The organism is Microbacterium sp. 70-16 (assembly GCF_001898315.1).
GTDB lineage: Bacteria > Actinomycetota > Actinomycetes > Actinomycetales > Microbacteriaceae > Microbacterium.
In genome coordinates, this window is record NZ_MKTQ01000017.1 from 1 (window position 1) to 55361 (window position 55361).

Sequence of the window (55361 nt, forward strand, 5' to 3'; positions counted from 1 at the left end):
CATCTCCGCGGCTCCGCGCTCGGCTTCCGCAACCTCGCGAACTACACAGCCAGGAGCCTGCTCGAGGCCGGAGGTTTCAGACCCTCGCTACACCCTTGATTCCGAAGAGCCGGTTTTATGCACCTTCCGATCCAAGCGCAAGCGACAACGCTGGAGCCTGAGCAGGCAAAGATCCTCGACGACGAGTTCTTTCTCTCCGACCCGCTCAGTCATTTCTCCGCTCGAATAACGATGCTGCTCGAGGCAAGCCGCTCCGACTACGAAGCATCCCCAGAAAACGAGCCAGAGTTCTTCCGAGCGCTCGGCCTCGAAGGAGCGGACGCCGCTCTCCACTTCGATGGGCAGCATCGCCGCGTCCAAGTGGCAGTCGATGCGCTCTCGCTGCGCCACCAGGCTGCCGAAGCCCTCACAAGGTTCATCTACGCCCGCGTTGCGGCTACCCCGCGCTCTGGAGACGCCGCGTCAACTTGGCTCGCGATCGCTGACAGTCCGACGCCCATGATCAAGGTCATCGAAAGCAATAAGGCGGCCCTCGACGCTGACCAGCACCGCTTTCTCCAGTTGATCCTTCCGCCAGGGACGGTCGTCGAGGGGCCGGTCGTCGGCGCAGCGCAGACCGCGCTGGAGTGGGCGAACCATGCGGTCTGGCTGCTGATGAATGATGAACTCTCGATCAACGCAGCCCACAACAAGCTGAAGCACGGTCTGGCCGCCTCAGCGCGCGGAGATGTCCGCATTGAGTTCATCACGACCCCACCGAACGAGGACGGAACCATCCCCGTGAGCGTATTCGGGGAAGGCAAGTCAATACCGCTCTTCGACCGTCCGATGCTCACCTACCTGAGCCGCCCACCGAGAGAGCTGAGGCAGGGACTGGAGGCGATCTCGCTTCGGGTTGATCTGCCAGTGGTACTCGCCGAGACCTGGATGCTAGCGACGGTCTACGCGGCCATGTTCCACATCGCGGCACGCGAGCACTATGACGAGAGCCTCCCTGAGGGTGTCGCGCCGTATCCCACGCTGGTCGTCGGCCGCCGGCCTGAACACGTCATCGGCAGCCAGCCCCTGGGGTATCGGTCCGCGGTGACACTCCCACCCGACGGAACGACCCTGCCACGCCCGTCAGGCGTCTTCTTCTACAAGAGCTTCTGGCCGATGATGATCGACTTTGAGAGCAAGACCAGCGGGACGGTCGTAGACGGGTAACCCGGCAACTGTCCAAGAGCGGGGATCGGACGGCGCTGCGGCGGTATGCGTTGGCGTCTAGTTCGGGAAGCCGGAGCCCAGGATGATTCGCCAGAGCCGCTTCGCTTCATCGTGATCCCCTCGGGCTTCAGCTTCGTTCGCTTTGCGGGCGCGCTCCGCCGCCGAGCCGAGTCCTTGCATCACTTCCTGTCGGGCAGTCCAGGTGAGATAGCCGCTGAGGATTCCGGACTGACCGCCAGGATCACTGACGTCGAGGTGCGACGGTGCCCACTCGAAGAAGCTGGCGAGCGCGCTCTGCCTGTTGCCGCCGAGTGTCTTGAACGTCCTCGCGGCGATCGTTTCCAAGTGGAAGGAACGGAGCCGCTTCGAGTGCGCGTTGTTCCACTTCTTCAGGAGCCGAACCAGTGTCGCCAGGTTGTACCCGAGTTCGGCGTGCTTCTGGGCGAACCACGCGTTCGCCACGGTGGGGGCCGTGTTGATCCACCCGCCGTCGCCGCCTGGCAACCCGTAGACGTCGTTGCCGTGAGAGAACACGGGCGCCACATCGACGTGGCCGCCGTTGTTGAAGAAGATGCGGACGGCTTGTCCGCGAGCGCCTACCTGCGCCGTCGACAGCCCGTTGTAGGCACGGCGTACGCGGTAGAGGAACGCTTGCGAGTCATAGCGGTAGGTGTTCCATGCGCCGTTCGCGTTGGAGAAGACTGCCAGGACGTCGATGTCGTCAATAGGTCGAACGATTGTGCCCTTCGCGGCCGAGCCCATCAGGATCGCGCGACTGAACGGCAGATCGCTCGTGGCGGGGAAGGCAGCGGTCAGGTTCTCCACGACACGGTCTTTGCGTGCGTTGACTATTGATGTCTTTTGGTAGTCCGTGATCGAGATGTCGGCCACAAACTGTGCCATCGCTTGGCTTGTATAAGTCATTCGCCCTCCGTGCGTGCACGCTTGCTCAGCTGCGCGGCAGCGGACGACATGGCCGCCTCGTTCTTTCCACGCTGAAGCTTATAGATGAAGTCTGGGACGGTCGGGGTGTCGCGCCGCAGCTCGAACAGCGATTCTTGCCAGACGCGGAGGTTCTCCCCGGTGATCGGATCGTCCGTGTTGCCGATTCTGCTTTCGATATCTCGGTAGAGGGCCTCGCGATCCCTGGCTGAGCGAATAATCCCAACGATGTACTCAGTAACGTCGAGGAACGCAGGCAGCAATGGAAGGACAACGCCGAGCAAGAAGGTCACGAGCGTCAGCCCGGTCACGACACAGATCGTGGTGAGCGCCGCCGCCCAGATCACGGCGACAACCGACCAGATAATGCCGGTGAATCGCAGCAGGCGGTAGCTGTATGCGGCGTTCGAGCGTTGCGCGATCGCGACGGCGACCCCGCCGGGATCGTTATCGGCGACGACGTACCATCCGAGCATGTTCTCGCGCGCGGCAACGGCGGCAAGCTCAGAATCGGGCCCTGCAACGAGGGAGATGTCTTCAAGAGACGGGAGCTTTGGGCGCGGAGTCCCGGCCGACATCTCGTAGACATAGAAGTCGAACTGCTCCTGCACCGCGGCAGCCTGTTCGGTGCTCTTCTTCTGGACATACATCAGCAGCGTGCGTCCCAGGAACAACCACGCTCCCGCGATGCTCCCCAGCACCACGGTGCTCTGCGGCCAGATCACCGCAACGATCGGCGCGGCCAACCCGATGACGAGCATCCCGAACCAGCGGATCGAGACCCACCGCTTCGCACGTGAGTAGAGGCGCTTCTGAGCGATCAGCAGGCGCAGCGCGTCAAGTTCAACCTGACGGCGAAGGAGCGTCGCTCCTGTCGCAGGTGGCGTGTAGTCGTTGGAGTCATTCATTGTCGGCACTATCTGTTGAAGAGCAGCTTCAACTGCTCGATCGCTTGGGCATGCATACCGTCCGATTCGAACTCCCTGGCCTTGTTCGCCCGCACGACGGCAAAGCCGAGCTTGGAGAGCACGTCAAGGCGCTTTGCCTCTGATGAGCACGCCCCGAACCGCGAGCCGAGGCCCGTGGGGTCGTTCATCGCTGCCAGGTTCGCGTCGTACATCTTGTCGAGGGCTAGATAGAGATCCCAGAACGGCAGGTATGCCGACTCCCCGTCGAGATGCTTGGCGGCCCGCATCTCCAGGTAGCAAGAAGAGATCGGGACGTTGCGGAGGTACTTCCAGATCTTGAGCTGTCGGGCGAGCGTCTTTGCCGCCCCGTTGTGCTTCGTATTGACGTCGTTGACGTACTTGTTGTGCGACTTCGGATACGACTTCATCCACCCGTCCGCAGGGTCAGCGATCCAGTAGCCACTATCCGAGGGATAGGCGGGAACGACCTCAACGACTCCATCGGAGAAGTAGCAGACGACAGCTGGCCGGCTGACCACGATTGTCGTGCCCGAAAAGCGTGCCTGCAGCGTCTCCTTAACCCGGTTCAGCATCGTCCACGGCGACGATGGGCGCACTCCCTTGAGGGAGACCATGTAGTCCGCGTCGCTGTGCTGCCATACCCCCGTCCCATGGCGCAACGAACCGATCTCGAACATTTCGTACACGCCGACAAACGCATCCAGCCGCGACTCGATCGACGCGCGATGACTCTTTGCCGCATCGAACTGCGTCGAGGTCGGCGTGTAGAGGCTGGTCAAGCTGTTCAGCCACGAGTGGGCAGTCTCAGTCATCCCTGTACCTCCCGTCCGACCCGACCCTTGGACAGAAACTCGTTAGGCGCCACATAATCTAAGAGCCCCCTGAGCCTGGGTGACACGCCTCCGTCGGCTTGTCGGTGTCTCGACGAGGCCGTCGTGCTGCTCTGCGTCTCATGTGTGCTGGCGCTCCTTTGCGCCACGGGCGCGATTAGGTGTAACTCATCTCACCCTCCACGCTACCGGCGACCTCCGACATGGGCCGGTGCCGCGCCGCCAGGACGTTGTGGGCTCGCAGCAGGGAGGTTGGGAGCCTCAACCGCGCTCTGCGCTCTACCCAGCTTGTCTCACGATCAGCACTTTTCGTGAAGTGCAGCTGCCGTCGGCCGTGATCTCATCATCAGCCGTACACATGACTCCGGCCGCGATAGTCACTGCCTGATCGGGCTCGATGTCATTCACTTCTTTACCGCGAGACGAGGTTTCGTCCAACCCCTACGTGTCGGGGTTGGGTGAGGCCAATAGCTCAAAGCAAGACCGCCGTTTGACCTAGGGCGAGAATCAGCTATGCGTTGATCTGAGCTGGAAGCGAAGCTTGACGTTGGCGGTCTAACCGCTGCTCGAAACGTCGTTGCCAGACGAGTAGCGCCACGCTCACAGGGCCGATCACGATGAACTTGAGCGCGTTCCAGATGCAGACAAGGGCAACGACGTAGAACCAGCGGGACGCTCCCCCGTCGATCAGAGCCGTGCAGATGAGTATTCGCTCTTCTGAGGGCCACTGATATTGGGGTTCAGGGCCACCTGGCCGTTGACGCGATTGCGTCGTTGGGTGCCACTGAATATTCGGGTTCGGGGCCACCTTCTTAGGCTCCTTCTGCCGCGTGGCTGATCACGCGGCAGAAGGAGTGATTCGGATGGTACGCAAGATCAAGGCGAAGCTTGTGCTTCGGTTGCGCTCGGAGGGGCTCACGGGTCGGCAGATCGCCGCGCAGGGTATGTCCCGCACCAGCGTGGCGATGGTCATCGACGCCGCCGATCGGGAGGGCATCGGCTGGGACGACGTCGCCGTGCTCGAGGAAGCCGAAGTATATGCGCGGTTGTTCCCGGGGCGGGGTGAGCATGACAGTGTTCACGCGCAGCCGGACTGGGAGAAGGTCCACAAGGAGCTCGCGAAGGTCGGGGTGACGCTCAAGCTGCTGCACGGCGAGTATGTCGACGCCTGCCGGACCAGGGGTGAGACGGCGATGGGCTACGACAGGTTCTGCAAGACCTACCAGCGTCACGTGCTGGTGATCGGGGCGGCGTCGCGGGTCGGTCACAAGGCGGGGCAGACGGTTGAGGTCGACTGGTCGGGGAAGACGATGCAGCTCACCGACCCGGTCACCGGTGTGACGACGAGGGTCTACTTGTTCGTCGCGACGCTGCCGTTCTCCCGCTACTCGTTCGTCGAGCCGACCCTGGACATGAAGCAGGACACCTGGCTGCGCGCGAACGCGGCGATGTTCGACTGGTTCGGGGGCAGCGTTCCTCGGATCGTGCCGGACAACCTGAAGACCGGGGTGCTCAAGCATCCCGCCGAGGGCGAGGTCGTGCTCAATGACGCGTATCGGGAGCTCGCCGCGCACTACTCCGCCGCGGTGCTACCGGGCCGGCCCCGGAAACCGAAAGACAAGGCGAGCGTCGAGGGCACCGTCGGGAATGTTGCCACGGCGGTGATCGCGACGCTTCGTGACCGGGCGTTCGCGAGCCTGCCGGAGTTGCGGGCCGCGGTCTATGAGCGGGTCGCCGCATACAACGCAGCGCCGTTCCAGAAACGCGCCGGCTCCCGCCAGAGCGTGTTCGAGGGTGAGGAGAAGCCACTGCTGCGGCCGCTCCCGCCGGTTCCGTTCGAGATCTCGCAGTGGCTCTACGGCCGGCGGGTTCAACGCAACGGGCATGTGGTGTTCGAGCGGAACTTCTACTCCGCCCCTTACGCCAACATCGGCCGCAGCGTGGACCTGCGGATCACCGACACGACCCTAGAGGTGTTCGCGGGGGATCAGCGGCTCACCAGCCACCTCCTCGCCCCGGCCGGGATGGTCAACGAGTATCGGACGCACGACAGCGACCTGCCCGACGGGCCCCGCTACCGTCAGTGGGACCCTGACCGGGTCCGGGAGTGGGCGGCCAGGGTCGGGGAGAACACGACGGTCGTCGTGAACCGGATCTTCGAGTCCGTGCCCGTCGACGAGCAGGGGCTGGACGCCGCCCTCGCAGTGCTGCGGCTGACTCGCCGCTACTCCGCCGCGAGGGTGGAGACCGCCGCGGGCATCGCCCTGGACTCTCGCGTTCGGTCGCCGCGGTATGCGCACCTGCGACCGATCCTGGAGTCGAACCAGGACCAGACCGGCAGGCGACAGCCGAGGTTCGAACCATCTGCTTGGGAGGAGCCGGCCGGTTACGTCCGCGGCGCCGACTACTACGCAGGAGGCACCCGATGAGCCGGCTCGACGCGGAGACGAAACGGAAGCTGCGGGAAATGGGAGTGACGTCGCTGGTCGACGCGATCGACATCCAAGATGACGCCCTCACGCTCGGGATGGTGTTCGAGGAGCGGATCAAGCTCGCCGTCGACGACGCCCACGCCGCGTTCACCCACTCCAAAGTCGAAGGCCTCATCCGCCGGGCAGGACTCCGCTACCCGAACGCGGACCTGCGTCGGGTCGACCTGCTCGAACAGCGCGGCCTGGATCGCGGGGTGATCGCGCAACTCGCCACCTGCCAGTTCATCAGCAGGCACATGAACGTCGTGTTCCAAGGCTTCACCGGCTCGGGCAAGTCCTACCTCGGGTCGGCGCTGGCGAAGCAAGCGTGTCAGCACCGCTACCGGGCGCACTACATCCGCATGCCCGACCTCGAAGAGACCTGGGCTGCCGCGAAGGACAAGCCCGCCGGTCGGGAGAAGTGGTTGCGGAAGTACTCCACGTTCACGCTCCTGGTGATCGATGAATGGCTACTCGACCCGCCCACCGACGACGTCCGCAGCATGCTGCTCGAGCTCCTCGAACGCCGCTACGACGCGACATCGACAGTGTTCTGCACCCAGTACGCGAAGAAGGACTGGCACCAGCGCCTCGGCTCCGGAGTCCACGCCGACGCGATCATGGACCGCATCGTCCACAACACCATCTGGATCGAGACGGGCGACGTCAACATGCGCGAACAGACCGCCGCGGCCAACTGAGTCGGCGCCGGTGAGCGTCACGCCCGCGGGGTGGCGCTCACCGGCAATACCCCTGGCCCCGAGAGTGAATATTGACCGGCCCTCAACCGCAATAATCAGTGGCCCTCAAGACTCCAAATACTCAGGCAGAGCCGCGCTAGGACGCCACGATTCGCCATTCTGTCCGGGGATCGTCGCTTGCGAACAGGATCTAGGTTCTATGACCTTTCCACTCTTTAGAGACTCCTGGACGACGAGGGCCGGGCTCTTCAGATCCTTAAACGTGCTTGTCTGAGCCAGTTCCGTGATCGTGGCAAGTAGCTCAGATACCTGCGCGTGTCGATGTCCCAAGTCATCGGCACTTCTGCCCGAAGCCCTCAACACTCGTGGCGTCAGCCGATCCCACGGATAGGCAGCTGTCGCGCATCCCATGGGATGCGCGACAGCCATTGCGGCCTATAAACCAAGGTCGGAAGGCTGGACGTTCTCCCGATTCTCGCGATCAAATGCCAGCAATGCTTCTGGCGGTTGGGCGTGAAGAACGAACTGGTGACAGGTGGGGTTTAGGCCGCGAGGGTGAGCGGCTCGGTTAGCTTGGCTTCGAACTCGATGGGCGTCAACCCGCCGAGGGCGTCCTGTGCTCGCTGACGGTGATACTTCCGCTCGATCCAGACGACAATCGCGAGGCGTAGGTCCTGCCGGGTCGCCCATCGCTGCTGATTGAGGACGTTCGTCTGCAACAACGACCAGAACGACTCCATCGCGGCGTTGTCTCCCGCGGCGCCGACGCGGCCCATCGACCCGACCATGTCGTGACGGCGGAGCTCACGGGCCATGGCGCGGCTTCGGAATTGGCTGCCTCTGTCGGCGTGCAGGATGCATCCGGCGACGTCGCCGCGGCGGGTGACGGCGTTGCGGAGCGCGTCAACGGCGAGTTTCGCGGTCATCCGATCGGAGATCGAGTAGCCGACGATCCGGTTGGAGTGGGCGTCCTTGATCGCGCAGCAGTAGAGCTTGCCTTCACTCGTCCAGTGCTCCGTGATATCGGTCAACCAGACCCGGTTCGGGGTGTCGGCACGGAACTGCCGCTGCACGTGATCGTCGAACACGGGCGGGCCGGTCTTCTTGCCCTTCCCGCGCCGGCGGCGTTGCGCGGACGAGAGGATCCCGGCCTGCGAGCACAGTTTCCACGCAGTCCGTCGGCTCATCCGCCACCCGGCCCGGCGCGCTTCGTCGGCCAGGTATCGGTAGCCGAACGTCGGGTCTTCAGCATGAGCGTCGTGCAGAGCATTGATCCGGTGCGCGCGGAGCACGTCGGCGCTGCGGATAGGGTCGTTGCGCCACCGGTAGTAGGGCTGGCGGGCGAGCTTGAGAACCCGGCACGACACCGTCACGGGGATCCCCGAGTCGGCGAGCTCAGCAACGAGCGGGTATGTCATTTTGGGGAGCCACCGAGTTTCAGATTCGCCTGCGACAGATACGCCGCGGCCTTCCGGAGCACCTCGTTCTCCTGCTCGAGGAGACGATTCCGGCGCCTGAGCTCCCGCATCTCGGCAGCCTCATCCGCGGTCTGACCGGGACGCTTGCCTTCCTCAACATCTGCTTGGCGGAGCCAGTTCTGCAGCGTCGCTTCGCTGATACCGAAGTCGACGGCAATCTGCTTGATGGTGACGCCACTCTCGCGGCGTCTTGCGACCGCGACGACGTCTTCGCGGAACTCTTGGGGATATGGACCGGGCATGATGACATCCTTCCCGTCAGCGCCTCCCAGCACTAACGATCAGTTGTCACCGATTCGTTCCTCACGCCCGTTCGCGTCTATCAGAACGGCCCGCGCGACTCGCCGAAAACGATCGTTTTCGGTGCAGCCGAGCTTCGCGGTCTGTATCGGCTGTCAGTAACGTTCGCCGGAATCAGGAATCGGCAGGCGTTTTCGGCTGGGGCGATGAGCGGGCGCGACAGACCCCTTTTCGCGCTCGTCGCGCGCTACGCCTGGTCAGCCGGGCGGAGGAGGATCTCGTTGATGGCGAGGTGTCGGGGGCGTGAGAGCGCGAAGGCGATGACTTCGGCGATGTCGTCCGCGCTGACGGTGGCTTTGGCGTAGAGCTCGTCGATTGAGGTCTTGGTCTGCTCGTGTGTGGTGTGGGTGGGGAGTTCGGTGTCGACGACTCCGGGTTCGATGAGGGTCACGCGGATCTGGGGGAGGAGTTCTTGGCGGAGTGATTCGGACCAGCCGTTGATGCCCCATTTGGTTGCGGCGTAGACGCCGTTTCCTGCGCGGGCGGTGCGTCCGGCGACGGAGGAGATGTTGATGATGTCTCCTGCGTCCGTGGCCCTGAGTTGCGGGAGGAAGACTTCGGTGGTGGTGATCGCGCCCATGAGGTTGACCTCGATCATCTGCCGGTAGTCGTCCCGCTGCTCGGCAGAGAAGGGGCCAAGGAGCATGATGCCGGCGTTGTTGACGAGGATGTCGGCGCCGCCGAGTTCGGCCTGTACCTGTTCTGCGGCGGCGGTGATGGAGTCGCGGTCGGTGACGTCGGCGGGGATCGCGATCGCGCGGTCCCCGAGTTCGGTGGCAACGGCGTTGATGCGGTCTGCGCGGCGGGCGAGGAGTACGACGGTGTGCCCGTCGGCGTGGAGTGCGCGGGCGGTGGCTTCGCCGATGCCCGATGACGCTCCGGTGATGACGGCGACGCGAGGAGTGGCGGCCTTGGTTGTCATAGCTGGGTCTCCTTCTGGGTGACGGGTGCTTCGGCTATCCAGCTGCGGAGCATGTTGAGCGCGTCGGCGGATGGTGAGCCTGGTTCGGTGAGGTAGGTGGTGAGGCGGATATCCGGCGACGAAGGGAGCGTGAGTGATTCGTATCCGAGGGTCATCTCGCCCACGATGGGGTGGTTGATCCGTTTGGAGCCTGTGCTGTGGGTGCGGACGGTGTGGCTGCCCCACCAGGTACGGAATTCGGTGCTGCGCGTGGCGAGTTCGCCGACCAGGCCGGAGAGGGCTCTGTCGGAGGGGTCGTGTCCCGCGCGGAGGCGAAGGGCGGAGACCATTTCCCGCGCGGTCTTCTCCCAGTCGGGGTAGAAGTCTCTGGATCCAGGGTCGAGGAACAGGTACCGGGCGGAGTTCACCGGTGGCTGTCCCTCCGGGAACATGAACGGAAGGAGGGCACGCGCGAGGGTGTTGGCGGCCAGGGGTGTGCCGAGGGTGGAGAGCGCGACGGTTGGCACGTCACTCATGGTGTCGATGAGTTGAACGATCCGGGGAGGAACCGGGGTCTCTCGTCTGGCACGCGGCGCTCTGGTGGGGCCAGTCGCTGCCCGCGCGAGGTCGAAGAGGTGCTGTTGTTCGGCCTCGTTGAGCTGGAACGCGTTGATGAGCGCGTAGAGCACGCTCTCCGAGACGCCACCGAGGTCTCCACGCTCCATTCGCGTGTAGTACGCCGGTGACACTCCGGCGAGCTGCGCGACTTCCTCACGGCGCAGGCCGGGCACACGCCGCTCTCCTCCGAAGAAGGTCAGACCGGCTTGCTCGGGGGTGATGCGGCCGCGGAGTGCGGTGAGGAATTCCTGAACCTCGTGCCTGGTGTCCATACATTCGACGGTAGCCTGCGCTTTCGCGCTGCGGGAGTCCCTGTCATTCACCCCCAGAGCGTGCCAGCAAGCACATTGTGGGGGTGAATGACAGGGACTCTCACCTCGTTGTCGACGGTGCTTAGCGTGGAGGCATGACCACTTCAACGATCACTCTGAACAACGGGGTGGAGATCCCCGCCATCGGCCTCGGTGTCTTCCAGACCCCGCCCGAGGAGACTGTCGCCGCTGTCGCGACAGCGCTCCGCACCGGCTACCGCCACATCGACACCGCTGCCGCCTACGGGAACGAGAAGGAGGTCGGTCAGGGCATCCGCGAATCCGGTGTGCCTCGCGAGGACATCTTCATCGAGTCCAAGGTGTGGATCAGCGACTACGGCTACGACGAAACCCTCCACGCGTTCGAGAAGAGCGCCGCGAAGCTGGGCGTCGAGCAGATCGATCTGTTCATCCTCCACCAGGCGCTGCCGTCCGCGTTCGACAAGACCATCGCCGCATACAAGGCGCTCGAGCAGCTCCTTGCCGACGGGAAGGTCCGCGCGATCGGTGTCAGCAACTTCATGCCCGAGCACCTGACCCCGCTTCTCGAACAGACCGACGTCGTGCCGGCGGTGAACCAGATCGAGCTGCACCCGTACTTCCAGCAGAAGGAACTCGTCGCGCTCCACCGGAAGCACGGCATCACCACTCAGGCGTGGTCGCCCATCGGCGGCATCACGTCCTACCGGGAATCCGCGAAGCGCAGCTTCGACGAGCCCGTCATCCTCACCATCGGTGAGAAGTACGGCAAGTCCGCCGCGCAGGTGATGCTCCGCTGGCACATCCAGAACGGCGTACAGGTCATCCCCAAGTCGACCAAAGCGCACCGCATCGCGGAGAACTTCGACGGCTTCGACTTCGAACTCACCGCCGACGAGGTGGCTGAGATCAACGCCCTCGACACTGGCGTTCGCGGTGGACCCGAGCCCGACGTCATCACCCTCGAGAACTTCGGAAAGCCGATCCCCGAGGCGTGACCCGCTGCGGGCGCGAACGACCCGAACGTTCGCGCCCGCCCCTCCCGCCCCTAGGAGGCACCATGAACCGTCGTGACTTCCTCGCCGCCGGTGCCGTTCTCGGCGGCACAGTGCTTGCGACCGTTCTGGCCGCCTGCACTCCGAACCGGGAGACCACCGTGACCACACCCACCCCGACTCCACAACCGACCGAAGGCGCTTCCTCGCCCGGTTCCGGGGGCCGGGTGCTGCTGGCGTACTTCTCCCGCCCGGGCGAGAACTACTACTACGGCGACCGCATCGACCTCGAGGTAGGAAACACTCAGGTCGTCGCGGAGATGATCGCCACCGCCACCGCCGTCGACGTCTATCGGATCGAAGCCGCGGATCCGTATCCGGACGACTACGAAGAGACCGTGCAACGGAACGTGCGGGAAGAGAACGACGACGCCCGCCCCGCGATCGCGAACCCACTCCCGGACGTCTCCGGCTACGACGTCGTTCTGCTCGGTAGTCCCGTGTGGAATGTGCAGACCCCGATGATCATGCGCACCTTCGTCGAAGGCGTCGACCTCGCCGGGAAAACCATCCACCCGTTCGTCACGTACGCCGTGAGCGGCATGGGACGCGTCGACAGCGACTACGCAGATCTCTGCCCCGATTCCGCGATCGCCGAAGGCCTTGTCGGCGGAGAGAAGTATTCCCGAGAGAACTATTCGCAGCACGTGGGCCATGCCGAGTTAGATGAGTTCGCTCACCAGCTGCTCGATTCGGCCACGGATGTCGTCGCGAATGGGGCGTACGGAGTCGATGCCCTGACCTGCCGGGTCGTCGAGCTCCCAGTCCTCGTAACGCTTGCCGGGGAAGAACGGGCAGGCGTCGCCGCAGCCCATCGTGATGACGACATCCGAGGCCTGCACCGCTTCCGTGGTGAGCACCTTCGGAGCTTCGGCAGTGATGTCGATGCCCAACTCGGCCATCGCGTCGACCGCGACGGGATTGATCTGATCGGCGGGCATGGATCCAGCGGAGCGCACCTCGATGCGGTCGCCGGCGATGTCGCGGAGGAATCCCGCGGCCATCTGGGAGCGGCCGGCGTTGTGGACGCAGACGAACAGGACGGAGGGCTTTGCAGTGGTGTCGGTCATAGTGACTCCAGGTAGTGAGTAGCGGTCAGTTGAGGAGATCGTCGACGAGGGTGCGGACGCGGGCGGTGATGTCGTCGCGGATGGCTTCGACGCCTTCGCGGGAAGCGAGGGCCGGGTCTCCGACGGCCCAGTCGTCGTAGCGGACGCCGGGGATGATCGGGCATACGTCGCCGCAGCCCATCGTGATGACGACGTCGGCGGCCCTGACGGCGTCGTCGGTGAGGGGCTTGGGGAACCGTTCGGCGGCATCGTTGCCTTCGATTTCGGTGAGTAGTGAACGCACGTGCGGGTGGATGACATCGGCGGGGCTGGATCCTGCCGATCGCGCGACGACTCTGCCACCTGCGAGCTGATTGACGAGTGCGGCAGCGAGTTGTGAGCGGCCGGCGTTGGCGACGCAGACGAACAGCACCTGCGGGACGGCCGTGTCGCGGTCGCGGGTGAGATCGCTCAGTCGCTGCCTGGCGAATCGTTCGGTGAGCGGGATCAGGGCCGAGGTCACCCTGGCGGTGCGGGCGAGCGCCGTATAAGACTCGCGGACGACAGTGAGGACGACGGCCTCGTCCACCTCGGGAATCTCGGCGGACAGTTCATCAGCGAGGCGGGTCACACGGGCGTCGAAGTCGGGCCGGAGCGACTCTTCCGATGCACCATCGGAAGCCGGACCGGCGACTGTCGCAGGCGCGAAGGAGTCCAGCAGTGTGGTGACGGCACGGCGGCGGTTCGGGTTGATCTTGTACCAGACCCAGGTGCCGCGACGCTCGGACGTGAGTACATCGACGTCCTTGAGTACCTTCAGATGGTGCGACACGGTCGGCTGTGACACGTCCGCGAGCTCAGCGAGGTCGCAGACGCAGGACTCGCCGCGGGGGTCGGAGGCGATCGCGGACAGCATGCGCAGGCGCAGGGGGTCAGAGAGCGCCTTCAATGTGGCGGCAACGGATGACGCCGCGTCCTGCCCTATCGCGTGCGACGCGACAGGGCTGCAGGTGTCTTCAGCGGTCAAAGTGACATTCATGATGGCGTCCTTACGTCGGTGTATGGCGCGGCTGTGTATGGGTCAGTGTGGAACCAGCGCCTGGCTGCCCAGAGCGACACGTAGACGAGGCCGACGAGAACAGGTACCTCGATGAGAGGGCCGACAACGCCCGCGAGGGCTTGCCCGGACGTTGCGCCGAACGTGCCGATAGCCACGGCGATCGCGAGTTCAAAGTTATTGCCCGCGGCGGTGAACGCCAGAGTTGAGGAGCGTGCGTACCCGAGGCCGAGGGCCTTGCCGGACAACAGACCAACGAACCACATCACGGCGAAGTAGACCAGTAGCGGCAGTGCGATCCTGGCCACGTCGAGCGGGCGGGACGTCACCTGCTCGCCCTGTAGGGCGAACAGCAGCACGATGGTGAACAGCAGCCCGTAGAGGGCCCATGGCCCGATCTTCGGGAGGAACTTCTCCTCGTACCAGTCGCGCCCCTTGCGACGTTCACCGATGAAGCGGGATGCGAATCCGGCGAGCAGCGGGATACCGAGGAAGATGAGCACGTTGAGGGCGATCGCCCCGACGGAGAAGTCGAGTCCTTGTGTGTCCAGGCCCAGCCATCCGGGGAGGACGGTGAGGTAGAACCAGCCGAGCAGCGAGAATGCGACGACCTGGAACACCGAGTTGATGGCGACGAGCACGGCGGCGGCTTCGCGGTCTCCGCAGGCGAGGTCGTTCCAGATGACGACCATCGCGATGCATCGGGCGAGCCCGACGATGATGAGGCCGGTCCGGTACTCCGGGAGGTCGGGCAGGAACATCCAGGCGAGGGCGAACATCAGCGCGGGGCCGATCAGCCAGTTCAGCACGAGCGAGGAGATGAGCAGCTTCTTATCGCCGGTGACCGCCGCGACCTTGTCGTAGCGGACCTTCGCCAGCACTGGGTACATCATCACGAGAAGGCCGAGGGCGATCGGGATCGAGATCCCGGCCACTTCGAGGCTTGCGAGCAGCGGGGATACGCCGGGGACGAAGCGCCCGAGGAGGATGCCGCCGACCATGGCGAGCCCGATCCACAGCGGCAGCCAGCGGTCCAGGGTGGACAGGCGTCGCGTCGTCGACGTCGGTGCGGGAGCGGTTGCAGCACTCATGCGAGCAGCGCCTCCATCTTCTCGGCGATGACAGGCTTCGGGTGCGCACCGATGAGGAAGTCGTTGCGGCGACCGTTCTTATAGAAACCCAGGGTAGGGATCGAGGTGACGCCGGCGGCCACTACCGTCTCCGGGTTCTGGTCGGCATCGAGCTTGACGATCTTGATCCGGCCGTCGTACTCGGCTGCGAGCTGATCCAGCAGAGGTGCGATCTGCTTGCACGGGCCGCACCAGGTGGCCCAGATGTCCACGACGACGGGGAGATCCGCATCGAGGACTTCGGCCTGGAACGTGGAGTCGGTGACAGGTGCGGGGGCAGTCATGCGAACACTTCCTCGGTGTTGAGTTCGAACGTGGTGCTCTCGTCGAGAGCGGACAGGTAGTGCTGGGCGTCCTGCGCGGCGGCGCATCCGGTGCCCGCAGCGGTGATGGCCTGCCGGTAGGTGTGGTCGACGAGGTCTCCGGCCGCGAACACTCCGGGAAGGTTCGTGCGGGTGGAGGGGTGTTCGACGAGCACATATCCGTCGGCATCCGTGTCGATGATCCCGGTCACGAGTTCGGAGCGCGGGTCGTGCCCGATGGCCACGAAGACGCCGGTCGCCGAAAGCTCGCGTTCTGCTCCGGTGACGGTGTCGCGGAGGGCGACAGCGTGCACCTTCTCGGCGCCGATGATCTCGGCGACCTCGCTGTTCCAGGCGACGTCGATCTTCGGGTGGTCGAGTACACGCTGCGCCATGATCTTCGAGGCGCGGAACTCTTCGCGGCGGTGCACGACGGTGACCTTCGAGGCGAAACGCGTCAGGAACAGTGCTTCCTCCATCGCGGAGTCGCCTCCGCCGACGACGACGATCTCCTGCTCACGGAAGAAGAATCCATCACACGTCGCACACCACGACAGCCCGTGGCCGGTCAGTCGGTCCTCTTCGGGTAGTCCGAGCTTGCGATAGGCGGACCCCATGGTGAGGATGACGGCGCGGGCGTGGATCGTCTCGCCGGCGCCGGTCTCGATGATCTTGATCGGGCCGTCGAGGTCGACACGGATGGCGTCGTCGAGGAGGATGCGTGCGCCGAAGCGCTCGGCCTGCGCGCGCATCGACTCCATCAGCTCGGGGCCCTGCACACCGTCGACGAACCCGGGGAAGTTCTCCACCTCAGTCGTCGTCATCAGAGCGCCACCCGCAGTCACGGAACCCGCGAGCACGACCGGCTCAAGTCCCGCACGAGCGGCATAGACCGCAGCGGTGTACCCGGCAGGCCCGGAACCGATGATGACCAGCTCAACCTCTTGAATCGACATGCGTCTATATTGACATTCATCGATACCGGATGCAACCATGCGAGGGAAGAGTTCACCTGCGCGTCACCCGACGAGCGGATCATTGCCGGTGCAGCGACCGTGCTGGAGCCTAGAAAGCAGAATCACGATGACCCAGCCCAAGACCGTCTTGTTCATATGCAAGCACAACGCGGGGCGTTCGCAGTTGGGCGCCCATCTGCTCACGCATGTTGGCACCGAGCAGCTGGTGGCGACGAGCGCGGGTATCAGCCCGGCAGAAGCGATCAACCCGGTGATTGCTGAGTCGCTGCAGGAACTCGGGATCGACACGAGCGCCGCACGTCCGCGTGCAGTCACGGTCGAGGATCTCGCATCCGCCGATGTGGTGGTGTTGATGAAGCCGGGTCTCCCGCTCCCCGGTCCTGTTAGTGGAGAACTGGTCGAATGGTCCTTCCCCGACCCGTCGAACTGGGAAGCCGAAGGCGTGCGGGAACTGCGTGACGCTGTCGCTGAGAAGGTCCGCGGACTCGCTGCCCGACTGGTCGACTGATGTCGCGAAAGGGTGAGATCTCGATCTGAGGCCTCACCCTTTCCGCGCGTGTGGTTAGCCGACCGGGACGGGACGCAACCCGATCTGCACCACAGCCGGAGCCGGGGCGGCGCAGCAGCTTCCCGCGTTGTCGTCGCAGTCGCCCGAACCGCCACATACGCCGGTATCCGGCAGGACGAGTTCGTTGCGTGCGGCGGCCTCGTGGTCTCCGGCGAGGTGCGCAGTGACGCTGCGCACCTGCTCGTATCCCGTCAGTGCGAGGAACGTCGGTGCACGCCCGTAAGACTTCACCCCAACGATAAAGAACCTGTGTTCGGGCTGCGCGAGCTCTCTGACACCTGTTGCCGATACGTTCACACATTGCTGTCGCCCAAATATCGGGTGCCATGCACAGGCCGAGCGGATCGTGATTGGAGAGGCATCTCGCGGGGCTATGTCGCGGGTAGCGCACCCGTTGCGAGTAGTGCGGCCAGCACGATGCCGAGTGCCATGCGGTACCAGATGAACAGGGTGATCGGATGGCGTGCGACGAAGCGGAGGAGCCACGCGATGGAGGCGTATGCGACGACGAAGCTCACTGCGGTCGCGATGAGCGTCGGCCCCCAGCCGACCGTGGCTGAGATCGCTGGGGCTTCGCTGATCCCTTCGTATGTGCCAGCGGCGATGAGCGCTGGTATCGCGAGGAAGAACGAGAGTCGGGCCGCCGCGGTCCTGTCGAGGCCGCGGAACAGCCCGGCACTGATCGTCGCGCCGGAACGTGAGACACCGGGGATGAGTGCGACGCATTGCACGAGCCCGATGGTCAGTGCGTCGGTGAGTGTCAGGTCACGTTCGGGTCGATTCTGGCGTCCGAATCGTTCAGCGAGGGCCATCACGAGGCTCCATCCGATGAGTCCGATCACGACGATCCAGAGGTTGCGGAGGGGCCCGGCGATGATGTCCTTGGCGAGGAATCCGATGATGCCGATGGGGAGCGACCCGGCGATCACGTACCAGGCGAAGCGGTAGTCCGGGTTCGCGCGAGCGGTGCGGTGGAAGAGTCCTCGCGTCCATGCCGTCCACAGGCGACTGATGTCGCCGCGGAAGTAGACGATGACCGCGATGATTGCCCCGAATTGGATGATCGCGGTGAACGCGGTGACTCCCGCATCGTCGACGGGCAACCCGAGCAGTTTCTCGGCGATGGTGAGATGTCCCGTGCTCGAAACGGGGAGGAACTCGGTGATCCCCTCAATGATGCCAAGCAGGATCGCGTGTAGCAGGTTCACCGGGTCAGGCTCCCGTGGGCGGTGTTCTGGATGCGGACGATCGGTCTCGCAGCGCCCCGGCCAGGAAGACGACCAGGGCGGCACCTTGGGCGGCGATCGTGAACGTGATCAACGCTGGAATTGAGACGTCGTAGAGTCCCCCGGCGATCATTCCTCCGATGGCTGTGCAGACGCCTACAACCACGGCGAACATCCCGTAGGCGGTGCCGCGGCGTGCGGCGGGTACGAGGTCGGCGACGGTCGCCCTGAGGGTTGATTCCTGCACACCGAGTGCGGCGCCCCACAGCAGTGACCCGATCACGACAGGAACGACGGATTCGGTGAATGCAAACACCGGGATCAGTGCGGCGATCGGTGGGAGCGCGAGCAGCACGCGCGGTCCGAAACGGTCGTAGAGCAGGCCTGTTCCGGCCGCGGCGAGAGCGTCGATGCCCATCACAGCGGCGTAGAGCACCGGGATCATGGGCGCAGGAAGGATGTGCTGATCAACCATGTGGAACGAGAGCACGCCGAACGTGGCGAAGCCGAGCATCGTGGTTCCGCAGAATGCGGCGTATCGCCAGAACACCAGAGGAAGCTTCCCGCGGGGTTCGGGCACGGCTGTGGCTGTCGTTCGGGGCTCGTATGCTTCCGGGTCAGGAGCACGCGACCTCAGCCACAGCACGAGCCCCAGTGCGATGAGTCCAGGAATGGCGAGCACGGCAAGGGAGGGGCCGTAGTCGTCACCGGTGATCAGGAGCATTCCGGCGACGACCAATGGCCCGATGATGGCGCCGACTTGATCGAGGGCCTCCTGGATAGCGAAGCCTCGTCCTCGTCCGATGCCCGATGTCGCGAACGACAAGATCGCGTCCTTCGCGGGAGACCGGACCGCTTTACCGACACGCTCTGCGATCACCAGCCCCGATGCCACCCACAGCACCCCGGCGTATCCGAGAAGGGGCACCGCGAGGACGGTGATCGCGTATCCGGCGATGGCCCAGGACCAGAACCGGCGAGAGCGGTCAGCCAGCGGGCCAGACACCAGCCGGAGAAGCAACGCTGCCGCTTCTCCAACGCCGGTGACGATCCCGACAACGACGGCACTCGCACCGAGCGTCGCGAGGACGGGGCCGGTGACGGACCGGGCGCCCTCGTAGACGAAGTCCCCGAAGAGGCTGACGACTCCGAAACCGAGGACGAACCGCCATGCGGAGAGTCGGGGCGCCGAGTTCGCTGCGGTCATGGATTGATCCTGTTCGAGTCGTCTGAGCTGAGAGCGAGCGGGAACGACCATCCGGCGAACCAGGCGACCGCTTCGACCCAGGACGCATCGGCATCCGGGGTGCTGGGGGTGCCGTTTTGCGTCATCGAATCCACCAGGAGGCGCAGCCGACGATCGAGGCCGGCAAGGTACGTGCCGGTATCGGCGGCGGAAGCCGCATCGATGCTGGCTTCGAGGAGATGCGTCCTGCAGAGGCGACCCGTTGACGTACCGGCGCAGGTGGGGCATGTGACGAGTTCCCACACGGGCTTGGTCTCCGCGAGCCAGCGCCGTGTGTAGATCATCCGGTTGGCTTCTGCGGCCAGGGCGGTGGAATCGAAGCCGGCGTACCCGACGGGCTCCGCTCCTCCGCCGAGTTGCTGGCAGACGTAGCATCCGCCCTCCCGGCGCAGCACTCGTGTGGAAGTGTGGTGTCGGCCGGCAAGGGCGCCGGCCATCTGAGAGAGAAGAGCGTCGTGCAGCACCCCGACGTCGAACGGTTGGTGGCCGTGGCGGGCGCCAGCGCCGGCCTCCCAGAGCTCGATCTCGACAACGGCGTGCCCCCAGGCGTGCCGCGGGCACAAACCCCAGTACTCACGCAGTCGGGAGCGGATGCCGGGCTCCATGATGTCACCGTGCAGGAACGCCCACAGCGCCCCGATCTCGTCGACGGTCAAGCCGTCGGCATCCAGGATGATCTCGCGGTTCGTCATGGGGCGGTGTTGTCGACGGAGAGGATCGCCCAACCCTCACGGGTGTGTGCGATCTCGGCCCAGGAGCCGGTCTCCACATCCGGGGCGAGGTCCGGGTGGATGCGTGCGAGGATCGGCCGGATCACGGCGTCGTGTGTGACCACGGCGATTGGCCGGTCGCTGCTGCGGATGAGCGCGTCGAGAGCCTCCATTGCCCGGGCCAGCACCGTTGCCGAGCTCTCGACTCCCGGGGCCGCGTCGACGCTGCCCCACTGGGCGATTACGTCAGCCTTCGCGTGTCCGGTCCACGGGCCATAGTCGCGGTCGTTGAACGCGGCATCGATGTCGTGACTCACACCGCTGCTGTCCGCGATGATCTCTGCCGTGCGCACCGCACGTTGGAGCGGACTGGAGACAACCGCGAGGAGGCCGACCGGCTGCAGTGCCAGGGCTGTCGCGTGCGCTTGCGCGATGCCGGTCTCGTCGAGCTCGGGGTCTGCGAGCCCCCGCAGTCGCCCTTCCGCGTTGAAGGCGGTGCGGCCGTGGCGCACCAGGAGGATGCGCCGAGAGGTGTCAGGCATGGATGACTCCGATCAGTGGTGCGGCCGTGTCATGGCTTCGTACGTTGATCACGGCAGACTCCCGATCCACAACCCGAGTCCGGCGACGGCAGTCGCCGCCACGAGCACGCCGAGACCGTTGAGCCCGCCGATGACCCATTTGCGCTCCTGGAGGAGGCGGATGGTCTCAAAACTTGCGGTGGAGAAGGTCGTATATCCGCCGAGGAACCCGGCCCCCACAATCAGGTGGACAGTTTCGGGGAGGAGCTGGCTTGTGGTGAATCCGGTGATCAGGCCAAGCAGAAACGACCCGGTCAGGTTGAGGGCGATCGTCCCCCAGGGCATCGTGGCGCGGGTTCGGGAGCGGATGATGCCATCCAAGAACAGACGAGACGCAGACCCGAGCCCTCCGGCGACGGCGATGCCGACAAACAGCAGCGGAGTCATGATGTCGCCTCCGCGTGTGGTCGGTGAGTGAGGGTCGCGACAAGAATGCCCGCCCAGGTGGCGATGCCACCGAGGATGACCGTGCCGACGCTGTACCCGATCCCGGTGCCGACCGCACCGGCGCTGAAAAGGGATGCCGTGTCGGTGGCGAGGGCGCTGTAGGTGGTGAAACCGCCCATGAACCCTGTGCCCAGCAGAAGTCGGAGTGTGCGGCGGCGGCCGTGGTCGGGGCCGCGGCGCACGAGCGCGTCGAGGAGGAAGCCGAGAAGGAACGCACCCGCCAGGTTGATCGCGAAGATCACCCAGGGGAAACCGCCGACCACCGGAACGGCGAGGGTCAGGCCTTCACGCGCGGCGACACCGACGGTCCCGCCCACGAACACGAAAGCAAGGGAGGAGACGCGCAGGTGTACCGGGCGGGGTTCACCTGTCGGTGATTCATCAACGTCGACATCCGGGTCCATCGGAAGCCGGTCAGTGTTCGGGCTGGTGTCTGTCATGCGAGTCCGTAGGGAAGGTCGGGGTGGTCGGTTTCGATCTCGGTGAGACGGTTGTACTTCGCGACGCGTTCCCCGCGGGCAGGGGCACCGGATTTGATCTGTCCGACACCGCTGCCGACGACGAGGTCGGCGATGAACGTATCGGCCGTCTCACCGGAGCGATGCGAGACCATGCACACCATTCCCGCATCACGTGCGGTGCGGATGGCGTCGAAGGTCTGGGAGACGGTGCCGATCTGGTTGGGTTTGATCAGCACAGCGTTGGAGTATCCGTGCTCGGCACCATCACGGATGCGGGCGGGGTCGGTGACGTAGAGGTCATCACCGACCAACTGCACCCGCCCGTCCGCGGCCGTCGCCATGGCCGTCCACCCGTCCAGATCGTCTTCGGCGAAACCGTCTTCCAGGCTGCGGATCGGGTAGCTGCCGATCAGATCGAGGTAGTAATCCACTAGCTGATCCCTGCCGAATTCGAGCCCGTTCACCCGGTAGCGGCCATCGCCGAGATAGAAGCTGTTCGCGGCAGGATCAAGAGCGATCGCCACCTGGTCGACCCGTGGGGTGTATCCGGCCGTGGTGATCGCGTCGACGAGGAGATCCAGCGCCATCCGGGGGTCTTCGATCTGTGGGGCGAAACCGCCTTCATCGCCGAGCCCCGCACTGCCGAACCGTTCCCGGATCAGACCAGCAAGGGCATGGTAGATCTCCGCACCGGTCTGTACCGCATGTTCCTCGGTGGCGGCGCCGACCGGGGCGATCATGAACTCCTGGAAATCCAGGGCGTTCGCGGCATGCACACCACCATTGAGGACGTTGAAATGCGGGACCGGCAACCGCTGGGCAGAATTCGTCTGCTCCGCGATCCATTGGTGCAGCTGGGCGCCTGCCGTGTGCGCGAACGCCCGCGCGGCGACAATGGAGACCGCGACAACCGCGTTCGCCCCCAACCGCGCATAGCTTCCCGTACCGTCCAGGCCCGCGAGGGCACTGTCAATGTCCACGAGACGATCCCAGCTGCGGCCCGTGATCAGGTCGGCGATCTCCCCGTCGACGGCAGCTACTGCACCGTGTACGCCACGACCGTCGTAGGCGCGGCCGTGATCGCGCCGTTCGACCGCCTCATGCTCGCCGGTGGACGCGCCTGCGGGTGCGGCAGCGATCATCCGGGTGCCGTCCTCGAGCATGGCACGCACCTCCACGGTCGGGTAGCCGCGGGAGTCGAGGATGGACCGTCCCGTGAGCTGTGCGAATTGGACGGGAACGCGTGCGGTGGTGTCAGACATGTCAGGTTCCTCCCTGTCGGGCAATGGTGGCTGCCGCGACGGTCGCCGCAGCCGGATCAAGATAGACGCCACCACGCAGCAGCGGGCGGCCATCGTCTCCCATCCGGTACACCAGCGGGTGCCCGGTCGGGATATTGAGGTCTTCGACTTCTTCCGCGTCGAGGTGGTCCACGATCGTGCACAACGCCCGCAGAGAGTTGCCATGCGCGACCACCATCACATCAGTCCCGCCCGTCAATGCTGGTTCGATGCGTTCGCGCCATACGTTCCCGACACGGGCGATGACCGCCGCCAGAGACTCTGTCCGCCCCAACCACCCCGGAACATCACCGAGCGCGACGAACTGGGCCTGCGACATCGGCGGCGGTGCGGTGTGGACGGAGCGCCGCCAGGCGAGGAACTGCTCCTCACCATATTCGGCGAGCACATCCACCTTGCTCTGCCCCGTGAGGGCGCCGTAGTTGCGTTCCGCGAGCCGCCAATCGACTTCCACATACTCCGGCCCACCGTGAAGCACGACCCGCATGATCTCAACCGTCTCGGCTGCCCGGCGCAGGGGGGAACAGAACCAGACCGGCGGGTGCAGATCCGCGTCCTCCAGGAGCGTCGCGGCCGATCGCGCCTCCTCCCCGCCGAGGAGAGTCAGGGGTACGTCAAGCAGGCCGGTGAACAGCCCGGTCGCGTTCGCCTGACTTTCTCCATGCCTGACCAGGATTAACGTGCCCGACATGTTCAGTCCTCGTCCTGCCAGGGAAGATCACCCTCGGCGCCCACCGGGTTGAGGGGAACGACAACGATGGGGCGGTGTTGGCGGTGTGCGAGCTGGACGGCGACGGAACCATTGAAGAACTCGTGCAGAGACCCGCGGATCCCCGGGTCTCTGGTGCCGACGACGATCATCGCCGCATCGACCTCCTCTGCAAGACCGGCCAACTCTTGGGCGGGTCCGCCCGCCAATGCCCGCACCGACCATCGGACCGGATGGTGGTCAAGAACCTCGGCGATGGTGCGGTGAAGGTCCGGGTCGAACTCTTCAACGACATCGTCGGCAAGGTCGGAGTCGATCGGCATCGCAAGAACTCGCCCGTCCGGTTCCCGCACGACGGTGTAGCGCGAGGCGTCGACGCTGACGCAGACCAGATCGGCATCGAAGCGTTCCGCGAACACGGCTGCCGTGGCAACGACCGCCGCGGGCTGGCCGGGGATGACGCCGACGATGATGGATGTGCTGTTGTGCTCCATGATGGTGCTCCTTCTCAGCGTGGACCGATACCGGTGATCAGCAGCGCAACCGTGAACGCGCCCGTGCCAACCAGAACACAGGCGACGATGTGCGCACCGGCCCATTTCCATGGCGCCGGGATCGTCAGATCGCGTGCGGCGATGTAGGCGTGCACGCCAGCGATCACGGAATACGTGGTCAACGCGGCGCCGAAAGGTGGGCCGATCAGGTTCACGTCCGCTGACGTGGCGAACAGGACCCCGAGGATCGCAGCGAACACACCGATGATGAGTAGCTCACTGACCCACAGTCGTGCCCGACGCGGGTCGGGGCCGGCCCAGAGATGCACCAGCTCGCGCAGCACCGCACCGAGGATGAGACCGGCCAGTTGGAACCCGGCAGCAACCAGGAGCGGGCCCGGATCCGTGACCGCGGTGAGTAAATGCACGGGTCTCCTACCTTTGGGGCGCGTTCGCGCCATACAGGTAGGGACTGTTGTCGGAAATCCGAAGTTGGTTACGGCGAGCCCCACCGCCGTGACGCCGAAGCATCCCACCGATCATCTCACACCTACCCCTGCGCCCAGAAGCAGCAGTTTTGGGCGGGATTCGTGCGGCGAACGCCAAGGCCTATGAGGAACAGGGCAGCCCAGCGAGGCGGAGAACAGCGCGCAAGCCGGCGGGTGTTCCTGGCCAGTGTCGTTCGATGGCGGCACTGCCGGCACGACGAGTCGCGAAGCGCAAGGCGATCGCGACGACGAGGGCGTCGTCGGCGTAGCCGAGGACCGGGATGAAGTCCGGGATGAGGTCGATCGGAGACAGTAAGTACACCAAAAGGACGCCGAGCCCCCCCGCACCCCCACCGACACCGTCCTGTCGCTGGCGAGGCGTTTCAGCAACCGGACCACGTCGGGCGCGAGGCGCAGCAGATCCCGGAATAAGGCGCGCCCGGGATGTTTTCTCTGCTCCACCCACAGCACGAACACGAGCACCAGCCAGAGCGCGACGACGCCGAGCAGGACGCTGAGAAGGATTTCCCACCACGCGGACATGACTATGCCACCCCTGGCCGAACGATCCAGATCATTTTTCGGACGACGTCGGCACCCGTGTCAAGGCACGCCTGGTCGCTACCTTGCATCAGGAACCTGTTCTGGGCTGTCGGCCGCTGCGGCCGGTGGGGTGTCCGCAGACGGGGTTGCTCCCCGCATGACGTCATAGACCAACTCGGCATACCCCTCGAGGACCGCCTCGCAGCCGTCCAATCGTTGTTCGGCGGCGTGAGCCTCGGGCAGCCGCAGGACGTCGCGTTTCATGAGATCCCGATACCAGCGGCGCAGACGATCCAGGCTCTGTTCTTCCTCTTCGAGTTCCCCGAAGGTGAACTTGGCCTTCGCGATCTCCTTCGCGATCTCCTTCTCGAACTTCCCGCAGTCGGCCTCGAACTCGACCCACTCATCGAGTCGGGCAGCACGGAAAGCATCCTCGATCATCGCGCCCGATGCGTCGTCACGAGGCGAGGCGTCGATCACAGCGAGCATGCCACCACCCTTCCGGCACAGCTCGGCTGCACGATCCAGCGCCGGTTGAAATGCGGGTCCGGCCGGCATTGCCCATGTTCCCGCCGACACGGGGACTGCCCCCGCTTTCCGCAATTCTCGCCACACCGCGACACGGTGACGCGACGGCTCCGTCGGCAGTTGGACCATCAAAAGAACCCATCGCGTATCGTTCATCACGCGCGCAAATGTAGCACGCGTTACATTGCTAGGTCGAGATGCCGAGGCCATTCCCCAGACGCGGCAGAATGCGCAGCCGTTGTCATCAACGCCGGGGATCGAGGCGACTACTCAATATCGGCGTACTGGGTTCCGAAGGTCTGGTCGTATAGGTCCAGGCCGAAACTGGTCGGAAGGGGCTCCCCAGGCTCGAGTCGGAAGCTCCGCTTGCCGTTCTCCGCGCGTGGCGCCCGCAGGAATACGGCGTCAAGGTCCGGATCGTCCTGCATGGCGCGGGCGAAGTCATATAGGTGCGTGACGCTGCGCACCTGCACCCCGGAGTCGACGAGTGCGCGCGTCACCTCCAACAGGATCTGGGACCCCTCGGCCTCGTTCGTGGAGGCGAACGACTCATTGCACAGCAGCAGATCCCCGGGGCGGATGAGGGCGATGAGCTGTTGCATGCGCTCCAACTCCTCATCGAGCTTCCCGTGCACGAGCTCGGTGTCCTCTTCCCGCGCCCAATGTGTGAACAGCCTTCGGACGGGTCGTGCGTCGAATCGGTCCGCAGGTACGGGTAGGCCCGCTTGCATCATCAGCTGCGCAGTGCCCAGCGCGCGCAGCAGCGTCGACTTCCCGCCCTGGTTCGCGCCGGTGATCACCAGAAGCCCGCGCTGTCCCAAGTGCACGTCGTTGACGACCGGGATGCTCCTGGTGCGCCACGCCAAACATGGGTCGTAGACGCCGTCGGCAGTCGCCGTGTCGGAGGTGAGCGGGTCCGGTGTGCACAGTGGCGCACCGATCTGCCCCAGTGCGGTGACAAGGTTGCCCACCGCCAAATAGAACCCGACCTCGTTGCGCAGACTCGTGAAGAACGCCTGGACATGCTCGGCCGCTTGTGAGGCCGCGTTGGCGACCTCGTTCACGCTGCGATCTTCCAACTCCGACAGGGCGTTCGCACCCGCCTCGTCCCGATCCGGAAGCGTGAAGGAGAACAGTGGCTTCTTCAACGGGGTCCGGTCGAACCACCGCCGGTTCTCGCGCTTCGCCCGCCGCAAGATCTGCCCGGCCACCTGCCCGCCAGGCCCGATTCCCGCACTCATCAGCATCCCGTCGGGAAAAGCCAACTCATGCAGGGTGCGACGCAGCTCGATCATGTAGTCGTCGTCGAGTTCGCGGGCGATGGTGTCAGACAGGCCTCGGAATGCCGGCGACGCGAAAGAGTCATTGAGCACGCTGCGGAACGCACGCAGCCGATCCAGCTGCCCGGCCAGTTCCGTGAGCAACCTCACCCCATATGACAGCTCCATCCCCGGGTGGTTATGCAACGGCAGCCCGAAGATCCCCCGCCGCAGCTCCAACGCGTCGACAGCAATCTGGTACAACTGCTGGGCGTGTCCCGGGTTGCGCAGGCAGTCCTCCAGCGCCTGCTGCCGGTACAGGATGGTCTCCGGATCCTCCACCGGCGCCAGGATCGCAGCCCGTGCGACCGAGCGTAGGAAACCGTCGCCTGCTGCCATCGCATCCCACAGATAGTCCAGTTGCAGATCCTGGACGATGTCGTCCGCGAACTCCGGTTCGTCCCAGCGGGGGTCGAAATCGTGGTCCGCGCTCATCAGATGCACCTTCATCCGCGCACCTCCCGGGCAGCAGGCAGCGCGACGGCAGACGCAGTCTCAAGCCGGGTGAGGATCTGTTCGGACGTGAGCTCGTGTTTCGCCGCCAACGCACGCGCATAGGCAAGACCATCAGCAACACGTCGTTCCACCCGGAAGGTCCGCACCGCCGGGTCGCTCGGATCGACGGTGCTGACCATGCTCACCGTCTTCTCGTTCAACCGGGACAGCTCATCAATGAACGTCACACACACCGCCACTGCGTCCAGCTCACTGATCCGCTCCAACACATCCCTCGTCAAGATGCGGGCATCCTGCAGCGCCGTCGACGCGAACGCCTCATTGATCACAATGACCGTCCGTGCAGTGGCCTCCGCGAACACCTCATGCAGCCTTGCGATCTCCGCCCCCAGACGCCCCTCGAGCGTGTCCAGCTGCTCTTCACGTTCGAACACCGTCAACACCTGGTCGCACAAGAACACCTGCGCCTGCGCACCCGGGACCGGACACCCGAGCGCCGCGAGAAAATGCACCTGCCCGAACACCCGTGCCATCGTCGTCTTCCCGCCCTGATTCGGACCCGAGATGACCACAATCCGCTCGGTCCCGGTCAACGTGAGATCGTTCGTCACCACCACCGGATGCTGCTCCTTCACGAGCCTCGGCGCCAACACCAGATCCCACGCTTCGGTCACCGTGAATTCTTTACTCTCCTCGGACACGATCGGATAGCAGACCGACAACCCGGCCTGCCGCATCGGAATTAGGTGATCCAAATACGCGAGATAAAACCGGACTTCGTCGACGAAACGCATCAGCGTCTGATCGTGATATCCCCGAGTGTTCCCCGCGAAGCGCATCAGTCGAGCAAACGGCCCGGGATGCACCTGCGCGCCCCGCTCCAAAATCCACCCCTGCACATGATCCAGTCCCGGCTCACGGAACGTGGACCGATGATCAGTGACCTCGCCCTGCCGGAACCGTTCGAACACATGAGTGACAACCGCACCCAGATCCGCCTCACCATCAGTCTGCGCAACAGTGACCTTCGCCCCGCGGATCAACGCGTTGTACCGCAACTGGGCGAACTCGTCCTCGATCGCAAGAGCCTCCTTCTCCAAGCCCCCGAACAGCGGCGACGCACGATACTCACCCACATGACGAACGAGCCGTTCCCACCCCTGGGAAACAACTCCTGACGCAGGCAGCGCCTTCGCCAGACCCTCCGCGAAGGCCTCCACCGCACCGATGTACCCGACGACGGCTCGCAGATGCCACAGCTCTGGCTCGAACCGGGAATGCGCCTTCGCGGACGCCTCATCACGCCGCATACAGGTCTGCGCCTCCTCGAGGAAGACCTCGACGACCTGACGCACCCGAGCATCTTCCAACCCGCGGAACACCGCCTGCCGATACTCCACATCCGCCGCGGACTTCAACAGCACGCCGAACGCTGACACAGCACGCGGCGCATCATCGCCCAGCCGTGCGAAGACCTGATCCAACGCGAGATCATGCAACGTCCCATCAGATTGCTGCACCCCGCCGCCATCCCCACGCGACAAGATGCTCTCGAACCCCGCAACAGTTTCAGCGCGCACCTGTGACTCCCTTGCATCACAGGTGCTATCAGCCAATAGGCGGTTCGAGCATCATGCTCCGGCGAGCCCCATCACCGTCACACAACACTCCCACCTCACGTCACCGCCGACAAGGGGACATCGACATCCTCACCCAGATCTCCGCCCTCACCAGCGCCCTACAAAGCGTCGCTGTCGGACTCCTCGAAGACCACCTCCGGCACTGCGTCACCGACGCCGTACGAAACGACGGAGACATCGAAGGCAAGATCCGCGAAGCATCACAAGCCATCGCGCGACTCGTGCGTTGACGCCCCCTCCAGTGGGCTGTTGCCCATCGCTACCTCAACCGCTGGGCTGCGCGCCCCCGCCAGATTGATCACCACCGTGGCGAGTTTCAGCTCCGTAGCTCTGGATAGTTCGACCAGGTGCCGCCGGTATTCCTCTTGCGTCGGTCGGCCGTGTGGCCGCCGATGCCGATGACGTCAGCGATGACGGCGGAGGGCATTCGCATCGACAGGAGGTTCATCCGGGTCTCACGCGACACCCGTGAGCGGATCCCAAGCTCAGCGAGGCGAAGCCGGATGTAGGCAGCCGTCATGTGCGTGCCCGGAGATAACCCCTCGAACAGCCAGCCTGATGTCCCTGCGGCATACCCTCTTCGGGGTTCCGCCGAGAGTTGCCGACGAACGAGATCGCCGACCCTGTCATCGAGCACGACGGGAGTGACACCGAACTGAACGGTCACCTGTTCTGGTGTGACGTTGATCTGATCGCGCGTCAGGCTGACGGCGCGACCGAGTAATTGGGCGTAGAGGAGCACGAACAGCCCGGCGACGCGCACTTCCAGCTCTACGCTCTCGTCCGCGAGGAGAAGATCAGTGGCGCGCCACAGTTCCTCTTCGGTCATCGTCGACATCGTGTTTCGCGCAGCACGGTCATGAGTGGCCAGGTCGCCAGCGAGCCGGGATTTCGTCGCCCACCGGACGAAGTGATCCACCGGTTCCCGGGTCTTGATGCGGGCGGTGTAATGGTCAAGTGTGCGCTGGTCGAGGTCTCCGAGGAGCGTGCCTCTGGCATCTATCCAGGCCAAGAACCGCACGACAGCGGCGAGATGGCCGCGCTGGCCGATGAAGGCCTCCATGGATAGATCTCGTTCGCGATCTCGGTAGCGTCGATGCAGTTTGGGCAGGATGTCCCACCGGTAGAAGCGACGGAGCTTGTTCCCAGACGTGGGCTCGAGGGTGCCCGCCAACGCGGCGACGTGCAATGTGAGTTCGTGCTGCAGCACGTGAATCTGCGGGAGCACGCCGGCTTCGATGAGCAGTCGTCGGAAGTAGCGAGTCGCAGCCCCCTGGGTTAGTAGATCAAGAGCCGAGTGGTCAACATCGAGTGCGCCGGTAGCCATGCCCTTCAGCGTCGATGCGACGTGTGGACGGCGCAGCCAGCTGACCACCGAGCGGGGGTCCATCGGAGCATCCGCGAGGTGCGCACGAAGTCGAGTCAACTCCACAGATGCCGACTCATCGGCACCGATGAGGTCATCGATCCGCACCTGCAAGCGGCACCGTCCGCAGTGGGTCCCGGTCAGGAACTCCTCGCTGCCGCACGTGCGGCACGCGAACCTCGGCGGGTGGCCGGCGCAGGTCGCGCACGTGATCGCACCCTCCTCGGCGATGAAGGCGAGCACCCGGACGTTCCCGCACAGCGGGCATTCGGCAGGGTTTCGTCGGAGGTCGCTGTAACAGACGTTGCAGATCCTCCCGCCGAGCAGAGAGTACAGTCCCGCGGCTGAGCGCCCGCAACGGTCGCAGGTCCGTGTGGTTGCTGCTGCTGTCATCGATCGGGATCGACAGGACGATGAAGCCGTGCCCGCACAGGTCGCAGATCCCCAATCGCGGAGTCACGCCCGCGTGCAGTACCAGTCCTTCTCGCCACCGCCGATTGCGCCGTCACCGTGATCAGATCGTTCGGCTGGCATCCAAAGATGCGGCACAGCGCCGCCAGCACTTCGACATTCAACCTCTCCGGAGTGCGGGTGACCAGCCGATACACCTGCTCGCGGGACAGATCGACACCCTGTTCACGCAAAGGCGTGAGCAGCTCGGTCGTCTGGAACATCCCAACTTCCGCCATCACGGCGCGCAGGTGCCAGTCGATGTGCCCCTTGGACTCAGTTGTCATTGCGGTTCTTCGTGTTCCTCTTCAGTGCGTCAGCGAGCACTCGGTTCTTGTAATCGTCGCCGACGGATGTGTAGATCGCGGTGGTCGAGGCGAATGCGTGCCCCACCTGGTCCTGAACGAACTTCTCGCTGTAGCCCCACTCAATGAGGTTCGTCACGTACGTGTGCCGCAGCGAATGCAGAGTCAACTCCTCCGGAAGCCCAACCTCGTCGCGCAGCTCGGCGAATCGATCGTTCAGATAGCGAGGGCTGACCCTCGTCCGGCGCTCCGTCGGCCAGAGGATACCCGTCTCCCAATCGCCAGTCATTCGGGGCCACCCCTGGTCCACCCAATGAGTGAGGCCGTCAACAATCCAGTCAAACTCGGGAACTGTCAGGACGGTACGTCGCTTGGGCCCGGTACCTCGCGTGCCTTTCCCGTGCCGGACGTATACAGCGCCGAAACTGCCGAACTGCGTAGCTACCGGGTTCGATCGCAGGTCAGCGATGTCGAGTCCGACGCACTCTGAGCGCCGAAGCCCAAAGGCATAGATGGTCTTGAACATCTGGGCATTTCGGAGCGCAGCAAGTGCCCCTTTCCTCTTGGTGTGAACGATGGTCTCGACCCGAGCGTCTGCAGCGTCGAAGAATTGTTCCAGCTCGTCGAATGTGAGAGCGCGCCGCCCCGGCGATCCTTCGTACTCCAGCAGGTGGGTGATTGTGTTCCAGTCGTGGCAGATCTGCTGCGGCGCAGACCCAAAACGGGTCAGGCATTCCGTCTGCCAGCCATACCGCTGGTCGGTGAGGAACTCGCAGAAGAGACGGACATCCGTCTGATAGCCCCGAAGAGTCGACCTCGATAACAGCTTCGCTCCAGACCGCCCACGGGTTGAGTAGTCCTCGAGGTCCTGAGGCTGCCACTGCCATGGGTATGTCGCGCAGTACTCGGTGAAGTGTTCGATGAACCGGCGGCGTCGATCGATGGTTCGCGCCAACAACCCACGACTCGCCTGCTGATCCGACCATCCATCCAGCATCGACTCAAAGACGTACTTCGCCTCATCGAGCGCGACAACGTTTCCCGTCAACCGCAGCGAAGACCGACCAACATCATTTGGACCAGAGCTCACTCCTCCATGTTGCAGCAGATGCATCATTGTTGCAACTATCCGACTCGACCAGGCGCTGTCGGGATGCGCTTGACGCCCTTCCGCGAGAGCCCCAAGCCGGTCGCGGGCGCAGGGAGCCAGCCTCTCGCCTTGATGACGCCAGAAAGGCGAGCTCATCGAGGTCCACCGGGCCTCTGAGGCTCACCGAACAAGAAATCTCAGGGCCGCAACCTCTGTTCAGAAATACCCGATCAATGCGGAAATTGGTGAACAAGGATGCATCTGATGCCGATACTTCTCGCTTCGCCGTGCAAGGCGAGACAGCCGCACAAGCCCAACCCGACGTCCAAGCCTGGCTTCGACGCATCGGACTCTGAACAACCCACCGGAGAGAACCACCATGACCGACCACGCCCTCACCGTCCTCATCGTCGGAGCAACAGGAAGCATCGGGCAGCACGTCGTCGAACAAGCCGTCGAGGCCGGACATCACACCCGAGCGCTCGTCCGCAACAACAGCAAGGCCCGCGGGATCGCTTCCGGAGCCGAGACAGTCATCGGTGACCTCACGGACGCCAGCACGCTTGCAGAGGCCGTTGACGGTATCGACGCCGTTGTCTTCACACACGGCAGTAGCAACGAGCCGGAGGCCGTCAACTACGGGGCTGTGCGCAATGTGCTTCGCGCTCTGAATGGCCGACCCGTCCGGATCGCGCTGATGACAACGATCGGAGTCACCGCACACTACGAGACATCCGAATGGAAGCGACGCGGCGAACGCCTCGTGCGCGCCAGCGGCAACACGTACACGATCGTTCGCCCCGGCTGGTTCGACTACAACGCACCCGATCAGCTGAAAATCACCATGCGTCAGGGCGACACCCACCTCACCGGCACCCCCGCAGACGGCGTGATCGCCCGCAGGCAGATCGCCCGCGTACTGCTCGACAGCCTCACCAACCCTCAGGCCGACCGCCGAACCCTGGAACTGGTCGCCGAACGCGGCCCCGAACAGGCCGACCTCGGACCGGTATTCGGCGCCCTGGAACCCGACGCAACCGGGTCCCTCGACGGCGCCAAGGACACCGACAACCTGCCGGCGTCCGAAGAACCCCAGCGCGTCGTCGACGACCTCAACACCGTCCGCGGCGACGCCTGATCACCGATTGAAGAGGAGATGCACATGAACACCCGCACTCTCGGCCGCAACGGCTTGGAAGTATCGGCCATCGGCTTCGGATGCATGGGCCTCAGCCACGGCTATGGCCACAACCTCGACGATGCGCACGGCATCGACGTGATCCGGCGCGCTGTCGACCTCGGAGTGACCTTCTTCGACACCGTCCAGGTCTACGGCCCTTTCACCAACGAAGAACTCGTCGGCAAAGCACTCGCCCCCGTCCGGGCCGATGTCGTGATCGCCACCAAGTTCGGCTTCGACTTCGACGGAACCAGCGAAACCGGGCTCAACAGCACCCCGGACTACATGCGGCAGACCGTGGATGCATCGCTCCAGCGTCTCGGCGTCGAGAAGATCGACCTGCTGTACCAGCACCGTGTCGATCCGGCCGTGCCGATCGAAGACGTCGCCGGGACAGTGAAAGAGCTGATCGACGTCGGCAAAGTCGCACACTTCGGATTGTCCGAAGCCGGTGCCGACACGATCCGCCGCGCCCACGCCGTCCAGCCCGTCACGGCTCTGCAGAGCGAGTACTCACTGTGGTGGAGGGAACCCGAAGACGTGATCCTCCCCACCCTGCTCGAACTCGGCATCGGACTGGTCCCCTTCAGCCCCCTGGGCAAAGGTCTCCTCACCGGCACCCTCGACAACTCGACATCGTTCGGTGAGGGTGATGTCCGCGCCAGTCTGCCGCGTTACAGCGCCGAAGGCCGCGACGCGGGCCAACAGCTCGTCGACCTGCTCGCCGAGATTGCAACGCGAAAGAACGCGACATCTGCCCAGATCGCCCTCGCGTGGCTCCTCGCACAGAACACCTCGATCGTGCCGATCCCCGGCACGACAAAGGTTCACCGCCTGGAGGAGAACGTCGGCGCATCCTCCGTCGCCCTCAACGATGACGAACTCGCGCAGCTGACGACCGCGTCGAGCCTCGTTGACACCTCGCTCGCGCGGTACCCCGAGAGCATGCAGAAGTGGATCGATCGCTGAGATGTTATAGGCCTGCCGATAACGATCGTTTTTGACGGGCTTCCGCGCCCAGAGCAAGGCGCATGGGGTGTGGAGTTGACCAGTGAGTGGCGGGTGTTTGTGATCGTTCTGTGTCGTTAGTTGCCGATGACGAGGATGCTTGCGGCGGCTTCTATGACGTCGTCTGTGATTGTTTCGAGGTCGTTGATTTTGAGGACGCGGTTGATCTGTGGGAAGAGGCGTTCCAGCAGCCGGAAGTTGCCCCGGGTGATGCGTTCGATCGCTGCGATGGCTTGAGCGTCGGTGAAGTCGTCTGGGTCAAGGTTTCGGCCGAGGTGTTTCCAGTGTCTTTGGAGGACGAAGAGTAGTTCGTCGCGTCCGAGAGCTCGGTAGTGGTGGGAGAATGACTCGCCCCGGCGTGTCTGGAGAGTGTTTTGCTGGTGTCAGCCGGCTTGTTCGACCGGTTCGTTGCGAGCGTAGTCGAGTTGTTCGACCTCGAGGGGCGTGAGGTCGTCGATGGAGCCGTGGGTGCGTTCGGTGTTGAACCACAGCACCCAGGAGGCAGTGGCGGCCTCGACTTGGTCGACGTCGCGCCAGGGCCCTTCGTGGTGGATCAGCTCGGACTTGTACAGGCCGATCTGCGACTCCGCGAGGGAGTTGTCGTACGCGTCGCCGACGGACCCGACGGACGGGTCGATGCCTTCGTCGATGAGCCGGTCGGTGAACGCGATCGACGTGTAGACGCTGCCCGCATCCGTGTGGTGCGTCAGTCCGGTGAACGCGGTGACGCCTTCACGTCGGCGCGCCCATAGCGCCATGTCGAGACAGTCCAGCACCAGCGGCGTCGTCATGCTCGTCGCGGCCCGCCATCCCAGGATGCGTCGGGAGTGCGCGTCGAACACGAACGCGACGTACACCCATCCGGACCACGTCCACACGTACGTGAAGTCCGCGACCCACAGCTGGTTCGTGCGCAGCCGTGCGAAGTGGCGGTCAACGAGGTCGGCAGGTCTGGTCTGCCTCGGCTCCGTATCGACCGGACGCTTGCGTCTGCCGCGAACCACGCCAGCGATCCCCAACTCCCGCATGAGACGTTCGACCGTGCAGCGGGCGATGTCGTGCCCGTTGCGGCGCAACCGAAGCCACAGCTTGCGCGCGCCGAGGACCTTGCGTTGCTCCTGCCACGTGGCCAGGATGATCGGCTTCCACCGCTCATCCGACACCGCCCGAGGCGACTGGCCGCGCCCTCTGGCGTCGTAGTACGTCGATGGGGCGATCTTCACGCCATGCTGGGTCAGCACCGTGCAGATCGACTCGACACCCCATCGCAGCCCGCCGTCGGCGCGCTCCCTGTGCTCGTCGATGAAGACGACTATCTCTTGTGTGGCCGGTCGAGTTCGGCGATGCTCCTATGTCAAGCCGCGGTGGCGAGAATGCTCTTCAGAGTCGTGTTCAGGGTGATCCGAGTGCGGTGGTCGCTCGTGGCTCGGGCTGCTTCGTCCTGACGGAGAGCGGTGAACACGCGGTCCGAGATCCGGCGCCGCAGCAGTCGGAGGGCCTCGACTCGAGTCTTGCCGGCACCGACCTGCTTCGCGAAGTAGACAGCACCCTCGCCACCGAGGCGTTGCTGGGTCACCGCAGCCATATGGAGGGACGTGTTGATGCGTCGATTGCCGCCGCGCGAGAGCCGCACCTTCACGTTGTTGCCCGACCAGACCGGGATGGGCGCCGTGCCGTTGAACCGCGCGAACGCGTCCCTGCTCCTGAAACGGCTGACGCCGGCGGTCTCGCCGACGATCGCAGCTGCCCCAAGTACGCCCATGCCTGGGACGGCGAGGAGTGTCGGGTACTCGGCTCTCACGATTGCGGTGAGCTGTCGTTCAATAGCCGCGATCCGCTGGGTGAGAGTGATGATGTCGGCGAGCAGGTCGCGAGCGATCTCGGCGACCGCACCGTCGATTCCGGCGATCGCGTCGGTGATCTGGTCGAAGACGGTCGCCCGTCGAATTCCTCGTGATGGGACCTCGAGGTCTGGCACGAGTTCGTGCAGGAACCAGCGCAGTTTTGCCTGCAATCCGGTGCGATGCTCGACGAGTCTCTTGCGGTGATCGGAGAAGAGCTTCAGGTCGCGATCCGGTCCGGCGAGGTGAGCGGTCGGGAGATTGTCTTCGCGCAACGCGACGCGCGCGACGGCCTCCGCGTCGATCGGATCGGACTTTCCTGGTTCTCGGGATGACCTCCGCATACCGGCCATCAACCGGGTATGCACCCGCAGCACCTGATGGCCGGCGAGCAACAGGCTCGCCTCCAGAGCGCGGGTGAGGTGACGGCAGTCCTCGACCGCGACCTTCACCATGCCGAACTCGTCGAGCCACTCGAGGATTCGGATGTGACCCGCCTTCCGAGCAGGGACCGTAAGCGCGGCGATTCGCTTGCCGACCTCGTCGATCGCGACGAGCGTGTAACTGTCCTTGTGAGCGTCGATACCAACCGTGATCATGCCGACTCCTTTGTCGTTCCACCAATGACGACCCGACGCTCGGCGGCCGATGGGCACGCCTCAATCGAGCACGACGGCAGTCGCGCAGGCTCCCTATCAGGCCACATCGGTCACCGAGCGTCGGCGTCGACGGGGCGGCACATCGCGGAATAGCCACCATCCAAGATGGAGCAGCGAAGAAAAGAGCCAACCCCGCCGACCGCTCTATCGTGACATTGACGCGAAGAAAGCTGATGCTGCCTTCAAGATCTCGTTCGCACGACGAAGCTCGGCGTTCTCACGCTTGAGGCGCTTGATCTCCACCGCTGCGTCGGTCGTGACGCCAGGCCGGTCGCCGGCATCGACTTGCTGGCGGCGAATCCAGGTGCGGATCGTCTCGGGCGATCCCACACCGAGCATCTGCGCCACCGCGCTCATCGCCTGATACTCGCTCGGATAGTCGGATCGCACCTCGGCGACCATACGGACAGCGCGCTCACGAAGCTCGCGCGGGTACTTACTGGGACGTCCCATGAGACAGATCCTTCCAAGGAATCCTGTCTCCGGACACGCCGGGGCGAGTCAATGGTCGCGCGTCGATGGATGAATCCATGGTCACGGGCGAATCCCGTACGGTCACTCGCGGCACGGGCGACACGGTCACGGCGGGCACTGTCGCCACCGATTCCGGGTTGCGTGTCGAGATCACCGCGACCGGTGACGACACCACCCTCGCGGGCATTCAGCGGCTGGTGACCGAAGCGCAGAGCTCGTCCTCTCGCGCCCAGCGTCTCGCCGACACCGCCGCGGGGTGGCTGTTCTGGTTCGCGCTGGGATCTGCGGCCATCACCGCGATCGTGTGGATATTGGTGGGCTTCCCGGATGCCGCGGTCATCCGCACGATCACCGTCTTGGTGATTGCCTGCCCCCACGCGCTCGGTCTTGCCATCCCTCTGGTCGTGTCGATCGCGACCGAGCGCGCCGCGCGCGGCGGGGTGCTCGTCAAGGACCGTCTGGCGTTGGAGAGCATGCGCACCGTTGACACGGTGCTGTTCGACAAGACCGGGACCCTCACGAAGGGCGAGCCCCGCGTCTCCGAAGTGTCAGTCACCGACGGTCGTGACGCAGACCAGGTGCTCGCCCTCGCTGCCGCCGCCGAGGTAGACAGTGAGCACCCTCTGGCGAAGGCCATTGTCCGTGCCGCTGCCGACAAGAAGCTCACGGTGCCCGGAAGCCGTGACTTCACCTCGTCTCCCGCCGTTGGCGTCACCGCAACCGTGGACGGCACCACCGTCCGGGTGGGTGGACCGCACCTCCTCACCGAAGAGAACGCAGATGAGCTTCCCGTCGTAGACCAGTGGCGTGCCGATGGCGCGATCATCCTCCATGTCGTTCAGGATGGGGACGTCATCGGTGCGCTGAAGCTCGCCGACGAGGTGCGTTCGGAGTCGCGCGAAGCGGTCGACGCGCTGCACGTCTTGGGCGTGCAGGTGGTCATGATCACCGGAGACGCCGAGGCCGTCGCACATGCCGTCGCGCAGGATCTCGGCATCGACCGGGTCTTCGCCGGCGTGCGCCCCGAAGACAAGGCCGCGAAGGTCCAAGAGCTGCAGAAAGAGGGCCGGAAGGTCGCGATGGTCGGCGACGGCGTCAATGACGCCCCCGCCCTCGCGCAGGCCGACGTCGGGCTCGCCATCGGAGCGGGCACGGATGTGGCGATCGCCTCGGCTGGGGTCATCCTCGCCAGCGACGACCCCCGCTCTGTGCTCTCCGTGATCGAGCTGTCCCGTGCGGCGTATCGGAAGATGAAGCAGAACCTCTGGTGGGCCGCGGCCTACAACCTCATCTCCGTCCCCCTCGCCGCCGGCGTCCTCGCACCCATCGGGTTCATCCTGCCGATGTCGGTCGGCGCGATCCTAATGTCGCTGTCCACGATCGTCGTCGCCCTCAACGCCCAGCTGCTGCGACGCCTCGACCTCAGGCCGGAGACCACGACCCGGACCATCCTCGACCGATGACCATGACGAACCCGGAGGACGTGATGGCCGACGCCATTGAACCCGCAACGGCCTGCGACCACGGTGAAAACGGCTACAGCAGCGACAACGTCCGCTACCTCGCCCCCCTTATTCGTGAGGTCCTCCCTGACCTCTTCGCAAGACCCTAACAACTCGCATTCTGTTCGCCAACCGGTGAGGACTGGCGTGAGGACTACTTCATCTCGCCGTTCTGATCGGCGTGCTCTTCCGCACGGAGTCTCTCACGATCGTCCTTTAGACCATCGCGCACACCCTTGCGGACGGCACCGTAGACGGCGTAAGCCAACACCCCAATGGTGACGGCGGTCAGGGCGAGCAATGACAAGGGGTCCATAGGCTCTCCTCCAAATTTCGGTTCACTGTACGCCGTCGGCCGTCGCGGGCTGAGGCTCGTAGTCATGTCGTTCGGCCTCGTGGGCGGGCGTCACCAGAAGGCCGAAATGAACGCACAAGAGGCTGCAACTGTTGAGAGACAGAGGCGTTTGGTCGCGCCGCATCCGATACCCCGCCCGGACGGGTGACGGTCCGTCTGTATGCGGACGGATCTCGGGCATTCTCTTCGATGGAGGTCCCTGTCGAGCAGGCCAACGCCGATGATCAGATCAGCCCATATTCGATCCAAGGAGGCAGCTACTCATCCGCCGCCCCGCCGCGACGAATGCAGAGCACCACCATGCTGCGGACATCGCACCCATCGGCACGTCGCGGTCGGAGACGGCTCGTGGACGAAGCAGCTGACATCTGCTCGCCGATCGTCTCTCATCCTGGTCTCATGATCGGGGTTCTAACGTCACTGTCATGAGAGATTCAGCGATCGTCCTGACGCGGCTCAGCCGCAGGTTCGGGGCCACACCCGCGGTCACCGATGTGAGTGTCGAGATCCCGGCGGGCGAGATCTTCGGCCTGCTCGGCCACAACGGGGCGGGCAAGACGACGACGGTCAACATGCTGACCACCCTGCTTCCGCCGACGTCGGGAGACGCGGTGGTCGGAGGGAAGAGCATCATCGCGGATGCTGCGGCGGTGCGCAGTCTGATCGGCTATCTGCCGGAGAACGTGCAGTTCTACGACAATCTGACGCTGGTGGAGAATCTGCAGTTCTTCGGTCGACTGTCGGGGTTGCGCCGCCCGGATGCACGGATCGCGGATGTTCTGCGGTTCCTGGACTTCACGGGGCACGACAGCCAACGGCTGGGCACGTTCAGCAAGGGTATGCGTCAGCGGGTAGGGATCGCACAGGCGATCCTGCACGCCCCGGCCGTTCTCTTTCTGGACGAGCCGACGTCTGGCCTGGACCCGGAGGGCGTCCGAACCCTGCGCGAGACGATCGTGCGACTGAACAAGGAACTCGGGCTGACAGTGTTCATGAACACGCATCTGCTCTCAGAGGTCACCCGCACGTGCACCAGCATCGGCATCCTCAATCAAGGACGCCTGGTGCACCATGACACGGTCGCGAGCACTCTGGCGGCGTATCCCGAAGAGCAGTCGTTGGAGGAGATCTTCTTCCAGCTGGAGCGGGCCGGGACACCGTGAATGGCTTCTGGACGAGCGCCCGGCATGAGGTGCTCAGCATCACCCGCGCACGCATCGCACTATTGCTACTGATGGTGTTCGTCGGCATGGTGTCCGTGTCTGCGATTATCGGATGGATCACCACGCGTACCGTCACCTCCGTGTATGAGGGCATCCTCGCGGCGGGTCTGACCGCCGCGCCCAACCCGTTCACTGACGTGGCCCCGCTGTACTACGCACGTAACTCGGCGATCTACGTTGTCTTGATCGGGTGCCTCATGGCGATCGTCCTCGGCGCGCAGGCCACGCTCCGCGACCGCAAGCAGGGCACCTCCATCCTGGTGCTCACCCGCCCTCTCGCCATCCAGGCGCGTCTGCTCGGGCAGCTGGCCGGGATCGGGCTGGTCCTTGCCACGGTGTCACTGGTGAGCACCCTGATCAGCTGGGTCTCGATCGCGATCATCACCGGAACCCCCCTCGGCGGGGACCTCACCGCCCGGCTGGTGGGCTTCGCGGGCACGTCGTGGTTGCTGCTGATGGTCTTCGCGATCATCGGGATGATCTCCGGCCTGTTCGCCCGCCGCGAGAGCACCGCCTTCCTTGTGCCGTTCGTGGTGTGGAGCGGAATCACATTCGTGCTGCCCCAGTTGGGCTCCGCCGCCCGGCCTGTGGCACTGCTGAACCCCGTGCCGGCTGTTCCCGTCGCGGGGGACTCGTTCTCGGTCCTGTCCGCGTTGACCGGCCCGCTCGCGATCACTGAACAGTTCAAGACGACCGCGAGCGTGCTGCTCCAGAACGACCTGGTGGTCGGCAGCGCCGGGGCCGGTGTCCTCGTCCTGGCGATATTCCTGCTCGCGGGCCTGATCGCGATCACCGTGATCCCTCGACGAAAGATCCGGAGTGCCCTTCATGACTGACATCGCCACGGTGGCCCGCAAAGAGATCCTGGAACTGCGCCGCGACCGCCTTTTCCTCATCCTGATCGGCTTCCTCGCCGTCGTCACCGTGATCTCGGTCGCGGTGGGCGCCGCCGACTTCCGGGCGCAGCTGGACGCCTACACCCTGTACGTCGCAGACGTCACTGCCAGCGGCTCCGGTGTGACGCCCGCCGCCCCGCAGCTGTTCCCCCTGCAACTACTGCGAGGTGGGATGGAGTACCTCGAGATCCTCGGGGCGCTGTTCGCGATCGTGTTGGGTTACGCCACCATTGCGAAAGAGAAGCATCGCGGGACGTTGCCGCTGCTGCTCAGCCGCCCCGTGCAGCGCTTCGCGCTGGCCGGCGGCAAGATCGCAGCCCTTGCGACGATATGGGGACTGGTCGTGCTGGGCCTGGCGATCGTCTCCGCCATCGCGGTCACCACCATCGGCGGGGGAACCCTGACCGGAACCGACCTGGCCCGGCTCGCAGTCAGTTGCGGCTTCGCCTGGTTGTACCTGGTGTTCTGGTCGGCCATCGCGATCGCTGTCACTGTGCTCACTAGGCAGCTCAGCGCCGGACTGATCATCAGCCTGCTGGTCTGGCTGACCTTCGTGCTGCTCATACCCCAGATCGGCGACACGATGGACCCGGACAATCAGGTCCCGGGCGGGCTGTTCGCCGCGTTGCAGATTCAGAAACCGGATGAGCTGGCCGTGCTCGCCCAGTTCGCACGCTTCGACAGCATCCGCAACGGACTGGAAGTGTCCTCGGTTACCAAGCACTTCGAACGGATCGCGTTCGCGTTTCTGGGGATCAAGGGCCAGTACAACCAACAACCACTGCCCGTGGTGTGGATGGCGATGCTGCCCTACATCCTCACGCTCACCGCCGCGACCGTCGCCTCCATCACTATCGCCAGCGCCGTCACCACCCGGCGCGCTCTGCAAAGGAAACAATCATGAACACCAAAAACCTGATCCCTTTCGTCGCCGCAATGGTCCTGACCGCCGGCGTCCTCACCGGCTGCCAAGCTGCCACCGGCACCGCCCTGGCGACCCCCGGTGCCTCTGCCAGCGCGACACCGGGCTCCAACTCCGTGCTGCCGGTCGCGTCCAACCCGATCAGCAACACCAGCACGGCACCAGGTCTGAGTATCGCCTCGGCGGCCGTGGAGGACCTCGTCGACCCGGCCACCGGGAAGGCGATGGATGACCGGCTGCAGATCACGTTGACCAACAGCACCAGCACACCCTTGACCAACGTCGAGATCTACTATCAGATGACCGATGTCACCACCCAACAGTCTGAGGGGTACTACATGGCACTTGATGACGTGACAATTCCTGCCCAGGACGAGACGACCGTGTACTTCGACAACGGCACCGAGCCCGGGCACTTCCCCGAGAACACCTTCAGCCTGTACCGCACGTCCACCAACCAGGTCGATTTCGTCATCCAGGCCAGCGCCGACGGCGTTCAGGTCGCTACCGCGAACGCATCGAAAGGGGCCGGTACCGGTGAACAGCCCGACTGACCGACGCCCCGGCCTGCGGCAGGCGGGTGCCCGGTGAGGATTCTCGTCGTCGAGGATGACGTCGCGCTCGGCGACGTCATCCGCCGCGCCCTCGCTGAGACCGGGTATGCCGTCACCATCGCCGGAACCGCTCCGGGCGGGATCGAAGCATTCGAGATCGACACGTACGACCTGGTCGTCCTGGATCTGATGCTCCCCGGACTGCCGGACGGCGGCATGGGCGTCTGTCGGCGCATCCGCGAGATCAACCACGACACGCCGGTGCTGATGCTGACCGCGCTGGACTCGATGCGCTCCAAGGTCGCGGGGCTGGACGCGGGCGCCGATGATTACATCGTCAAACCGTTCCACCTGGTCGAGTTGTTGGCCCGTACCCGGGCGCTGCTGCGCCGCGCGCCGCGCGCACAGCCGCCGGTGCTCACCGCCCAGGGCGTCACCCTGATTCCCTCCACACAGACGGCGATCCGCGATGGGCGTACCATCGACCTCACCCCCAAGGAGTATGCGGTCCTGGAGTACCTGATGCGCAACGCAGGTACGATCATCAGTTCCACCGAACTGATCGACCATGCCTGGGACAGCAACTACGAGGGGTTCAGCAACGTCGTGCAAACGTACATCCGCTACCTTCGCCAAAAGCTGTCCACGCCCGGTGAATCCGACATCATCCAGACTCGCCGGGGCGCCGGTTATCTGATCGCGGCAGACGAATGATCTTCCGCCGTGCGACGATCCGCCTCACCGTCGCGTACACGGTCATCCAGCTGGCGATCTTCGCGATCTTCGCGATCGGCGTGTACACGTTCGTCACCGGAACGTTCGATTTCGACGCCGCCGAGAGCGATGGCGAAGGCGCAGTTAATGCCGCGGAGCAAGGATTCGCGTTGCTGCGCACTGCGCTGATCGTGTTCTATGCCTGCCTCCTCGTCGTCATCCCGCTGTTCAGCTGGCTGATGGCACGTTCGGCGCTGAAACCGATCCGGGTCAGCTTCGAACGACAACAGCAGTTCGTCGATGGTGCTTCCCACGAGATGCGCACCCCGCTCAGCGTCATCCAGGGGGAACTCGAACTGGCTCTGAGTCGCTCCCGTTCACCCGCCGAGTATCAGGAAGCGATCACTGTCGCACTTACGGCCACGGGTGGGCTCATCCGGCTTACCGAGGACCTGCTGAAACTGTCCCGCACGAGCAAGGCGGAACTCTCCGACAGCTTCACCCTGATCGATCTGAATGAGATCCTTCCGGAGCTGGTCGTCGCTGCTGCGGGCCGCCGCGACGATGTTCACATCGCCGTCGACACTGGGCCCCCGCTACCGGTGCGTGGATCAGCCGAACTCCTCTCGCGCGCGATCGGGAACGTCCTCGACAACGCAGTGAAGTTCAGCGGCCCGGGCGGCGCTGTCACCCTCAGTACCACCCGCGGCGACGGGGGTGCAGCCGTGATCCGGATTGACGACGACGGTATCGGAATGACTCCCGCAGAACTCGTCCATGCTTTCGACCGGTTCTGGCGTGCCGAAACATCACGAACCACCCCGGGGCACGGATTGGGGTTGGCGTTGACAAAGCAGATCATGCAGGCCCATGACGGCTCCATCGCTCTCGAATCCTGGCCCGGGCGCGGGAGCACGGTCACCTTCAAAATACCGACCGCCACGCGCTGACCGCGAACGGATGGTCCACCGACAGAGCCAACGGGCGACGGTCCGGAGGCAATTCTGGCGCTCTCACGTTCATCTCATCGCCTTCTTCTTAGCCTGTATTCACAGTCGAGAACTCACTCGATCTTCAACGAAAGGCAGTCCGCAACCGCCACTGCGGCGGTGAACGACACCGCGAAGGAGAACAGCATGAAGACAACAGCCAAGCGGGCGATCGCCACCGGCGCACTCGTCACCGCACTCGCCCTGGGCGGCACCGGAGTGGCCGTCGCCACTACCGGCGCGGCAAGCGCCCCGGCAAATACCACCAACAGCGAGCAGGACCCCGGCTACGTCGGAACCATCCCCGCTCCAAACGACGGCACAGCCGACACCGAGGAAGCCGACGGCGCCAAGGGCGCCGAAGGCGCAGAAGCTGCGGAAGGGACGGAAGGCGCAGAAGGGGCGGATGACTCCGCTGCCGAAGCTGCACAGTCGACCGCCCTGGAAAGCCTCGCGAAAGTCACGCCAGAGGAGGCCACTGCGGTCGCACTGAAGGCGGTCTCCGGGACGGCCGCCGCCGCACAGCTCGAGAACGAGAACGGGTTCGTCGTCTACGGCATCGAGGTCACCACCGCCGACGGCACCGTCATCGATGTCAAGATCGATGCCGGCGACGGAACAGTTCTCGCACAAGACACCGCAGACTCGGAGACCTCGGACTGATTGCGTCGCCTGCGACCGTGAGGGTCTGCGCCCGGCATTTGCGCCGGCGCAGACCCTCGAGTCGTTGACGCCGCCCGGCTGCATCTGGTCTGCGATCGCGCGGCACCTCCGTGAAGTCGTCATGTGATGGAGCGGCAGGACAGTGTTGCCAGAGAGCCGCCGTACCCGGTATACGATTGCCGATCCGGGAAGGTTGTCGGCCGGAGGTCGGAGGTTGGTCTGCGGGAGCCTCGCCGCAGGCTCTTGGCCGATCGTGAGAACGTATCACAGGATTAAGGCCCTTATCGATTGGAGCCCGGCATGATTCGAGCCGAAAAGCCTGATCACGGAGATCCCGGTGAGATCGCACACGATAGCCGGATCTCTCCACGGCGGAGTAACTCAGTGTGGCGTCGCCTCGCCCATGGTGTGCGCACGGTCAGCGAACGACTCGGACCGAACGGTGCATTGATCCTAATCCTGGCGTTTGGGCTGATTCTCGTTCTCGTGCTTAGCGTCGCTGCCGCCCAGGTGTACGACAACATCACCGACGCAGATGGGGTAGCCGGTCTCGACCGCCCCCTGCTCGACTTCGTTCTTTCCCTCCGATCGCCATTTCTCGACGTGATCCTCACCGGATACACCCATATCGCCGGTCCCGTTGGCATGCCCATCATCGCCATCGCTGCGATGGCGATTCTCTCGATCCATCGCCGATCCTGGACGCCAGTGATCCTGATCGTCGCCAGCGGCGGCGGGTCGCTCCTCATGACGGTCGTAGGAAAACAACTGTTCGGACGCGACCGGCCTCCTCTCGCCGATGCGGTGCCCCCGTATGAACACTCGGCATCCTTCCCGAGCGGGCACACATTGAACGCGGTGACAGTCATAGGGGTGATCGCCTACCTGCTCATCCTGCGTCAGACGACCTTCCGGGCCAAGACCGTCACGATCGCCACCGCCGCACTCTTCGCCTTCACCACAGGCATCGATCGGATCTACCTCGGACACCACTGGGCAACCGACGTCCTCGGTGCCTGGATGCTCGGCGCTGCCTGACTCGCTCTGGTCATCACCGCACACCAGCTCTACCTCACCGCTCGCGTCCTGCACGAGCAACAAGATCCCGACGGGTCTCGTCCAAGCCCCTCCCTGGTTCCAGGCGCGCATCGGACGCAGCGGAGAAGGTGACGCCGACGGCACGATCGAAAAAACCACTGAGGACATCGCCCGCCTCATCGGCTCCAAACGGTCTCACATGCGATCTCGAGGCTCGTTCATCGTCTTCACGGACAGGATTCTCCACGTGCAACCGCTCGCGTTGCCTGGCGATAAGGCCACAGCCGGTTGAGGGACTCAGCTGACTACGGACCCTCGCGAAGGCCGAGGATCTTCAGCGCGGCTGCGCCGGTGTCTTCAGGTAGTCGAATGTGCCCGGTGCATTCTGTGTGTCGCTCAGGCGATAGATCACGCCCTCGTGATCGATAACGGGCTTGGGCATGCCGTCCGGCTGAAACGGGCACAGAACGGGCTGCCCCGCATCGGTGGGTGTCGGTCCATCGTGCAATACCGCAACGTACGTCTTGATGGTCATCCTTCGACGGTACCCCGTCGATCCAACGAAGATGTTATTATCTACGCATGAATGCAGATAGTAAGGTTTGTGGTCGGATGCCCGAGAGCGACTTCGTCGAGCTGGCGGTTGAGATCTTCGGGATGCTTGCCGATGCGACGCGCGTGCGGTTGATTCTGGCGTTGCGTGAGGCCGGGGAGCTGTCCGTGAACGACCTGGCGGAGATGGTGGATAAGGCCCCGCCGTCGGTGTCGCAGCATCTTGCCAAGCTCCGGCTGGCGCGTATCGTCTCGACCCGGCAGGACGGGACCCGGGTGTTTTACCGGCTGGAGAATGAGCACGCGTCGCAGCTGGTCCGAGATGCGATCTTCCAGGCCGAGCACTCCCTGGGCGGCACCCCCCGCCACCACCACCCGGAGGCGGCCACGGTAGAAACCGCCTCCGCAGAACCGCGCCTTCAGAGCGCGGACGTATGAGCATCCTCACCGAACCGGGGCTGCGCCCTGGGGGCCGGGCACTGCCGAAGCCACCATCGATCTTCGTCACCGGGGCACGTTTGCCCGAGGTGCGGTGGGCGGCTCTTGCTCTGTTGCTGTTTCTGGTCGCGTGGCCGCTGCAGGTGGCCGGTGCCCCGGAGCCGGTGTGGTGGACGCTGTATCTTGTCGGGTACGTTGCGGGCGGGTGGGAGCCGGCCTGGGCGGGTCTGACGGCGCTTCGGAACAAGGTTCTCGACGTGGATCTGTTGATGATCGTCGCCGCGATCGCCGCCGCCGCGATCGGACAGGTGTTCGATGGCGCGCTTCTGATCGTCATCTTCGCCACCAGCGGCGCCCTTGAAGCTCTCGTCACTCAGCGCACCGCGGACTCCGTGAGCAGCCTCTTGACGCTCGCACCAGAACACGCCACACGCCTCACCCGCCGCCGGGACCGTGAGGACCTGGCGGAGGTTCCGACATCCGCTCTGGAGGTCGGGGATCTGATCCTGGTGCGCCCCGGTGAGCGCATCGGCGCGGACGGGATCGTGGTCGACGGGGTCAGCGAAGTCGACCAGGCAGCGATGACCGGGGAGTCGATGCCGGTCCGACGCGGCGAAGGGCAGGACGTGCTCTCCGGAACCGTGAACGGCACCGGCGCTCTCACCGTCCGGGTCACCCGCCCCGCCAGCGAGTCCGTCATCGCCCGGGTGGTGACGATGGTGTCCGAGGCCTCGGAGACGAAGTCCCAACGGCAGATGTTCATCGAGAAGGTCGAGCAACGATATTCCCTCGGTGTGGTCGCGGCGACCCTGCTGGTGTTCTTCGTCCCGTTGATGTTCGGTACCGACTTCCGGGAGGCGCTGCTGCGCGCGATCACCTTCATGATCGTGGCATCTCCGTGTGCGGTGGTCCTCTCCACCATGCCGCCGTTGCTCGCGTCGATCGCGAACGCGGGACGGCACGGGGTGCTGGTCAAATCCGCGACCGTGATGGAACGCCTCGGCCGGACCTCGCTGGTCGCGTTCGATAAGACCGGAACGCTCACCCACGGCGCCCCCGTAGTGAGAGACGTCACCGCACGGCCCGGGCACACCCGCCAGTCGGTGCTGGCGTGGGCGGCCGCTGTAGAGCAGCACAGCGAGCACCCGATCGGGCGGGCCATCGTCCGCGCCGTCCCGGAGGGCACCACCCCTGCTACGAACTTTCGGGCGATCCCCGGCCACGGGGTCGAAGGGGTCGTCGACGGGCGCCTGGTCCGCGTCGTGCAGACGGTTGACGGATCGGGCACGGTCGGCACGATCGTGGACGTCCTGGTCGATAATGAACCTGTCGGAACGCTCACCCTCGATGACGCACTCCGCCCGGACGCAGCCTCCTCGGTCGCACGAACCGAAGCCCTCACCGCATCGCCGGTGCACCTGCTCACCGGGGACAACGACCGCACCGCCACAGACATCGCCGCACGCACCGGGATTCGTGTCGTCCACGCCCGGCTGCTCCCCGCTGACAAGGCTGACGCGGTGAAACGACTCGAGGATGACGGCGCCACCGTGATGGTCGTCGGCGACGGGGTCAACGACGCCCCCGCTCTGGCTGCGGCCAGTATCGGCGTCGCGATGGGTCGGCACGGCTCCGACCTGGCCCTGGATACTGCAGATGCGGTGATCATCCGCGACGAGCTGTCGGCGGTGCCGGCGGTGATCAACCTGTCTCGCAAAGCGCACCGGTATGTGGTGGCGAACCTGATCATCGCCGCGACCTTCATCACCGTGCTGGTGACATGGGACCTGATCGCCACATTACCGTTGCCGCTCGCGGTGGCCGGACACGAAGGATCTACCGTCATCGTCGCCCTCAATGGGCTGCGACTGCTACGTAAGAGCGCCTGGACATGAGAACCACTTGCCGCCCAGCCCTGTCTATCGGAGGCCGATCATGACACCCAAACGTCCCGCCGCGGCCGCGTCCGCGTTGGATTCCGAGAACGCGCTGGTCATCGTCTGTCGCGGCGGTGACTGTGGGAGCCGGCGAAAGCACCCCGCCGTCGATCATGCCGCGCAGCTCACGACCATCCGTACCCGCGTCGGCGGCGCGGCCGAGGTGTTGGTCAGCAAGTGTCTCGACGCGTGCGAGCACTCCAACGTCATCGTCGTCGTCCCAGGACAGGAAGATCGCACCCGGGGAGCCGAGCCGGTCTGGCTGGGCGAGGTCAATGACCCCGACGTCACCGCCGATCTGATCGACTGGGTCACCTCTCCCACACCTTGGTCAGTGCAGCCGCCCACGCTCGTCGACATCCACACCTTCACCCCCACCCGCCGCAGCCGCCACGAACTGGAAGATCCGGACACGGTGCCCGCAGCGCGCCCTACCCGTCGCGGCCGGAAGAGATAGGCCCGACAACTGGTCGTGACCCCGATCTTTCAAGGACGTCCGGTGAGGGGAGCGCAAAGGCGGGGTGCGTCGTGGTCCCATGGTGAGCGCTATTCAGTGGGGCATGCACGCTCCGCTGATTCCTCGAACACCGGCACGGGTCGGGTCTGTGCTTGCTCAGCTGTTGCCGCGACGCCATTGCGTTCGATGTCTTGGATGAGCCAGTCCATCTCGAGAATCTCGCGGCGTTGCGCTTCGCTGATCTCGACAGCGAGCTCGCAGACGCGGACGTCCTGGATTTGAGCGCGTTCGGCCCGGGTGATCGCCATGGAGTGGTGGGGAATCATGGCGCGCATGAAGGCCGTGTCGTCAACAGTGATCTGACTGCGGTCGAGGACGACGCCGCCTCCGACCAGCAGCACGCCCGCGGTGATGATGGCGATGTTGGCTTTGGTGTTCTTGTACATGCTCAGCATCCAGCCGAGCATGATGAGCACCATCGTGCCACCCATGGTGAGCGTCATGAACACCCGGCTTTCACTGAAACGGACGTGAGCCCATTCCCAGGAGCCAACGAACATCACCCAGTACATCACCACCATCGCGGTGAGTATCATCGCCGCGAATCGGATGTACATGTTCATCTGCTTGCGGGGCTTGTGCTGTCCCTGATCGGTGCCGGTTTTCTTGTCTGTCGGCATGAAGGTCGGCCCTCCTTTTCGTTTCGGTGTTTCGGCCGGGGCCGGAGGTGTCGAACCGTGGTCAGAGGGCTTGGAGCAGTTCGGTGCACGCTCGCTCGCAGCGTCGGCACGCTTCGGCACAGATGCGGCAGTGCTCGTGCATGTCTTCGTGTAGCTCGCATTCGCTGGCGCAGCTGGCGCATGCAGTGCGGCAGGCCTCGAGCGTTGCTCGGGTGAGGTTGGCGTCGTAGCCGGTATGGCGGGACAGTATGCGTGCTGTTGCATCGCACAGGTCGGCGCAGTCGAGGTTCGTGCGGATGCATTTGATGAGATCCGCGACCATGTCTTCGCTGAGGCAGGCGTCGGCGCATGCGGTGCAGGCCTGTGCGCACTCCACACACGCGTCAATGCAGGTGGAGAGCGCTTCTTGGTCGATACCGCCGAGATCCTTTGGATACGTTCGCAGCATTTCTGCGGTGGTGGACATGGCTGTTTCCTTCCGTCGTTGATCGTTCGACGATTACTACGGTTCGCGCGCCTCAGCGCGACTGCAAGGGGGTTGTATGCCGTATCCCCGTGGGGTAGCCGACCAATGCTGGCAGCGACGCCGACCTCCGCTGGCGCTACTCGCGCGTTTTGGCGATCGCGAGGAGCGCGGCAAGCCCGTCGGGTGTTCCTGGCCAGTTTCGCTCAAGGGCGTCCATGCCGGCGTGTGTGATGGCGAAGCGCAACCCGATCGCGACGAGGATCGCGTCGTCGAGGTATCCGAGTACCGGGATGAAGTCGGGGACCAGGTCGATCGGTAACAGCAGATAGACGAGAAGGCCACCCAGCCACCACCGGGTAGGGCGCGGCACACCCTTGTCGAAGGCCAGACGTTTGATGAGCCGGACGGCGTCGGGGCCAGACGGGCCATTTCCCGCCAATCGATGGAGCGGTCAGCTCGCCGGTAGTGAACAAGCAGCGCAACAATCAACGCACCCCACAAAAGCGCGATACCACCGAGGACACTGAGAAGAATCTGCAACCAGAACGGCATGCGTGCGGACCTCAGCTCACCGGGGATCGCCCGCGACCCGGGACTCCCGGATCGGACACCCCTCCGCGAGGCGACACCGCACCCGTGCCATCCGTGTGTTCGTGCGACTGCTCGCGTGCGTGATCGTCGCCGCTGGAGTCCTCCCCGGCGGCGGAATCAGCAGGAGGGGGAGTCCTCCCGGGGCGGTAGGGCGAGAGTTCCGGATCGGAGTGGCGGATGCTCTGGATGACGAGCAGGCCGATGCCGACGAGGACGACGGCGAAGGATGCCCAGATGTTGGCGGGGATGCCGAGGGGCGCATCACTGGTGGGATCGATGCGGATCGCTTCCAGCCCGCTGCGACCGAGGCCGTACCAGACCAGGTAGAGCGCGAGGCTGCGCCCCCAGCCCCGAACGAAACGCCGCTCCAGCGCAACGATGAGGGCCGCACCGAGCAGGTTCCAGATCAGCTCGTACAAGAACAGTGGATGAAACAGGGTGCCCGCCGGTGCACCGTCGGGGAACATCGGTGCAGTCGGCAGGATCTCCAATCCCCAGGGCAGCGTGGTGGGGAGGCCGAAAAGTTCCTGGTTGAAATAGTTCCCGAGCCGGCCGATGGCCTGCGCAACGAGCAGAGCGGGAGCCAGCGCGTCAGCGAAGACCCAGAACCGGAGCCCGGCGCGACGGCACCCGATATAGACGCCGAGCGCACCGCCGAGAAGGGCCCCGTAGATCGCGTTGCCGCCGTCCCAGATCGCGAACACGTTCCACAGGTTCGCGTCGGGATAGAAATAGTCCGTGACATGGGTGAACACGTGATAGAAACGCGCGACGACGATCCCCAGCGGTACCGCCCACAACGCGACGTCGATGACGGTCCACGCGGCAACTCCGCGTGCGCGAAGCCGGCGGTCGGTGATCAGCACCGCGGTGATGATCCCGGCGATGATGCACAGCGCATAGACATGCACGGTGAGCGGGCCGATCTGGAAGCTCGCCCACGAGGGATCCGGGCTCGGGATACTTAGCGGTGCGACGATCACGGTGCCTCCTCCAACTCGACTTCGACTAGGAACCTTACGCAACGGCGTGCCCATGGCAACCGACTGGGTGACCCGGCATCGCTCCACCGCAATAGAGAACGGGGACATCCGAACCAAGACCTATCTTAGTATGTAAGCATGCATGCAGATACTAATATAGATCGGTTGCAGTCGGATGGCCCGTTCGTTGAGGTGGCGGTGGAGGTGTTCCGGTTGCTCGCAGATGCGACACGGATTCGCATCGTCCTCGCCCTCCAAGAGGGGGAACTGTCGGTGAGCGCTCTCGCCGAGCTCGTGGACCGCAGCCCTGCGGCCGTGTCGCAGCATCTCGCGAAGTTGCGGTGGGGGAAGATCGTGCGGGTTCGCCAGGACGGCAACCGGATGTTCTACCGGCTCACGGACGAGCACGCGCAGCGCCTGGTCACCGAAGCGATTCTGCAAGCGGAACATGCTGTCGAAGACACCCCTCGGCACCACTCATGATCCAGGTTCTTCGCAACCGGACGTACCGGTCGCTGTTTTCCGCGCAGGTGATCGCACTGGTCGGCACGGGGCTGCTCACCGTCGCACTTGGTTTGCTGGCGTTCGATCTGGCCGGCGCGGCAGCGGGATCGGTGTTGGGGACCGCGTTGACGATCAAGATGGTCGCGTACGTGGGCGTCGCACCGCTGATCGGCGCGGTCGTGGACCGGCTCCCGAAGAAGGCCGTCCTCGTCAGTGCCGACGCGATCCGGCTGTTGATCGCAGCGATGCTGCCGTTCGTGACAGAGACATGGCAGATCTATGTGCTGGTGTTCGTGCTGCAGTCCGCATCCGCGACATTCACGCCCGCGTTTCAGTCGCTGATCCCTTCAGTGCTCCCCGAACCACGCGACTACACTCGAGCGCTGGCCCTCTCCCGCCTCGCGTACGACCTCGAAGCATTGCTGAGCCCTCTCCTCGCCGCGGTCCTCTTGACCGTGATCAGCTACAACAACCTGTTCCTGGGCACTGCCGTCGGCTTCGCCGCATCAGCCGCGCTAGTAGTGACGACCAGACTCCCGGCGCTGTCACACGATCAGCCGGCATCCTCGTTCTGGCAGCGCCTATCGACCGGGATGCGGGTATTCGCCCGCTCGCCCAGCCTGCGGTTTCTGATGCTCACCAACATCGTCGTCGCGGCCGGCACCGCGCTCGTTCTGGTGAACTCCGTCGTCTACGCCAAGGGCGTGTTCGGTTTCGACGACGCAGCCCTCGCCGTCGCCCTCGGCGCTTACGGCGTCGGCTCACTGGTAGTGGCGTTGAACATACCCTGGGTCGTCGAGCGGATCGGAGTGACCCGCACCATGCTTACCGGCACGGCCGTGGTGGCAAGCGGGCTTGTTGCGGCGATCGGTGTCACGATCATCGCCGTCGACACAGGTACCGGGTGGTGGGCACTGCTGATCGTCTGGCTGATACTCGGCGCCGGAACCTCACTGATCAACACGCCCTCCTCAAGGCTGCTCGCGGAAGCCTCCACGCCAACGAACCGGAACCTCGTCTACACCGCCCAATTCGCGCTATCCCACGCCTGCTTCCTCATCACCTACCCGCTCGCCGGATGGCTGGGCGCCACAAGCCTTCCCGCCGCCGCCGAAGCCCTTGCGGGCGTCGGCGTCCTCGGCACAATCGCTGCGCTCCTCCTCCACCGCCGCCAAACCCCGCCCGCAGACATCGATCACCTCACGACAACGACCTGAAGAACCCACGAAACGCGCGATGGCCGCGGTGGCTTCCACTGAGATCTACCGCCGGCTTCCTCTCCGCCAAGGACGTAGGGCATCTACTGCGCAGCAGTCAAGGCGGTCATAGAAGAGTCGGCTGCCGACGGAATTGGCTAGAGAACCCGCCACATCGCTGGTGGGACGATCAGCGGGCGGCATATTCAGTGGTTGCGGACATGCACCAGAGACCGCGATTCGACCCAGATCGTGTACCCGCAAGCGCGGCGAGGGGTCACATACAGGAGCGTTTGGCGGTGCGTCAGCCGTGGCCGATGTTGAGCGCGGCGAGTTGGTCGGAGGTGCCGCGCGCGATTAGGCGCAATTCCTCATCGCTTTCCTCGGTGCTCCAATCCACGAACGCGCAGCAGCGCCGTTCGACCGCGACGAGGTCTCGCAGGCGCAAGATTGAGTCCTCGACTTTCGCGTAGTGAACGGTGAGTTGTGTGTCGGTGCGTTCGGAGGACTGCGCGTAGTCGGCGTCGAAGGCCTGCCACTTCTCAACCTGCGCCTTGGCCTCGGCGATGGTGGGCAGAGTGCACGCGATCGGAGCTTCGTTGAAGGGGCCGTTGTGTGTCATCGAACCGTCGCCTCTACCTCTTCGTTGTCGAGGTCCTCGAGGACTTCGAACGGGGACTCCACATCGCCGCGCCACGCCTCGATGCCTTCACGGATTGCGAGTACCGCCACGACGAGGGCGGCAACGGAGTCGGCCCACCACCAACCGAACAGGCTGTTGAGGGCGAGGCCGATGAAGACTGCCCCTGAGAGGTAGACGCAGAGGATGAGCTGCCTAGCGTCAGCCATGACGCTCTTGGAATCCAGCTCTCGACCGGTGCGCACCTCGAACCAGGCAAGCAGCGGCATGATGACCAGGCTGAGTGCCGTGATCCCGAGCCCGAATGGGCTGTGCGCGGGCCCCTCCACCCGAATAAGGCTCAGGACAGCATCGATTGAGACGTAGGCGGCGAGGGCGAAGAAAGCGAGGCCGATCACCCGCACCGTAACTTTCTCCCAGCGCTCCGGATCTTTCCGCGTGAACTGCCATGCGATCGCGGCCGCAGACAGCACTTCCACGATGGAATCAAGGCCAAACCCGATCAGGGCCGCGGAGGATGCGACAGTACCTGCCCACACCGCCACGATGGCTTCGATCACGTTGTACGTGATCGTAAACCCCACGATGAAACGGACGCGACGGTGCAGCCTAGAGCGACGTTCAGCGGTCAGGGATGTGCTCATGCGTTCACTGCCGTTCCGCAGCATCCAGGGACGCTGCACGATTCATCGACGCACGGGGCGTTCTCGTCAACAGATAGCGTCACATCCACGA

57 protein-coding genes, 9 pseudogenes and 1 riboswitch (1 of these 67 running past the window's edge) are annotated in these 55361 nt (G+C 64.6%); of the genes and pseudogenes, 24 read left to right on the forward strand and 42 right to left on the reverse strand.

What is annotated here, in order from left to right; translation table 11 throughout:
• The first annotated feature begins 117 nt into the window (after positions 1-117).
• Positions 118-1206, forward strand: coding sequence for a hypothetical protein (locus tag BGO46_RS08550; protein WP_292679342.1), 1089 nt, complete (start codon positions 118-120; stop codon positions 1204-1206).
• Positions 1207-1263: 57 nt separating this feature from the next.
• Here the strand turns inward: BGO46_RS08550 and BGO46_RS08555 are convergent, their stop codons facing one another.
• Genes BGO46_RS08555 through BGO46_RS08565 form a run of 3 tightly spaced genes read right to left on the reverse strand, consistent with a single transcriptional unit; the run spans position 1264 to position 3889 of the window.
• The gene (locus BGO46_RS08555; RefSeq protein WP_292679345.1) at positions 1264-2109 is read right to left on the reverse strand and encodes a hypothetical protein; all 846 of its coding nucleotides are present in this window, start codon (positions 2107-2109) and stop codon (positions 1264-1266) included.
• 17 nt (positions 2110-2126) lie between these two features.
• Complete coding sequence (locus BGO46_RS08560) at positions 2127-3056, reverse strand: S-4TM family putative pore-forming effector (RefSeq protein WP_292679347.1); 930 nt, start codon at positions 3054-3056, stop codon at positions 2127-2129.
• Positions 3057-3064: 8 nt separating this feature from the next.
• Positions 3065-3889: a hypothetical protein gene (locus BGO46_RS08565; protein WP_292679350.1), complete on the reverse strand. Its 825-nt coding sequence runs from the start codon at positions 3887-3889 to the stop codon at positions 3065-3067.
• An 881-nt stretch (positions 3890-4770) separates the two neighbouring features.
• Between BGO46_RS08565 and istA the strand changes: the two genes are divergently transcribed.
• Positions 4771-6336: an IS21 family transposase gene (gene istA, locus BGO46_RS08570; protein ID WP_299985857.1), complete on the forward strand. Its 1566-nt coding sequence runs from the start codon at positions 4771-4773 to the stop codon at positions 6334-6336.
• Positions 6333-7079, forward strand: coding sequence for an ATP-binding protein (locus BGO46_RS08575; protein WP_242088979.1), 747 nt, complete (start codon positions 6333-6335; stop codon positions 7077-7079). Before istA ends, BGO46_RS08575 begins: the two co-directional genes overlap by 4 nt.
• Before the next feature lie 542 nt (positions 7080-7621).
• On the opposite strand, the pseudogene BGO46_RS08580 reads toward BGO46_RS08575, so the two are convergent.
• The 3 genes and pseudogenes from BGO46_RS08580 to BGO46_RS08590 form a co-directional block, all read right to left on the reverse strand.
• Positions 7622-8799, reverse strand: a pseudogene (locus tag BGO46_RS08580) (IS3 family transposase).
• Between the two features lie 245 nt (positions 8800-9044).
• Positions 9045-9779 (reverse strand): SDR family oxidoreductase, encoded by a 735-nt coding sequence (locus BGO46_RS08585; RefSeq protein ID WP_292679354.1) that lies wholly within the window; start codon positions 9777-9779, stop codon positions 9045-9047.
• Positions 9776-10648: a helix-turn-helix transcriptional regulator gene (locus BGO46_RS08590; RefSeq protein WP_292679356.1), complete on the reverse strand. Its 873-nt coding sequence runs from the start codon at positions 10646-10648 to the stop codon at positions 9776-9778. Before BGO46_RS08590 ends, BGO46_RS08585 begins: the two co-directional genes overlap by 4 nt.
• 134 nt (positions 10649-10782) lie before the next feature.
• Here BGO46_RS08590 and BGO46_RS08595 point away from each other — a divergent pair, with 134 nt between their 5' ends.
• Positions 10783-11664 (forward strand): aldo/keto reductase, encoded by an 882-nt coding sequence (locus tag BGO46_RS08595; protein ID WP_292679359.1) that lies wholly within the window; start codon positions 10783-10785, stop codon positions 11662-11664.
• Between the two features lie 62 nt (positions 11665-11726).
• A pseudogene (locus BGO46_RS08600) lies at positions 11727-12314 on the forward strand (flavodoxin); the annotation flags it as partial.
• Between the two features lie 69 nt (positions 12315-12383).
• Here the strand turns inward: BGO46_RS08600 and BGO46_RS08605 are convergent.
• The 5 genes from BGO46_RS08605 to trxB are packed head-to-tail and all read right to left on the reverse strand — an operon-like array spanning position 12384 to position 16215.
• Entirely contained in the window at positions 12384-12791 is a 408-nt protein-coding gene (locus BGO46_RS08605) for an arsenate reductase ArsC (protein WP_292897891.1), read from the reverse strand.
• A 25-nt stretch (positions 12792-12816) separates the two neighbouring features.
• Positions 12817-13809 (reverse strand): metalloregulator ArsR/SmtB family transcription factor, encoded by a 993-nt coding sequence (locus tag BGO46_RS08610; protein ID WP_292897840.1) that lies wholly within the window; start codon positions 13807-13809, stop codon positions 12817-12819.
• Positions 13806-14918, reverse strand: a complete 1113-nt coding sequence (gene arsB / locus BGO46_RS08615; RefSeq protein WP_292897841.1) for an ACR3 family arsenite efflux transporter — start codon at positions 14916-14918, stop codon at positions 13806-13808. Before arsB ends, BGO46_RS08610 begins: the two co-directional genes overlap by 4 nt.
• Positions 14915-15241 carry a thioredoxin gene (gene trxA, locus BGO46_RS08620; RefSeq protein WP_292897843.1) on the reverse strand — a complete coding sequence of 109 codons (327 nt, stop codon included), beginning with the start codon at positions 15239-15241 and terminating at the stop codon, positions 14915-14917. The genes arsB and trxA overlap by 4 nt, the downstream gene beginning before the upstream one ends.
• Positions 15238-16215: a thioredoxin-disulfide reductase gene (gene trxB / locus BGO46_RS08625; RefSeq protein ID WP_292897845.1), complete on the reverse strand. Its 978-nt coding sequence runs from the start codon at positions 16213-16215 to the stop codon at positions 15238-15240. Before trxB ends, trxA begins: the two co-directional genes overlap by 4 nt.
• 127 nt (positions 16216-16342) lie before the next feature.
• On the opposite strand from trxB, the gene BGO46_RS08630 reads away from it, so the two are divergent.
• Positions 16343-16744 (forward strand): low molecular weight phosphatase family protein, encoded by a 402-nt coding sequence (locus tag BGO46_RS08630; protein WP_292897847.1) that lies wholly within the window; start codon positions 16343-16345, stop codon positions 16742-16744.
• Positions 16745-16798: 54 nt separating this feature from the next.
• Here BGO46_RS08630 and BGO46_RS08635 read toward each other — a convergent pair.
• From BGO46_RS08635 to BGO46_RS08705, 15 genes and pseudogenes are all read right to left on the reverse strand, one after another.
• Positions 16799-17104: pseudogene (locus BGO46_RS08635) on the reverse strand (flavoprotein); the annotation flags it as partial.
• A gap of 71 nt (positions 17105-17175) precedes the next feature.
• The gene (locus tag BGO46_RS08640) at positions 17176-18012 is read right to left on the reverse strand and encodes an undecaprenyl-diphosphate phosphatase (protein ID WP_292897849.1); all 837 of its coding nucleotides are present in this window, start codon (positions 18010-18012) and stop codon (positions 17176-17178) included.
• A 4-nt stretch (positions 18013-18016) separates the two neighbouring features.
• A complete protein-coding gene (locus BGO46_RS08645) occupies positions 18017-19237 on the reverse strand; it encodes an MFS transporter (RefSeq protein WP_292897851.1) in 1221 nt (406 codons plus the stop codon).
• A complete protein-coding gene (locus tag BGO46_RS08650) occupies positions 19234-19968 on the reverse strand; it encodes a hypothetical protein (protein ID WP_292897853.1) in 735 nt (244 codons plus the stop codon). The genes BGO46_RS08645 and BGO46_RS08650 overlap by 4 nt, the downstream gene beginning before the upstream one ends.
• The gene (locus tag BGO46_RS08655; RefSeq protein WP_292897854.1) at positions 19965-20528 is read right to left on the reverse strand and encodes a histidine phosphatase family protein; all 564 of its coding nucleotides are present in this window, start codon (positions 20526-20528) and stop codon (positions 19965-19967) included. The genes BGO46_RS08650 and BGO46_RS08655 overlap by 4 nt, the downstream gene beginning before the upstream one ends.
• Positions 20529-20576: 48 nt before the next feature.
• A complete protein-coding gene (gene crcB, locus BGO46_RS08660) occupies positions 20577-20954 on the reverse strand; it encodes a fluoride efflux transporter CrcB (protein ID WP_292897856.1) in 378 nt (125 codons plus the stop codon).
• Entirely contained in the window at positions 20951-21454 is a 504-nt protein-coding gene (locus BGO46_RS08665; RefSeq protein ID WP_292897858.1) for a CrcB family protein, read from the reverse strand. The genes crcB and BGO46_RS08665 overlap by 4 nt, the downstream gene beginning before the upstream one ends.
• The gene (gene eno / locus BGO46_RS08670) at positions 21451-22737 is read right to left on the reverse strand and encodes a phosphopyruvate hydratase (RefSeq protein ID WP_292897860.1); all 1287 of its coding nucleotides are present in this window, start codon (positions 22735-22737) and stop codon (positions 21451-21453) included. Before eno ends, BGO46_RS08665 begins: the two co-directional genes overlap by 4 nt.
• 1 nt (position 22738) lies before the next feature.
• Positions 22739-23467, reverse strand: a complete 729-nt coding sequence (locus BGO46_RS08675; protein ID WP_292897862.1) for a 2,3-bisphosphoglycerate-dependent phosphoglycerate mutase — start codon at positions 23465-23467, stop codon at positions 22739-22741.
• Positions 23468-23469: 2 nt separating this feature from the next.
• On the reverse strand, positions 23470-23979 hold the full coding sequence (locus BGO46_RS08680; protein WP_292897864.1) for a universal stress protein: 510 nt from the start codon (positions 23977-23979) through the stop codon (positions 23470-23472).
• Positions 23980-23993: 14 nt separating this feature from the next.
• Complete coding sequence (locus tag BGO46_RS08685; protein WP_292897866.1) at positions 23994-24323, reverse strand: hypothetical protein; 330 nt, start codon at positions 24321-24323, stop codon at positions 23994-23996.
• Between the two features lie 376 nt (positions 24324-24699).
• Positions 24700-24798, reverse strand: a pseudogene (locus BGO46_RS14630) (DUF1232 domain-containing protein); the annotation flags it as partial.
• Positions 24799-25088: 290 nt separating this feature from the next.
• Complete coding sequence (locus BGO46_RS14635; RefSeq protein WP_366246810.1) at positions 25089-25748, reverse strand: Chromate resistance protein ChrB; 660 nt, start codon at positions 25746-25748, stop codon at positions 25089-25091.
• Positions 25749-25804: 56 nt separating this feature from the next.
• The gene (locus BGO46_RS08700; protein WP_292897870.1) at positions 25805-27307 is read right to left on the reverse strand and encodes a hypothetical protein; all 1503 of its coding nucleotides are present in this window, start codon (positions 27305-27307) and stop codon (positions 25805-25807) included.
• A complete protein-coding gene (locus tag BGO46_RS08705) occupies positions 27304-28893 on the reverse strand; it encodes a hypothetical protein (protein WP_292897872.1) in 1590 nt (529 codons plus the stop codon). Before BGO46_RS08705 ends, BGO46_RS08700 begins: the two co-directional genes overlap by 4 nt.
• A 12-nt stretch (positions 28894-28905) precedes the next feature.
• Positions 28906-28978: riboswitch (Fluoride riboswitch) on the reverse strand.
• Positions 28979-29012: 34 nt separating this feature from the next.
• Between BGO46_RS08705 and BGO46_RS08710 the strand changes: the two are divergent.
• Positions 29013-29183 (forward strand): annotated as a pseudogene (locus BGO46_RS08710) (metal-sensitive transcriptional regulator); the annotation flags it as partial.
• Between the two features lie 86 nt (positions 29184-29269).
• On the opposite strand, the gene BGO46_RS08715 reads toward BGO46_RS08710, so the two are convergent.
• The 3 genes from BGO46_RS08715 to BGO46_RS08725 all read right to left on the reverse strand — a co-directional run bounded on the left by BGO46_RS08715 (position 29270) and on the right by BGO46_RS08725 (position 32191).
• Entirely contained in the window at positions 29270-30562 is a 1293-nt protein-coding gene (locus BGO46_RS08715) for a hypothetical protein (protein WP_292897874.1), read from the reverse strand.
• Positions 30563-30708: 146 nt separating this feature from the next.
• Complete coding sequence (locus tag BGO46_RS08720; RefSeq protein ID WP_292897876.1) at positions 30709-31056, reverse strand: helix-turn-helix transcriptional regulator; 348 nt, start codon at positions 31054-31056, stop codon at positions 30709-30711.
• The gene (locus tag BGO46_RS08725; RefSeq protein ID WP_292897878.1) at positions 31046-32191 is read right to left on the reverse strand and encodes a tyrosine-type recombinase/integrase; all 1146 of its coding nucleotides are present in this window, start codon (positions 32189-32191) and stop codon (positions 31046-31048) included. Before BGO46_RS08725 ends, BGO46_RS08720 begins: the two co-directional genes overlap by 11 nt.
• A gap of 352 nt (positions 32192-32543) precedes the next feature.
• On the opposite strand from BGO46_RS08725, the gene BGO46_RS08730 reads away from it, so the two are divergent.
• Both BGO46_RS08730 and BGO46_RS08735 read left to right on the forward strand, forming a co-directional pair.
• Complete coding sequence (locus BGO46_RS08730) at positions 32544-33302, forward strand: SDR family oxidoreductase (protein ID WP_292678107.1); 759 nt, start codon at positions 32544-32546, stop codon at positions 33300-33302.
• A 24-nt stretch (positions 33303-33326) separates the two neighbouring features.
• Positions 33327-34313, forward strand: a complete 987-nt coding sequence (locus BGO46_RS08735; RefSeq protein ID WP_292678106.1) for an aldo/keto reductase — start codon at positions 33327-33329, stop codon at positions 34311-34313.
• Between the two features lie 116 nt (positions 34314-34429).
• Here the strand turns inward: BGO46_RS08735 and BGO46_RS08740 are convergent.
• From BGO46_RS08740 to BGO46_RS08755, 4 genes and pseudogenes are all read right to left on the reverse strand, one after another.
• Positions 34430-34720: pseudogene (locus BGO46_RS08740) on the reverse strand (ATP-binding protein); the annotation flags it as partial.
• A 15-nt stretch (positions 34721-34735) separates the two neighbouring features.
• Positions 34736-35668: an IS3 family transposase gene (locus tag BGO46_RS08745; RefSeq protein ID WP_292678111.1), complete on the reverse strand. Its 933-nt coding sequence runs from the start codon at positions 35666-35668 to the stop codon at positions 34736-34738.
• Between the two features lie 38 nt (positions 35669-35706).
• A complete protein-coding gene (locus BGO46_RS08750) occupies positions 35707-36849 on the reverse strand; it encodes an IS110 family transposase (protein WP_298045743.1) in 1143 nt (380 codons plus the stop codon).
• 174 nt (positions 36850-37023) lie between these two features.
• Positions 37024-37305, reverse strand: a pseudogene (locus BGO46_RS08755) (transposase); the annotation flags it as partial.
• Between the two features lie 41 nt (positions 37306-37346).
• Between BGO46_RS08755 and BGO46_RS08760 the strand changes: the two are divergent.
• Both BGO46_RS08760 and BGO46_RS08765 read left to right on the forward strand, forming a co-directional pair.
• A pseudogene (locus BGO46_RS08760) lies at positions 37347-38789 on the forward strand (heavy metal translocating P-type ATPase); the annotation flags it as partial.
• On the forward strand, positions 38786-38938 hold the full coding sequence (locus BGO46_RS08765) for a hypothetical protein (protein ID WP_158497520.1): 153 nt from the start codon (positions 38786-38788) through the stop codon (positions 38936-38938). The pseudogene BGO46_RS08760 and the gene BGO46_RS08765, both read left to right, overlap by 4 nt.
• A 44-nt stretch (positions 38939-38982) precedes the next feature.
• Here BGO46_RS08765 and BGO46_RS08770 read toward each other — a convergent pair whose 3' ends face one another.
• Complete coding sequence (locus BGO46_RS08770) at positions 38983-39144, reverse strand: hypothetical protein (RefSeq protein ID WP_185740470.1); 162 nt, start codon at positions 39142-39144, stop codon at positions 38983-38985.
• Between the two features lie 533 nt (positions 39145-39677).
• Between BGO46_RS08770 and BGO46_RS08775 the strand changes: the two genes are divergently transcribed.
• The 8 genes from BGO46_RS08775 (at position 39678) to BGO46_RS08810 (ending at position 46182) form a co-directional block, all read left to right on the forward strand.
• Positions 39678-40346, forward strand: coding sequence for an ABC transporter ATP-binding protein (locus tag BGO46_RS08775; protein WP_292678104.1), 669 nt, complete (start codon positions 39678-39680; stop codon positions 40344-40346).
• Entirely contained in the window at positions 40343-41242 is a 900-nt protein-coding gene (locus BGO46_RS08780; RefSeq protein WP_036296859.1) for an ABC transporter permease, read from the forward strand. Before BGO46_RS08775 ends, BGO46_RS08780 begins: the two co-directional genes overlap by 4 nt.
• The gene (locus tag BGO46_RS08785) at positions 41235-42206 is read left to right on the forward strand and encodes an ABC transporter permease subunit (RefSeq protein ID WP_141880422.1); all 972 of its coding nucleotides are present in this window, start codon (positions 41235-41237) and stop codon (positions 42204-42206) included. The genes BGO46_RS08780 and BGO46_RS08785 overlap by 8 nt, the downstream gene beginning before the upstream one ends.
• Entirely contained in the window at positions 42203-42778 is a 576-nt protein-coding gene (locus BGO46_RS08790) for a hypothetical protein (RefSeq protein ID WP_141880423.1), read from the forward strand. The genes BGO46_RS08785 and BGO46_RS08790 overlap by 4 nt, the downstream gene beginning before the upstream one ends.
• Positions 42779-42811: 33 nt before the next feature.
• Positions 42812-43492 (forward strand): response regulator transcription factor, encoded by a 681-nt coding sequence (locus BGO46_RS08795; protein ID WP_036294218.1) that lies wholly within the window; start codon positions 42812-42814, stop codon positions 43490-43492.
• Positions 43489-44442, forward strand: coding sequence for a HAMP domain-containing sensor histidine kinase (locus BGO46_RS08800; protein WP_036294215.1), 954 nt, complete (start codon positions 43489-43491; stop codon positions 44440-44442). Before BGO46_RS08795 ends, BGO46_RS08800 begins: the two co-directional genes overlap by 4 nt.
• A gap of 159 nt (positions 44443-44601) precedes the next feature.
• Positions 44602-45144: a PepSY domain-containing protein gene (locus BGO46_RS08805; protein ID WP_275279370.1), complete on the forward strand. Its 543-nt coding sequence runs from the start codon at positions 44602-44604 to the stop codon at positions 45142-45144.
• Between the two features lie 408 nt (positions 45145-45552).
• On the forward strand, positions 45553-46182 hold the full coding sequence (locus tag BGO46_RS08810; protein ID WP_292678103.1) for a phosphatase PAP2 family protein: 630 nt from the start codon (positions 45553-45555) through the stop codon (positions 46180-46182).
• A gap of 334 nt (positions 46183-46516) precedes the next feature.
• Here BGO46_RS08810 and BGO46_RS08815 read toward each other — a convergent pair whose 3' ends face one another.
• The gene (locus BGO46_RS08815; protein WP_036299925.1) at positions 46517-46717 is read right to left on the reverse strand and encodes a hypothetical protein; all 201 of its coding nucleotides are present in this window, start codon (positions 46715-46717) and stop codon (positions 46517-46519) included.
• Positions 46718-46764: 47 nt separating this feature from the next.
• Here BGO46_RS08815 and BGO46_RS08820 point away from each other — a divergent pair, with 47 nt between their 5' ends.
• The 3 genes from BGO46_RS08820 to BGO46_RS08830 are packed head-to-tail and all read left to right on the forward strand — an operon-like array spanning position 46765 to position 49566.
• The gene (locus BGO46_RS08820; protein ID WP_051513712.1) at positions 46765-47172 is read left to right on the forward strand and encodes a metalloregulator ArsR/SmtB family transcription factor; all 408 of its coding nucleotides are present in this window, start codon (positions 46765-46767) and stop codon (positions 47170-47172) included.
• Positions 47169-49067, forward strand: coding sequence for a heavy metal translocating P-type ATPase (locus tag BGO46_RS08825; protein WP_292678102.1), 1899 nt, complete (start codon positions 47169-47171; stop codon positions 49065-49067). Before BGO46_RS08820 ends, BGO46_RS08825 begins: the two co-directional genes overlap by 4 nt.
• Before the next feature lie 40 nt (positions 49068-49107).
• Positions 49108-49566: a hypothetical protein gene (locus BGO46_RS08830; protein WP_051513709.1), complete on the forward strand. Its 459-nt coding sequence runs from the start codon at positions 49108-49110 to the stop codon at positions 49564-49566.
• Positions 49567-49655: 89 nt separating this feature from the next.
• Here BGO46_RS08830 and BGO46_RS08835 read toward each other — a convergent pair whose 3' ends face one another.
• The 4 genes and pseudogenes from BGO46_RS08835 to lgt form a co-directional block, all read right to left on the reverse strand.
• The gene (locus BGO46_RS08835) at positions 49656-50246 is read right to left on the reverse strand and encodes a DUF305 domain-containing protein (protein WP_292678100.1); all 591 of its coding nucleotides are present in this window, start codon (positions 50244-50246) and stop codon (positions 49656-49658) included.
• A gap of 61 nt (positions 50247-50307) precedes the next feature.
• On the reverse strand, positions 50308-50712 hold the full coding sequence (locus BGO46_RS08840; protein WP_141880425.1) for a four-helix bundle copper-binding protein: 405 nt from the start codon (positions 50710-50712) through the stop codon (positions 50308-50310).
• A 241-nt stretch (positions 50713-50953) separates the two neighbouring features.
• Positions 50954-51040, reverse strand: a pseudogene (locus BGO46_RS08845) (DUF1232 domain-containing protein); the annotation flags it as partial.
• A 235-nt stretch (positions 51041-51275) separates the two neighbouring features.
• Positions 51276-52286, reverse strand: a complete 1011-nt coding sequence (lgt, locus tag BGO46_RS08850) for a prolipoprotein diacylglyceryl transferase (protein ID WP_246081369.1) — start codon at positions 52284-52286, stop codon at positions 51276-51278.
• A 165-nt stretch (positions 52287-52451) separates the two neighbouring features.
• On the opposite strand from lgt, the gene BGO46_RS08855 reads away from it, so the two are divergent.
• Positions 52452-52769: a metalloregulator ArsR/SmtB family transcription factor gene (locus BGO46_RS08855; RefSeq protein ID WP_292678099.1), complete on the forward strand. Its 318-nt coding sequence runs from the start codon at positions 52452-52454 to the stop codon at positions 52767-52769.
• On the forward strand, positions 52766-54007 hold the full coding sequence (locus tag BGO46_RS08860) for an MFS transporter (protein WP_051514050.1): 1242 nt from the start codon (positions 52766-52768) through the stop codon (positions 54005-54007). The genes BGO46_RS08855 and BGO46_RS08860 overlap by 4 nt, the downstream gene beginning before the upstream one ends.
• A 283-nt stretch (positions 54008-54290) precedes the next feature.
• Here BGO46_RS08860 and BGO46_RS08865 read toward each other — a convergent pair whose 3' ends face one another.
• The 3 genes in view from BGO46_RS08865 to BGO46_RS08875 are tightly spaced (each overlapping or abutting the next) and all read right to left on the reverse strand, a layout consistent with a single transcriptional unit that may run on beyond the window.
• On the reverse strand, positions 54291-54608 hold the full coding sequence (locus BGO46_RS08865) for a hypothetical protein (RefSeq protein ID WP_036301234.1): 318 nt from the start codon (positions 54606-54608) through the stop codon (positions 54291-54293).
• Positions 54605-55270, reverse strand: a complete 666-nt coding sequence (locus BGO46_RS08870) for a cation transporter (RefSeq protein ID WP_036301243.1) — start codon at positions 55268-55270, stop codon at positions 54605-54607. Before BGO46_RS08870 ends, BGO46_RS08865 begins: the two co-directional genes overlap by 4 nt.
• Positions 55267-55361: the end of a metalloregulator ArsR/SmtB family transcription factor gene (locus tag BGO46_RS08875; RefSeq protein ID WP_081766446.1), read on the reverse strand. 265 nt of this gene lie beyond the right edge of the window; 95 of the gene's 360 nt are visible here — the last part of the coding sequence; its start codon lies off the right edge, out of view — the gene reads right to left on this strand; it ends in the stop codon at positions 55267-55269. Before BGO46_RS08875 ends, BGO46_RS08870 begins: the two co-directional genes overlap by 4 nt.

Coding starts and splice junctions, on each gene's coding strand:
- BGO46_RS08770 (WP_185740470.1), bottom strand. CDS start 39,144: ATGGACCCCTTGTCATTGCTCGCCCTGACCGCCGTCACCATTGGGGTG.
- BGO46_RS08575 (WP_242088979.1), top strand. CDS start 6,333: ATGAGCCGGCTCGACGCGGAGACGAAACGGAAGCTGCGGGAAATGGGA.
- trxB (WP_292897845.1), bottom strand. CDS start 16,215: ATGTCGATTCAAGAGGTTGAGCTGGTCATCATCGGTTCCGGGCCTGCC.
- BGO46_RS08860 (WP_051514050.1), top strand. CDS start 52,766: ATGATCCAGGTTCTTCGCAACCGGACGTACCGGTCGCTGTTTTCCGCG.
- BGO46_RS08590 (WP_292679356.1), bottom strand. CDS start 10,648: ATGGACACCAGGCACGAGGTTCAGGAATTCCTCACCGCACTCCGCGGC.
- BGO46_RS08665 (WP_292897858.1), bottom strand. CDS start 21,454: ATGACAGACACCAGCCCGAACACTGACCGGCTTCCGATGGACCCGGAT.
- arsB (WP_292897841.1), bottom strand. CDS start 14,918: ATGAGTGCTGCAACCGCTCCCGCACCGACGTCGACGACGCGACGCCTG.
- BGO46_RS08650 (WP_292897853.1), bottom strand. CDS start 19,968: ATGACGAACCGCGAGATCATCCTGGATGCCGACGGCTTGACCGTCGAC.
- BGO46_RS14635 (WP_366246810.1), bottom strand. CDS start 25,748: ATGGCCTCGGCATCTCGACCTAGCAATGTAACGCGTGCTACATTTGCG.
- BGO46_RS08825 (WP_292678102.1), top strand. CDS start 47,169: ATGAGCATCCTCACCGAACCGGGGCTGCGCCCTGGGGGCCGGGCACTG.
- BGO46_RS08735 (WP_292678106.1), top strand. CDS start 33,327: ATGAACACCCGCACTCTCGGCCGCAACGGCTTGGAAGTATCGGCCATC.
- BGO46_RS08655 (WP_292897854.1), bottom strand. CDS start 20,528: ATGCCTGACACCTCTCGGCGCATCCTCCTGGTGCGCCACGGCCGCACC.
- BGO46_RS08730 (WP_292678107.1), top strand. CDS start 32,544: ATGACCGACCACGCCCTCACCGTCCTCATCGTCGGAGCAACAGGAAGC.
- crcB (WP_292897856.1), bottom strand. CDS start 20,954: ATGACTCCGCTGCTGTTTGTCGGCATCGCCGTCGCCGGAGGGCTCGGG.
- BGO46_RS08565 (WP_292679350.1), bottom strand. CDS start 3,889: ATGACTGAGACTGCCCACTCGTGGCTGAACAGCTTGACCAGCCTCTAC.
- BGO46_RS08840 (WP_141880425.1), bottom strand. CDS start 50,712: ATGTCCACCACCGCAGAAATGCTGCGAACGTATCCAAAGGATCTCGGC.
- BGO46_RS08680 (WP_292897864.1), bottom strand. CDS start 23,979: ATGGAGCACAACAGCACATCCATCATCGTCGGCGTCATCCCCGGCCAG.
- BGO46_RS08830 (WP_051513709.1), top strand. CDS start 49,108: ATGACACCCAAACGTCCCGCCGCGGCCGCGTCCGCGTTGGATTCCGAG.
- BGO46_RS08605 (WP_292897891.1), bottom strand. CDS start 12,791: ATGACCGACACCACTGCAAAGCCCTCCGTCCTGTTCGTCTGCGTCCAC.
- BGO46_RS08790 (WP_141880423.1), top strand. CDS start 42,203: ATGAACACCAAAAACCTGATCCCTTTCGTCGCCGCAATGGTCCTGACC.
- BGO46_RS08700 (WP_292897870.1), bottom strand. CDS start 27,307: ATGAAGGTGCATCTGATGAGCGCGGACCACGATTTCGACCCCCGCTGG.
- BGO46_RS08725 (WP_292897878.1), bottom strand. CDS start 32,191: ATGATGCATCTGCTGCAACATGGAGGAGTGAGCTCTGGTCCAAATGAT.
- BGO46_RS08585 (WP_292679354.1), bottom strand. CDS start 9,779: ATGACAACCAAGGCCGCCACTCCTCGCGTCGCCGTCATCACCGGAGCG.
- BGO46_RS08820 (WP_051513712.1), top strand. CDS start 46,765: ATGAATGCAGATAGTAAGGTTTGTGGTCGGATGCCCGAGAGCGACTTC.
- BGO46_RS08765 (WP_158497520.1), top strand. CDS start 38,786: ATGACCATGACGAACCCGGAGGACGTGATGGCCGACGCCATTGAACCC.
- BGO46_RS08815 (WP_036299925.1), bottom strand. CDS start 46,717: ATGACCATCAAGACGTACGTTGCGGTATTGCACGATGGACCGACACCC.
- eno (WP_292897860.1), bottom strand. CDS start 22,737: ATGTCTGACACCACCGCACGCGTTCCCGTCCAATTCGCACAGCTCACG.
- BGO46_RS08630 (WP_292897847.1), top strand. CDS start 16,343: ATGACCCAGCCCAAGACCGTCTTGTTCATATGCAAGCACAACGCGGGG.
- trxA (WP_292897843.1), bottom strand. CDS start 15,241: ATGACTGCCCCCGCACCTGTCACCGACTCCACGTTCCAGGCCGAAGTC.
- BGO46_RS08595 (WP_292679359.1), top strand. CDS start 10,783: ATGACCACTTCAACGATCACTCTGAACAACGGGGTGGAGATCCCCGCC.
- BGO46_RS08720 (WP_292897876.1), bottom strand. CDS start 31,056: ATGACAACTGAGTCCAAGGGGCACATCGACTGGCACCTGCGCGCCGTG.
- istA (WP_299985857.1), top strand. CDS start 4,771: ATGGTACGCAAGATCAAGGCGAAGCTTGTGCTTCGGTTGCGCTCGGAG.
- BGO46_RS08870 (WP_036301243.1), bottom strand. CDS start 55,270: ATGAGCACATCCCTGACCGCTGAACGTCGCTCTAGGCTGCACCGTCGC.
- BGO46_RS08560 (WP_292679347.1), bottom strand. CDS start 3,056: ATGAATGACTCCAACGACTACACGCCACCTGCGACAGGAGCGACGCTC.
- BGO46_RS08865 (WP_036301234.1), bottom strand. CDS start 54,608: ATGACACACAACGGCCCCTTCAACGAAGCTCCGATCGCGTGCACTCTG.
- BGO46_RS08550 (WP_292679342.1), top strand. CDS start 118: ATGCACCTTCCGATCCAAGCGCAAGCGACAACGCTGGAGCCTGAGCAG.
- BGO46_RS08555 (WP_292679345.1), bottom strand. CDS start 2,109: ATGGCACAGTTTGTGGCCGACATCTCGATCACGGACTACCAAAAGACA.
- BGO46_RS08785 (WP_141880422.1), top strand. CDS start 41,235: ATGACTGACATCGCCACGGTGGCCCGCAAAGAGATCCTGGAACTGCGC.
- BGO46_RS08835 (WP_292678100.1), bottom strand. CDS start 50,246: ATGCCGACAGACAAGAAAACCGGCACCGATCAGGGACAGCACAAGCCC.
- BGO46_RS08610 (WP_292897840.1), bottom strand. CDS start 13,809: ATGAATGTCACTTTGACCGCTGAAGACACCTGCAGCCCTGTCGCGTCG.
- BGO46_RS08675 (WP_292897862.1), bottom strand. CDS start 23,467: ATGTCGGGCACGTTAATCCTGGTCAGGCATGGAGAAAGTCAGGCGAAC.
- BGO46_RS08645 (WP_292897851.1), bottom strand. CDS start 19,237: ATGACCGCAGCGAACTCGGCGCCCCGACTCTCCGCATGGCGGTTCGTC.
- BGO46_RS08800 (WP_036294215.1), top strand. CDS start 43,489: ATGATCTTCCGCCGTGCGACGATCCGCCTCACCGTCGCGTACACGGTC.